59 protein-coding genes and 1 pseudogene (2 of these 60 cut by a window edge) are annotated in these 57,671 nt (G+C 48.4%); 16 read left to right on the top strand and 44 right to left on the bottom strand.

Annotation, left to right across the window (positions count from 1 at the left end; all coding sequences use genetic code 11):
- Both LCF57_RS17410 and LCF57_RS17405 read left to right on the top strand, forming a co-directional pair.
- Window positions 1-320: the final stretch of a glycosyltransferase gene (locus tag LCF57_RS17410; protein ID WP_226001818.1), read on the top strand. 775 nt of this gene lie to the left of the window's left edge; only the last 320 of its 1,095 coding nucleotides appear in the window; the start codon falls outside the window, past its left edge; the stop codon is at window positions 318-320.
- A 53-nt stretch (window positions 321-373) separates the two neighbouring features.
- On the top strand, window positions 374-1,468 hold the full coding sequence (locus LCF57_RS17405; protein WP_226001817.1) for a glycosyltransferase family 4 protein: 1,095 nt from the start codon (window positions 374-376) through the stop codon (window positions 1,466-1,468).
- Window positions 1,469-1,647: 179 nt separating this feature from the next.
- On the opposite strand, the gene LCF57_RS17400 is transcribed toward LCF57_RS17405, so the two are convergent.
- A complete protein-coding gene (locus LCF57_RS17400; protein WP_226001816.1) occupies window positions 1,648-3,471 on the bottom strand; it encodes a beta-glucoside-specific PTS transporter subunit IIABC in 1,824 nt (607 codons plus the stop codon).
- Between the two features lie 67 nt (window positions 3,472-3,538).
- Window positions 3,539-4,819 (bottom strand): DUF4038 domain-containing protein, encoded by a 1,281-nt coding sequence (locus LCF57_RS17395; protein WP_226001815.1) that lies wholly within the window; start codon window positions 4,817-4,819, stop codon window positions 3,539-3,541.
- A gap of 216 nt (window positions 4,820-5,035) precedes the next feature.
- Here LCF57_RS17395 and LCF57_RS17390 point away from each other — a divergent pair, with 216 nt between their 5' ends.
- The gene (locus LCF57_RS17390; RefSeq protein WP_226001814.1) at window positions 5,036-6,064 is read left to right on the top strand and encodes a LacI family DNA-binding transcriptional regulator; all 1,029 of its coding nucleotides are present in this window, start codon (window positions 5,036-5,038) and stop codon (window positions 6,062-6,064) included.
- 13 nt (window positions 6,065-6,077) lie between these two features.
- Complete coding sequence (locus tag LCF57_RS17385; protein WP_226001813.1) at window positions 6,078-6,296, top strand: DUF5316 family protein; 219 nt, start codon at window positions 6,078-6,080, stop codon at window positions 6,294-6,296.
- A gap of 13 nt (window positions 6,297-6,309) precedes the next feature.
- Here the strand turns inward: LCF57_RS17385 and LCF57_RS17380 are convergent, their stop codons facing one another.
- The 6 genes from LCF57_RS17380 to LCF57_RS27620 form a co-directional block, all read right to left on the bottom strand.
- Complete coding sequence (locus tag LCF57_RS17380) at window positions 6,310-7,215, bottom strand: NAD(P)/FAD-dependent oxidoreductase (RefSeq protein ID WP_226001812.1); 906 nt, start codon at window positions 7,213-7,215, stop codon at window positions 6,310-6,312.
- Window positions 7,216-7,361: 146 nt separating this feature from the next.
- Entirely contained in the window at window positions 7,362-7,760 is a 399-nt protein-coding gene (locus LCF57_RS17375; protein WP_226001811.1) for an Rrf2 family transcriptional regulator, read from the bottom strand.
- Between the two features lie 175 nt (window positions 7,761-7,935).
- The gene (locus tag LCF57_RS17370; protein WP_226001810.1) at window positions 7,936-8,865 is read right to left on the bottom strand and encodes an NAD-dependent epimerase/dehydratase family protein; all 930 of its coding nucleotides are present in this window, start codon (window positions 8,863-8,865) and stop codon (window positions 7,936-7,938) included.
- A 126-nt stretch (window positions 8,866-8,991) separates the two neighbouring features.
- Window positions 8,992-9,618, bottom strand: a complete 627-nt coding sequence (locus LCF57_RS17365) for a DUF1796 family putative cysteine peptidase (protein WP_226001809.1) — start codon at window positions 9,616-9,618, stop codon at window positions 8,992-8,994.
- Entirely contained in the window at window positions 9,611-10,183 is a 573-nt protein-coding gene (locus tag LCF57_RS17360; RefSeq protein ID WP_264083668.1) for a papain-like cysteine peptidase, read from the bottom strand. Before LCF57_RS17360 ends, LCF57_RS17365 begins: the two co-directional genes overlap by 8 nt.
- Window positions 10,135-10,257, bottom strand: a complete 123-nt coding sequence (locus tag LCF57_RS27620) for a hypothetical protein (RefSeq protein WP_264083667.1) — start codon at window positions 10,255-10,257, stop codon at window positions 10,135-10,137. The genes LCF57_RS17360 and LCF57_RS27620 overlap by 49 nt, the downstream gene beginning before the upstream one ends.
- Window positions 10,258-10,316: 59 nt before the next feature.
- Here LCF57_RS27620 and LCF57_RS17355 point away from each other — a divergent pair, with 59 nt between their 5' ends.
- Complete coding sequence (locus LCF57_RS17355) at window positions 10,317-10,709, top strand: hypothetical protein (RefSeq protein ID WP_226001808.1); 393 nt, start codon at window positions 10,317-10,319, stop codon at window positions 10,707-10,709.
- A gap of 25 nt (window positions 10,710-10,734) precedes the next feature.
- Window positions 10,735-11,142 carry a hypothetical protein gene (locus tag LCF57_RS17350; RefSeq protein ID WP_226001807.1) on the top strand — a complete coding sequence of 136 codons (408 nt, stop codon included), beginning with the start codon at window positions 10,735-10,737 and terminating at the stop codon, window positions 11,140-11,142.
- Here the strand turns inward: LCF57_RS17350 and LCF57_RS17345 are convergent.
- The 18 genes from LCF57_RS17345 to LCF57_RS17265 all read right to left on the bottom strand — a co-directional run bounded on the left by LCF57_RS17345 (window position 11,099) and on the right by LCF57_RS17265 (window position 27,497).
- Complete coding sequence (locus tag LCF57_RS17345; RefSeq protein WP_226001806.1) at window positions 11,099-12,229, bottom strand: glycosyltransferase family 2 protein; 1,131 nt, start codon at window positions 12,227-12,229, stop codon at window positions 11,099-11,101. The genes LCF57_RS17350 and LCF57_RS17345 overlap by 44 nt on opposite strands.
- 58 nt (window positions 12,230-12,287) lie before the next feature.
- Window positions 12,288-13,007 carry a glycosyltransferase gene (locus LCF57_RS17340; protein WP_226001805.1) on the bottom strand — a complete coding sequence of 240 codons (720 nt, stop codon included), beginning with the start codon at window positions 13,005-13,007 and terminating at the stop codon, window positions 12,288-12,290.
- Complete coding sequence (locus tag LCF57_RS17335; RefSeq protein WP_226001804.1) at window positions 13,004-14,008, bottom strand: NAD-dependent epimerase/dehydratase family protein; 1,005 nt, start codon at window positions 14,006-14,008, stop codon at window positions 13,004-13,006. The genes LCF57_RS17340 and LCF57_RS17335 overlap by 4 nt, the downstream gene beginning before the upstream one ends.
- Window positions 13,969-14,823, bottom strand: coding sequence for a dTDP-4-dehydrorhamnose reductase family protein (locus tag LCF57_RS17330; protein ID WP_226001803.1), 855 nt, complete (start codon window positions 14,821-14,823; stop codon window positions 13,969-13,971). The genes LCF57_RS17335 and LCF57_RS17330 overlap by 40 nt, the downstream gene beginning before the upstream one ends.
- Entirely contained in the window at window positions 14,820-15,806 is a 987-nt protein-coding gene (locus tag LCF57_RS17325; RefSeq protein WP_226001802.1) for a polysaccharide biosynthesis protein, read from the bottom strand. The genes LCF57_RS17330 and LCF57_RS17325 overlap by 4 nt, the downstream gene beginning before the upstream one ends.
- Complete coding sequence (gene wecB, locus LCF57_RS17320) at window positions 15,799-16,890, bottom strand: non-hydrolyzing UDP-N-acetylglucosamine 2-epimerase (protein ID WP_226001801.1); 1,092 nt, start codon at window positions 16,888-16,890, stop codon at window positions 15,799-15,801. Before wecB ends, LCF57_RS17325 begins: the two co-directional genes overlap by 8 nt.
- A 121-nt stretch (window positions 16,891-17,011) precedes the next feature.
- A complete protein-coding gene (locus tag LCF57_RS17315; RefSeq protein WP_226001800.1) occupies window positions 17,012-18,649 on the bottom strand; it encodes a glycosyltransferase in 1,638 nt (545 codons plus the stop codon).
- 60 nt (window positions 18,650-18,709) lie between these two features.
- The gene (locus LCF57_RS17310; protein WP_226001799.1) at window positions 18,710-19,843 is read right to left on the bottom strand and encodes a glycosyltransferase; all 1,134 of its coding nucleotides are present in this window, start codon (window positions 19,841-19,843) and stop codon (window positions 18,710-18,712) included.
- A gap of 33 nt (window positions 19,844-19,876) precedes the next feature.
- Window positions 19,877-20,968 carry a glycosyltransferase gene (locus tag LCF57_RS17305; RefSeq protein ID WP_226001798.1) on the bottom strand — a complete coding sequence of 364 codons (1,092 nt, stop codon included), beginning with the start codon at window positions 20,966-20,968 and terminating at the stop codon, window positions 19,877-19,879.
- Between the two features lie 178 nt (window positions 20,969-21,146).
- Complete coding sequence (locus LCF57_RS27615) at window positions 21,147-21,269, bottom strand: hypothetical protein (protein ID WP_264083666.1); 123 nt, start codon at window positions 21,267-21,269, stop codon at window positions 21,147-21,149.
- A gap of 109 nt (window positions 21,270-21,378) precedes the next feature.
- Complete coding sequence (locus LCF57_RS17300) at window positions 21,379-21,801, bottom strand: hypothetical protein (protein ID WP_226001797.1); 423 nt, start codon at window positions 21,799-21,801, stop codon at window positions 21,379-21,381.
- Window positions 21,801-22,133: a restriction endonuclease subunit S gene (locus LCF57_RS17295; protein ID WP_226001796.1), complete on the bottom strand. Its 333-nt coding sequence runs from the start codon at window positions 22,131-22,133 to the stop codon at window positions 21,801-21,803. Before LCF57_RS17295 ends, LCF57_RS17300 begins: the two co-directional genes overlap by 1 nt.
- A 29-nt stretch (window positions 22,134-22,162) precedes the next feature.
- Entirely contained in the window at window positions 22,163-22,450 is a 288-nt protein-coding gene (locus LCF57_RS17290; RefSeq protein WP_025716718.1) for a hypothetical protein, read from the bottom strand.
- 118 nt (window positions 22,451-22,568) lie between these two features.
- Entirely contained in the window at window positions 22,569-24,029 is a 1,461-nt protein-coding gene (locus LCF57_RS17285) for a glycosyltransferase family 2 protein (protein WP_226001795.1), read from the bottom strand.
- A gap of 72 nt (window positions 24,030-24,101) precedes the next feature.
- Window positions 24,102-24,833, bottom strand: a complete 732-nt coding sequence (locus LCF57_RS17280; RefSeq protein WP_226001794.1) for a sugar phosphate nucleotidyltransferase — start codon at window positions 24,831-24,833, stop codon at window positions 24,102-24,104.
- Window positions 24,830-25,630: a glycosyltransferase family 2 protein gene (locus tag LCF57_RS17275; RefSeq protein WP_226001793.1), complete on the bottom strand. Its 801-nt coding sequence runs from the start codon at window positions 25,628-25,630 to the stop codon at window positions 24,830-24,832. The genes LCF57_RS17280 and LCF57_RS17275 overlap by 4 nt, the downstream gene beginning before the upstream one ends.
- On the bottom strand, window positions 25,627-26,562 hold the full coding sequence (locus tag LCF57_RS17270; protein ID WP_226001792.1) for a glycosyltransferase: 936 nt from the start codon (window positions 26,560-26,562) through the stop codon (window positions 25,627-25,629). Before LCF57_RS17270 ends, LCF57_RS17275 begins: the two co-directional genes overlap by 4 nt.
- The gene (locus LCF57_RS17265; protein ID WP_226001791.1) at window positions 26,559-27,497 is read right to left on the bottom strand and encodes a glycosyltransferase family 2 protein; all 939 of its coding nucleotides are present in this window, start codon (window positions 27,495-27,497) and stop codon (window positions 26,559-26,561) included. Before LCF57_RS17265 ends, LCF57_RS17270 begins: the two co-directional genes overlap by 4 nt.
- A gap of 568 nt (window positions 27,498-28,065) precedes the next feature.
- On the opposite strand from LCF57_RS17265, the gene LCF57_RS17260 reads away from it, so the two are divergent.
- Window positions 28,066-29,847, top strand: a complete 1,782-nt coding sequence (locus LCF57_RS17260; protein WP_226001790.1) for a M4 family metallopeptidase — start codon at window positions 28,066-28,068, stop codon at window positions 29,845-29,847.
- A 188-nt stretch (window positions 29,848-30,035) separates the two neighbouring features.
- Here LCF57_RS17260 and LCF57_RS17255 read toward each other — a convergent pair whose 3' ends face one another.
- Both LCF57_RS17255 and LCF57_RS17250 read right to left on the bottom strand, forming a co-directional pair.
- The gene (locus LCF57_RS17255) at window positions 30,036-31,823 is read right to left on the bottom strand and encodes a hybrid sensor histidine kinase/response regulator transcription factor (protein ID WP_226001789.1); all 1,788 of its coding nucleotides are present in this window, start codon (window positions 31,821-31,823) and stop codon (window positions 30,036-30,038) included.
- 4 nt (window positions 31,824-31,827) lie between these two features.
- On the bottom strand, window positions 31,828-32,418 hold the full coding sequence (locus LCF57_RS17250) for a sensor domain-containing protein (protein ID WP_152379308.1): 591 nt from the start codon (window positions 32,416-32,418) through the stop codon (window positions 31,828-31,830).
- Between the two features lie 241 nt (window positions 32,419-32,659).
- Here LCF57_RS17250 and LCF57_RS17245 point away from each other — a divergent pair.
- A pseudogene (locus LCF57_RS17245) lies at window positions 32,660-34,020 on the top strand (S-layer homology domain-containing protein).
- A gap of 252 nt (window positions 34,021-34,272) precedes the next feature.
- Here LCF57_RS17245 and LCF57_RS17240 read toward each other — a convergent pair.
- Complete coding sequence (locus LCF57_RS17240) at window positions 34,273-35,049, bottom strand: WIAG-tail domain (RefSeq protein ID WP_226001788.1); 777 nt, start codon at window positions 35,047-35,049, stop codon at window positions 34,273-34,275.
- Window positions 35,050-35,161: 112 nt separating this feature from the next.
- Window positions 35,162-36,325, bottom strand: coding sequence for a glycosyltransferase family 4 protein (locus LCF57_RS17235; protein ID WP_226001787.1), 1,164 nt, complete (start codon window positions 36,323-36,325; stop codon window positions 35,162-35,164).
- A 207-nt stretch (window positions 36,326-36,532) separates the two neighbouring features.
- On the opposite strand from LCF57_RS17235, the gene LCF57_RS17230 reads away from it, so the two are divergent.
- Complete coding sequence (locus LCF57_RS17230; protein WP_226001786.1) at window positions 36,533-37,660, top strand: YheC/YheD family protein; 1,128 nt, start codon at window positions 36,533-36,535, stop codon at window positions 37,658-37,660.
- A gap of 88 nt (window positions 37,661-37,748) precedes the next feature.
- On the top strand, window positions 37,749-38,546 hold the full coding sequence (asd, locus tag LCF57_RS17225) for an archaetidylserine decarboxylase (RefSeq protein ID WP_226001785.1): 798 nt from the start codon (window positions 37,749-37,751) through the stop codon (window positions 38,544-38,546).
- A 198-nt stretch (window positions 38,547-38,744) separates the two neighbouring features.
- On the opposite strand, the gene LCF57_RS17220 is transcribed toward asd, so the two are convergent.
- Window positions 38,745-39,530 (bottom strand): helix-turn-helix domain-containing protein, encoded by a 786-nt coding sequence (locus tag LCF57_RS17220; RefSeq protein ID WP_226001784.1) that lies wholly within the window; start codon window positions 39,528-39,530, stop codon window positions 38,745-38,747.
- A gap of 180 nt (window positions 39,531-39,710) precedes the next feature.
- On the opposite strand from LCF57_RS17220, the gene LCF57_RS17215 reads away from it, so the two are divergent.
- Window positions 39,711-41,009 carry an aminotransferase class I/II-fold pyridoxal phosphate-dependent enzyme gene (locus LCF57_RS17215; RefSeq protein ID WP_226001783.1) on the top strand — a complete coding sequence of 433 codons (1,299 nt, stop codon included), beginning with the start codon at window positions 39,711-39,713 and terminating at the stop codon, window positions 41,007-41,009.
- 104 nt (window positions 41,010-41,113) lie between these two features.
- On the opposite strand, the gene LCF57_RS17210 is transcribed toward LCF57_RS17215, so the two are convergent.
- Entirely contained in the window at window positions 41,114-42,391 is a 1,278-nt protein-coding gene (locus LCF57_RS17210; protein WP_318840709.1) for an ATP-binding protein, read from the bottom strand.
- A 206-nt stretch (window positions 42,392-42,597) separates the two neighbouring features.
- On the opposite strand from LCF57_RS17210, the gene LCF57_RS17205 reads away from it, so the two are divergent.
- The gene (locus LCF57_RS17205) at window positions 42,598-42,714 is read left to right on the top strand and encodes a YjcZ family sporulation protein (protein ID WP_208811956.1); all 117 of its coding nucleotides are present in this window, start codon (window positions 42,598-42,600) and stop codon (window positions 42,712-42,714) included.
- A 117-nt stretch (window positions 42,715-42,831) separates the two neighbouring features.
- On the opposite strand, the gene LCF57_RS17200 is transcribed toward LCF57_RS17205, so the two are convergent.
- From LCF57_RS17200 to LCF57_RS17180, 5 genes are all read right to left on the bottom strand, one after another.
- Window positions 42,832-44,055, bottom strand: coding sequence for an ABC transporter permease (locus LCF57_RS17200; RefSeq protein ID WP_318840708.1), 1,224 nt, complete (start codon window positions 44,053-44,055; stop codon window positions 42,832-42,834).
- A 2-nt stretch (window positions 44,056-44,057) separates the two neighbouring features.
- Window positions 44,058-44,804, bottom strand: a complete 747-nt coding sequence (locus LCF57_RS17195; RefSeq protein ID WP_226001780.1) for an ABC transporter ATP-binding protein — start codon at window positions 44,802-44,804, stop codon at window positions 44,058-44,060.
- A gap of 33 nt (window positions 44,805-44,837) precedes the next feature.
- A complete protein-coding gene (locus LCF57_RS17190) occupies window positions 44,838-46,223 on the bottom strand; it encodes a DEAD/DEAH box helicase (protein ID WP_226001779.1) in 1,386 nt (461 codons plus the stop codon).
- Between the two features lie 121 nt (window positions 46,224-46,344).
- Window positions 46,345-47,124, bottom strand: a complete 780-nt coding sequence (locus LCF57_RS17185) for an SDR family NAD(P)-dependent oxidoreductase (protein ID WP_226001778.1) — start codon at window positions 47,122-47,124, stop codon at window positions 46,345-46,347.
- A gap of 40 nt (window positions 47,125-47,164) precedes the next feature.
- The gene (locus LCF57_RS17180) at window positions 47,165-47,623 is read right to left on the bottom strand and encodes a chemotaxis protein CheX (protein WP_226001777.1); all 459 of its coding nucleotides are present in this window, start codon (window positions 47,621-47,623) and stop codon (window positions 47,165-47,167) included.
- A gap of 430 nt (window positions 47,624-48,053) precedes the next feature.
- Here LCF57_RS17180 and LCF57_RS17175 point away from each other — a divergent pair, with 430 nt between their 5' ends.
- The 3 genes from LCF57_RS17175 to LCF57_RS17165 all read left to right on the top strand — a co-directional run bounded on the left by LCF57_RS17175 (window position 48,054) and on the right by LCF57_RS17165 (window position 50,706).
- Window positions 48,054-48,956, top strand: a complete 903-nt coding sequence (locus tag LCF57_RS17175; RefSeq protein WP_025717461.1) for a LysR family transcriptional regulator — start codon at window positions 48,054-48,056, stop codon at window positions 48,954-48,956.
- A gap of 60 nt (window positions 48,957-49,016) precedes the next feature.
- Window positions 49,017-49,826, top strand: a complete 810-nt coding sequence (locus tag LCF57_RS17170; protein ID WP_226001776.1) for a histidinol-phosphatase — start codon at window positions 49,017-49,019, stop codon at window positions 49,824-49,826.
- Between the two features lie 139 nt (window positions 49,827-49,965).
- A complete protein-coding gene (locus LCF57_RS17165) occupies window positions 49,966-50,706 on the top strand; it encodes a GTP pyrophosphokinase family protein (RefSeq protein ID WP_226001775.1) in 741 nt (246 codons plus the stop codon).
- Between the two features lie 21 nt (window positions 50,707-50,727).
- Here the strand turns inward: LCF57_RS17165 and LCF57_RS17160 are convergent, their stop codons facing one another.
- Both LCF57_RS17160 and LCF57_RS17155 read right to left on the bottom strand, forming a co-directional pair.
- Complete coding sequence (locus LCF57_RS17160) at window positions 50,728-51,537, bottom strand: Cof-type HAD-IIB family hydrolase (RefSeq protein ID WP_226001774.1); 810 nt, start codon at window positions 51,535-51,537, stop codon at window positions 50,728-50,730.
- 1 nt (window position 51,538) lies between these two features.
- Window positions 51,539-52,345: a DeoR/GlpR family DNA-binding transcription regulator gene (locus LCF57_RS17155; RefSeq protein WP_226001773.1), complete on the bottom strand. Its 807-nt coding sequence runs from the start codon at window positions 52,343-52,345 to the stop codon at window positions 51,539-51,541.
- Between the two features lie 161 nt (window positions 52,346-52,506).
- Between LCF57_RS17155 and LCF57_RS17150 the strand changes: the two genes are divergently transcribed.
- Window positions 52,507-53,394 (top strand): NAD-dependent epimerase/dehydratase family protein, encoded by an 888-nt coding sequence (locus LCF57_RS17150; protein ID WP_226001772.1) that lies wholly within the window; start codon window positions 52,507-52,509, stop codon window positions 53,392-53,394.
- 174 nt (window positions 53,395-53,568) lie between these two features.
- On the opposite strand, the gene LCF57_RS17145 is transcribed toward LCF57_RS17150, so the two are convergent.
- From LCF57_RS17145 to sdhB, 5 genes are all read right to left on the bottom strand, one after another.
- On the bottom strand, window positions 53,569-54,186 hold the full coding sequence (locus tag LCF57_RS17145; protein ID WP_226001771.1) for a GNAT family N-acetyltransferase: 618 nt from the start codon (window positions 54,184-54,186) through the stop codon (window positions 53,569-53,571).
- A gap of 54 nt (window positions 54,187-54,240) precedes the next feature.
- Window positions 54,241-54,981, bottom strand: coding sequence for a metallophosphoesterase family protein (locus LCF57_RS17140; protein ID WP_226001770.1), 741 nt, complete (start codon window positions 54,979-54,981; stop codon window positions 54,241-54,243).
- Between the two features lie 105 nt (window positions 54,982-55,086).
- Window positions 55,087-56,031: a metallophosphoesterase gene (locus LCF57_RS17135; protein WP_226001769.1), complete on the bottom strand. Its 945-nt coding sequence runs from the start codon at window positions 56,029-56,031 to the stop codon at window positions 55,087-55,089.
- A 65-nt stretch (window positions 56,032-56,096) separates the two neighbouring features.
- Window positions 56,097-56,906 carry an aminoglycoside N(3)-acetyltransferase gene (locus LCF57_RS17130; protein ID WP_226001768.1) on the bottom strand — a complete coding sequence of 270 codons (810 nt, stop codon included), beginning with the start codon at window positions 56,904-56,906 and terminating at the stop codon, window positions 56,097-56,099.
- A 173-nt stretch (window positions 56,907-57,079) separates the two neighbouring features.
- Window positions 57,080-57,671, bottom strand: the 3' portion of a protein-coding gene (gene sdhB / locus LCF57_RS17125; protein WP_226001767.1) for a succinate dehydrogenase iron-sulfur subunit. The gene runs 176 nt beyond the window's last position; only the last 592 of its 768 coding nucleotides appear in the window; its start codon lies beyond the right edge, outside the window — the gene reads right to left on this strand; the stop codon is at window positions 57,080-57,082.

The following is a 57,671-nucleotide window of genomic DNA, read 5'->3' as shown; positions in this document are numbered from 1 at the left end:
GGTTATACCGAGCCATTGCGGAAGCACCGCATTTACGTGAGCCTTTCACGGAAATGGCCCAGCTTGCCTATCGTACACGGAACTGGCCTGCCGTCTATCATATGGTCGAAGAGGCGCTGCGTATTACGACACGACCGGATACGTACATGCAGGAAAATTTTTGCTGGGACGCTACACTGTATGATCTTGGAGCCCTTGCTTGCTACGAGCTGGGCCTTCTGCACAAAGCCTGTGAATACGCAAAAGAAGCAACGGAGCGCTCCCCGGAGGATGCTCGGCTCAGCCATAATTATGCGCTGATTCATTCCAGGCTTCCATAGATACCCACACCCCGTCCTGTAGCTTGAATAACTTGGTATAGGGGGGCTTGCGATTGGCAAAGGAGGTTATGGAGATCAAAGTTCTATTCACTTTCTATATACCCAGCGGCGGCGTGGAAACTCTGAACCGCCAACGCTGTAAAGTGCTCATTCAGGACGGGATTGAATGTCACCTTCTCTATTATCAGCAAGGAACTGGGATGCAAAACCTGCACGGCGATATTCCGGTGTTCATGACTTCTTCCGAAGAAGAAATTCGAAAGCTGGTGGAGGTTCATCGCTACGATGCAATTATCGTCTCTTCCGATTATCCTATGCTCCCCAGACTGCGCATGTTAGGCTATCAGGGGATATTAATCTATGAATCGCAAGGTTTTGGCATACACAAAGAAGCGGCATTGGTAGTTGCGGATGCGGTTCCCTATCTTCAACAATATGCCGATGCCGTACTCCTGCCAGATACGACTCATTTAGTGAATCTATTCTCCAGCATGTGTCCGTGGCTTAAGCGTTACGTGTTTCCAAACGTTCTGGATACCAGCGTATTTAATTATGTACCTAACACTCCTCCGATCCATCCGGTCATTGCATGGGTTGGGCGGCTGGAGCCAAACAAGAACTGGAGGCATTTTGTCGATATCTCTTACTGGATGCTGCAAAACCGTGCGGATCTTCGTATTTGGATGTTTTATGATGATACCTTGTCTCAGCCAGAGGATAAAATACAATTTGAGAAGATGCTGGCTCAGCTCGGCATGTCCTCGATTATTGAGCGTTTTAAAAGCGTTCCTCATGCCAAAATGCCTCTGTATTACTCCATAATTGGCGACTCCGGCGGCTACCTGCTGTCGACTTCGCTGGTAGAGGGCTTCGGCTATGCGGTAGCTGAGGCGATGGCCTGCCGTTGCCCGGTATTAAGCTCTGATTCAGACGGAGTACGAGCATTCATTGATCACAACGAAACCGGTAAGTTTTACCAACAAGGAGACATCCTGCAGGCGGTATTGCAAGGGTTGGACCTGATGAACAACATACCTCATCGCGAATCCATCCGCCAAAAGGGGCAGGCACGAATCGTCAGCCTGTTGGCACCGGATAAATATGTGCGCTCCTTCCGGCAGATGATGAACTCGCTAGGTGTGAGGTAACTTCACTGCCGCCATCATCGGCACGAATTGCCGGGGAATCGCAATAAGCTCATTGCCTTTGAGCTTCCCTGGCGCTCCATATACATGCCCTTTCGATCTGACTCAGTCCATGTCCGCCGTGTTTTGAGTCAACGGAATGAGAGGTACTGCCTCGCATCGTTCTCTCCCACATTTGAAATCTATTTAATCTTTAATAAGTGGTCTCCGGCATGAACATCTTTCGTATTTTCCACTATGATATCCGTGTACACGGCTGTGTTGGTTACAATGATGGATGTAGTGATATCATATCCTTCGCTTACTATGGCTTCCTGGTCAAATTCAACCAGCTTGTCTCCCTTTTGAATCGTATCCCCTTCAGACACAAAAGAAGTGAAATGTTTGCCTTTCAGGCTCACGGTATTAATTCCGATGTGAATGAGCAGTTCGACGCCCTCTTCAGAGATAAGCCCAATGGCATGTTTGGTTTTGAAAACGGTAACAACAGTTCCGTTAAATGGCGCGTAGGCCACCCCGTCTTTCGGAATAACAGCAGCTCCCTGACCCATCGCACCACTGGAGAAAGCCTCATCATTTACAGCGGTTAAAGGGATCAATTCACCGTTTAGAGGACTGAATACCATTTTTTCCTCCTCTTTGCTTTCATCTGCAACCTTAATCTCAGGCGCAGGCTTGGCATTTTTATAGCCGAAAAGATAGGTCAGGATAAATCCAAGTACAAAAGCCACAACCAAAGAAATGATAAAACCGATGAAGCCTGCATCTATACCTTTGGGATTAATGAACAGAGGAATACCGAAAACGCCGCCTGAGGCAAAACCATATGCCGTTGATCCCAGTAGACCTGCTGTGGCTCCCGCTATACCTGCGGCAATGGAAGCTAAAATAAACGGCTTTTTGGCAGGTAGCGTAACCCCGTAAATCGCTGGTTCTGTAACTCCCATCAAACCCGCAATTGTAGCAGAAGTCGCAATAGGTTTTAATTTAGGGTCACGTGATTTTAAAGCAATGGCAAAAGCCGCACCGGTTTGCGCAAAAGTCGTACAGAACAACATCCCGTTAATCGGATCAAACCCGTTCGTAACTACATTATTCAGGAGAATTGGAATGAATGCCCAATGTAAACCGAATATAATGATGCCTTGCCAGAACCCGGCCAGAACGAGACCAGCTACAGCCGGACTTAACTGATAAATCCACATGGAGCCTTTAGCTAATCCATCGCTGACTATAGTTGCTATCGGCCCAACAACCAGAAAAACAATCGGTGATATGATAACCAAGGTCAGAAAAGGCACAATGAACATTTTAATGGAGGCAGGTGCATACTTGCTTATCATTTTTTCGACCTTAGCTGCCAAAAATGCTGCAATAATGATAGGTATAACAGAAGAAGTATAATTAATCAGAACGACAGGTATGGTCAAAAAGGACAGCGCCGTTTTATCCGTAAAGGCGGAAGTAATCGTCGGATACACCAAGGCGGCCCCCAAAACAGCAGACAGGTACGGGTTTCCTCCGAATTTTTTACCCGCTGAAAATCCTAGAATAACCGGAAAGAAATAGAACATAGCGTCTGCTGTCGCATATAAAATTTTATACGTACCCATCTGATCCGTCATCCAGCCCAGGGATGTGCATAAGGCCAACAGTCCTTTTAGAATCCCCACAGCGGCGAGCACACCAACAACGGGCATGAACACACCTGAGATCACATCGACAAATCGGCTGAATAAACCGGATTTCTCATTGTTTTGCTCTTCTTGACGCGCTTGATCCGGCTTTACTCCCATCGTCTCCAAAAGAGCTTCATATACCTTAGGGACCTCATTACCAATAACCACCTGGAATTGACCGCCGCTTTCTACGACAGTAATCACACCGTCAATCTGCTTGATTTGTTCCTTATCAGGTAATTGATGATCCTTCAGTTTGAATCTTAGCCGAGTCACACAGTGAATGACACTGTTTATATTTTCGTTTCCCCCCACCGAGTTTAGCACTTCTCTAGCCGTCTTCTTCTAATCCATCATGATCACTCCTTCTTGGATGCGCTTTCTATTTTCTTATTTATTTCGTTCCGATGATCACAACGTCACTTTCAAAACTATGCATGTCTATGACGGATTGATCAGCCTGGACATACACCTCCGTTTGTGCAAATCGTCTCTCCGCTAAATCAATGGTCGTAAACTTGTAGTCCTGCACGTTGATACTTAGTCGCACCTTCGTGTTAACCGGGATATACAAGACGATGGTATTCTCGTTCCCCGCAGCTCTGATCTCCTCTGTCTTGTTTAAAACAATATCCAACGGCTTCATACCGATCAGGTTATACATTTCAAACAAATATTTAATAAAGGAATAATCCCATGCGCCCTCAAAACGCAATGCCGTTCTCCAATCATAGGGACTATCAAAGCCCTCCCCTTCTACAATACCGAACTTCTTGCCTTTTTTATGCCAGCTCCAAATCCCGTGCGCTCCGTAGGTGATTCCCGCTCCCCCGCCCGCAAGAAGACTTTGCCATGCCGCCTTTCTGGCATCCAGTGCAGTGTATCTACCGTACACATTGCGGCTGTAACTGATCTGTTCATAGCAAGGTTCTCCATTGATAATGGGGCGTACTCCTGGCTTATGATAGAAGTGCTGCGCAATCTCGTGGGCTACATGTTGAAATTGGGAATTATGTCCTGATTGATACATATAAAATCCAAGACCCTTGTGTTTTTCAAAGATTTCAGGAATTTCCCTCAATCTTCCTTGGATATGCAGTGTAGTTAAGCTTGCCGGGCTTAATTGCTGTACCGTTTCCAGCGCCTTCAAATAGTACGCATTAGCACGTTCTTTAGGAAAATCAGTATCCCCGCTGATCAAATAAACAGGCTCGAACCGGGAATAGCGGTTTACAACATACGTTATATAGCTTTCAACGCAATCCAACGGCATTTTATTGTCCTTTTGGAACATTTCAGCCCACGTATCCGGTACATAGTTGCACCACAGCAGAACCAACGCTGGAATAAATCCGCGCTCTACAGCCATCTTTATCATGACTTCTGCCCGGTCAAAATAGGCCGCGTTTAATGTACGGTAGTCAAAATTTCCATTTTCCAGTAATGCAAACGGCTGTAGATTCAAATCCGCTTCACTTGCATCCCATTGGCGGAGCATGTTGATTTGCAAAACGTTGAATCCCTGCATCTTTCGATAATCCAGGTAATCGCTCCACTCTTCAATCGTCGCGTTGGTAAAAGCGCTCCAGACGGTGTCTGCCAAGTAAAAGAAAGGCTTGCCCTCTTTTACAAAACTTCTTTGATTTTCAGCAATGCTTAATCTCAAATAAATCATCCTTTCTTACATAAACAAAACTAAATTACAATACGAATTTATATGATATTGTATAAAATAAACTAAATTAAAGCGTTAACAATTGAATATTAACACTATAAACCCTAAAAGGTCAACTCATTTTTCATATCGTTTGTTTAGTTTAATTTATAAACTAAACTTTATCGTATAGTCATGATATAATTTATATAGTTTAGTCAAATGGGAGGTTCCACGTTGAAAATTGATGATATTGCAAAGCTTGCCGGTGTTTCAAAATCGGCCGTCTCTCTTGCGTTTAATAACAAACCCGGTGTTAGCGAAGAAACCAAGGAGCATATTTTAAAAATTGCCCACGAGCATGGATATAGACCACGGACCATGAAGTCCAATAAGGAATTTACTAAAAGTCACCATGTCATTCGTTTTGTTGCATGCAAAAATACAGGCATCGTGACCGAGCAATACGAATCACTTCCATTTTTCAATGAGTTAATTCATCATATTACCAATCAGGTGAGAAACCATGGAAACACTCTTATTTTTTCGTCTTTTGATAGTCATAGCCTTGAAGAGGAATTGTCTGCCCTGGAAAAGGAACAGCCCTCCTCAGGAGTGCTTCTGCTGGGTACCAATTTAACTTCCGAGATTATTCATTCTATACAATCCATTCATGCCAATATCGTTATTTTGGATACTTGCTTTGAACACATCGACGCCAGTTTTGTATCCATTAATAACTACCTTGGCGGGTATCAGGCAGGCCAATATTTAATTCAGTCTGGACACAGACAAATAGGATACGTGCAATCCAGTACCAGAATCCTTAACTTTAACAAACGAAAGGAAGGATTTGTGGCGGCTTTAGAGAAACATGATCTTTCCATAGATGATAGACTTACCTTTAATATGCACCCCATGCTTGTGATGTCACAGGATTCTTTTAAAACGGCTATCCAAGAATTAACGGAGCTTCCTTCGGCCCTATTTTGCGAAAATGATTACATGGCGATTAGTGCCATTAAAACATTTCAGGAGATGAATATTCGAGTACCTGAGCAAATTTCCGTTATGGGGTTTGATAATATTCATGAGGCCAAGGTCATCAGCCCTGAACTAACTACCATTCATGTAAAAAAGGATGTTTTGGCTCAGACAGCTGTAAACTTGCTGATGGAGAAGCTCAATCAAAATCAAGAGCATCATATGCAGGTACTGGTGAATACCGAGGTCATTGAGCGGAAATCTTGTTTAGCCTCTCAATAAAGGAGGGTACGTTATGATTCATGATTATGTATGGCGGGCAGGCGCTGCCTGTATGATACTCGCTATTATATTAAGTGGAACAGGAGTTAGTGGTGATCGCATGCGTGCCAACTACTATACGGAGCAGGCATGCGATCCTGAGGGGAAAGATCGGAAGAGCAGATGGAAATGGTCCTTCATATTTATGATCATTGGTTTAATATTGCTGGCTATATCTTTGATTCTAGAATAGAAAGGACCAGAATTTATCCGAAATCTTCATCCGTCAGATCCATATTTACGCTCGTGGCGGTTCGACTGCCGTCGGCTGCGGCAAAAATCAATTGAGAAGGCATAAAGTACGAAGAATCGCCCGCGGCGTATACACCAGGTATGGAGGTTCTTCCCGCCCCATCGGTCTTGATCCCGCCCGACTCCGTCCTTTCACAGCCCAATTGTTCTCCAAACGATGCAGTTTGTACCAACTGAGGTGTCACGAAGCCGCCGACCCTCGGGAGCTTAGTACCGTCCGTAAAACGAACATGCTCAAGCTGGCCATGCTGGCCAATGAAAGCCGCAACAGGCTGCTCCATCACCACAATTCCCTTGGACTGAAGCCGTTCTTTTTGCTCATCCGACAAGGATGCCTGTCCATTGGTGCATACCACCAAATCCTGACTCCAATTGAGGAGCAGCTTGGCCGTATGATAGACAGCTGGCAATTCAGAGACGAGGACAAGCGGTTGATCCCGTAGCTCCCAGCCGTCGCAATAAGGGCAATTAAACAAACTTTTCCCGTATAACGGATAAAAGCCTTTGATCTCGGGGAATATCTCCTTCAGCCCTGTCGCCAGGATCAGTTTTCGCCCTTGGACGCGAATGCCTGACGAATCAAGCACATCAAATCGACCGGATTCGATTTTGGCAATCGAAACCACCTCTGTTGGCAAATGATCCACAGACGGATAGCGCTGTACCTCCTCATAAGCAACACGACGAAACTCGGCCGGCGTTACGCCATCTCTCGTAATAAAGCCGTGTGACGCATGCGTTACAGCATTTCTGGGCCGATTGTTGTCCATCAAAGCCACGTTTCTCCTTGCTCTGCCAAGCACAAGGGCTGCATTCAGCCCGGCAGGTCCTCCACCAATAATGACGCAATCATACAGCATAACACCCAACCCCTTTTAAAAGATATTAAAGATTTATTATATCTGTTATTAGATTAAAAAAAGTTTATTATAATTATGGCTATATAAGCATGGCACCACCCTCTTTCTTTTAATATAAAGTCCTTCTAATATTAAACCCCTCGGCCTTAACCCTGCGTATGCTTGTGGGCCAGATCAACCAATTTTGCATTTTTTAGATGACGTTCCATTTTCTCCTCCGCATCCCTCATGACAGCTTGAATCAAGCATTCAGAACCGTGGGCAAAATCACAATCAAACAAGGAATTCGTACCCTCAATAGCATGGATTATATCCAAAAAGGTAATATCATCCTTATTGCGGGATAGACGATAGCCTCCATTGGCTCCGGAAACTGACTCGATCATGCCAGCTTTTACAAGTCTGGTCAAAATTTTTGAAAGATAGGTTGGTGACACGTTCTGGGATTCGGCCAACTGCTGAACACCTACCGGCTTAACCGACGAATCGGCAACAAGCATGAGCATCGTGTGCAGAGCATAATTCGTTGCCTTTGTAAATTTCATAACTACACCTCAATTAAAGACTTATTGTATCTATAATAGCTCCCAATCTACTGATAGTCAACCTATCCGCGATTAAGAAACACTCGTCTGTCATCAATCTGAATAAACCGTATATATAATTAAAAAGGGGCTGAGTCTCATCACTCTGCCCCTCCCTGATTCGCGCGCTCTATCACTACGTTCCTTCTTTTCCTGAATCCATGCTGCTCGTATACGTTTCCTTTAAACCAGCAGAGATGCCGTATAGCGGTTCCCAACGAAGCCAATGTCTGGCGACCGCGTTACTAAGGCAGCTATGGTGAATGTCTCCCGCCCGCGCAGGTGAATATACGGGGCGGACGGCCGAACCGTGCAGCTTTAGTAAATCATAGGCCAGTCGATTGATGGATGTCGTTCGTCCCGTACTTACATGTACCGTGCGTTGATCCGCAGCACGTATAGCCGCCACATTCGCTCTGACTACATCCTTGACGTACACAAAGTCGCGGGTCTGTGTTCCGTCGCCGTGAATGAGCAAGGGACTGCCTTTTTTCAGCCGTTCCATAAAAAGAGCAACTACGCCGCCCTCTCCCTTCGGCGCCTGACCGGGACCATACACATTTCCGTAACGCAAAATCGTGTAGTTCATGCCATACAGTCGATAAAAAAGCCGAATATACGACTCTGCGGTCAGCTTGGACAGCCCGTAGCCCGAGATCGGCTCCGTGGGATCGTCTTCCTGGATACATTGCTTTTCCAGCTCTCCGTATACGCCGGATGTAGACGCAAATATAAGTTTGGCTACACCGGCTTCATGACAAGCCTGCAACAGATGAATCGTCCCCAACACATTCACATCCGCATCCTCATCTGGTTGATGAATGGAATGCTGTACATCAGCCTGTGCCGCCAAGTGAAACACAATATCCGGGCTTTCTCGAATCAGCAGCGTCCGGGTTTCAGAGCTGCGAATATCCGCTATATGCATGACCGCGCGCGGGTCCACATTTGCGACATTCCCGGTCGACATATTATCCAGCACATGCACTCGGATGCCCGAATCAGCAAGCGCACGCACCAGATGGGAACCGATAAATCCGGCCCCCCCAGTGACCAAAGCCTTCACTAGCGCACCCTCCTTTTAAACCGAAGCCAAAGTCTTCCTTTCGCATTATGTTATGCGACGTTCTATAGCTTGGCGCAGGCACATGTACAGACAGTAAAGACAATCTAAGCTGTATTATCCGGAACCTCAGACCTTTAGCCTGAGGTTTTCCAGCATATAACACCACAGTTCATCCTGACCGTTCCATATATCCTCAGGCGGCAGCGCCACTGAAACTACCCGCTCCAGCCCCCAATCCAGCTCTGTCACACCTTCAGTTCCTGTATAATCCACGTGTAGCAGACGAAAATCATGTGTAATCATCTGTGACAACACATCGTGTAGCTCTATCACCTGCTCCCGGTTGCCCCCCACACGAACCAGCAGCAGACGGGACGCAAGCGCGAATTTCTCCAGTAGCCGTGTGATACGGCGATCAAGCGTCGTTTTGAATGCAGGATAGGAGGTCAGATGCTCCGATGTATTTTCGGTCACGGGAAAACGGTGTGCCGCTGTAATGTCGTATGACGCATCCTCGACCATGTAATTTTGCCCTCCGTAATCATGCCCTGTGACACGGAGGCTGGCATAATCCATAAATCCGGCAAAACGGGTGTTCAGCAAGCGACTGATCTGCGACAAATTACCGGAGATCATCCAATCCAGCGGCCCGGCATACGGACGCAGTCCGTTTTTATCCAGCTGAATGGAAGGCAAGCAATGTCCTCCTAGGCTGAATATAGCGTCATAATCCCCCTGCAATCGCTCAAGCACGACGCCCTCCCCTTTCCGAAGACAAAGACATCCCCTTAAAAAGGGCCCGCCAATGCGGATCACTTTTGTAATTCCATACATCAGCAAAAGGCATTTCCACTGCGCATACATTCGGAAGCTGCCAGTCCACTTCGGTCAACTCCGTTACACCGGAGCAGTTAACGATGAGCAAGCGAAATTCATGTGCCACCATGCCAGATAAGATACGCTCCAATTCCACTACTTCTTCATAGGTTCCCAGCATACGGACGAACAAGCTGCGCTGTGCCATCTGCGTTTTTGCAAAAAAACGTTCAATCCGACGATCTATCCTCTCTCTGAACTCCGAATAGGTTGCCAAATCGGAAGACGTATTGCGCTCCTGTGGAAAATCATGTACCGAAATCACGTTATAAGCGATATCTCTGACCATATAATTCAGTTGGCTCGTACCAACGACACTTAAATTAGGCAAATCCATAAATCCGGCAAACCGATTTTCAAGCAAACGGTTCACATCGGACAGCGTGTCAGACATCATCCAGTCCAGCACCCCGGCAAACGGCCGCAAGCGGTTCTTTTCCAATTGAATGGCAGGTGTGCAATTTGCCCCAGACTGAAGACCGCCTCATATTCTCCTGCCAGCTGTGCGAGTCTCATAGCCGTGCCTCCTTTTATATACGCCCTTCCCTCATGGCTCTCTCCTTCGTCTGTCGAAAATGGAGCCTTTAGGCCGCAAATTGTTCCACACTACATTACATGATATGTCCGTGTTTGTCCTATCTGTCGATCATCATCTCGCTAATCTCAGCGACCCTACACAATCCTGCCATGTTACCTTGTTCAATCGTGAAAAAAGAGCCGTTGATGTATTGCTGGATATCGGAAATGAGAGTGGCATTTTCCGGCGACAGCTTCTTCGTTTGAGCCCTTCTCCCGAAGCCGGCTCCGTACTGCAGCTCACGGATATGGAGACAGCCCAAAATCCTTTTTACCTACGAATGATCACGAGTATTTACAACCCGGAGACACTATTTATATTGGCGGAATTTGTGCAGAACGGGAACGTAGTCGCTAAGCGTACAGTCAATCATTTTACCGTGACGCCTTGAAGCACGGACAGAGGAGGAAGAATGCATGTTAAAGTATTCGGTAGAAAACAAAGCCGAGGCAGGCACACATGCCCTGCCTTTTCAGGTCACCGAACAGGAAAGCGTGCTCTCTACGTTAATCATTCCGGCAGGTGAGTCTGATGGGCGTATTGTCGTTGAAGTGTCGTTGGCATGGGAAAATCCGCTGCTCAACTGGGATATCGGAGAGCTGGATATCCGGCTGCGCCGCAACGACGTACAGGGGCCCTTATTGGATTGGCTGCAGGATTCCTGCTATCAGGAGGGCTTTGCCGAGTTAAGGTATGAGGAATCGGGCAAACAGACAGAGGCTTATGTATATTGCCTAACCGTGCAATCGGCTAACCGACGGGCTGTTGTTACAGGACCGCTCATGATCCGAGGCTCGGTTTATAATAACTCCGACGAAACATGAGCTGAAATAAACGAAAGGCAGGTGTAGCCTGGAGTGGGCGAAGCAAATCCGTCAAATACAGCAAATCAGTTACAGCAGTATACGGTTTGACACCGAAGCATACAACAAAGCGGGTCACCGTTTCCCCTATGGCCTGAACCAGTGCATCCTTGACAGAATAGTGCGGTCTTGGTGTTACGATTAGACGAGGATCTTGCATCAGGGACAGGAAAAAGGCAGCTCCCTGTTCCGGCGTCAAATCCAGCAACCGAATCATGCAATTGCTGTAATGCTGCTCTAGCAGGTTATCCAGTAACGGTTCGGCTTGAGTCATATCTGTGACGGGCATTAAAATGGTCATTTCAAGCGGGATGCACCGACGTGCTCTCGCCTCATACTTGGCGATTTGAAATGTGTGCCGCCAGCGTCGGTGTTCCTCCTGGCTGTGCAAGCTGGCCGATACGCTAAAAGCAGAATTCACCCGGTAATCCATCAGGATCTCCGGGATGAATTTCATGCTGCACGTCTCGGTCAGCCGCAGCCAGTAATCATAATCCTCCACGGGTTGTAGCCGATAGCCGCCGATCTTACGGGCATATTGGCTTTTGTACATAAATGAAACCCCGACAATGCTGGCATTCAGTAATTCATGATGCGGCTGGCTTTGATATCGGATCAGGGCTTGTTGGTGCTGCTCGTCATACAGCGGGTTCCCTCCGGCGTCAACCTGGCGGAAGGTAGAGAACACAAGACCAAGCGAGTCCGACCCCTGCTCCAGCTCCTGTCGCAATCGTTCTATAAAGGAAGGGTAATATACATTATCACTCGACACCCAGGTTACATATGTGATAGCAGGATCTTTCAACAACTCATCGAAGCCCCGATTGAGGGCATTGGAGACCCCTTTGTTCTCGGGAAGTGTAATCAACTGAACGCGCGGGTCCCCCCCTGCTGCATGGAGCGCCGGTCCCACCATGTCCGGCGCTCCGTCAATAACGATGATGAAACGAAACGCTTCGTAGCTCTGGGCCAGTACGGACGAAATCGCAGCTTGTAGATAACCGATATCCTGTTTGTAAAGCGGCATAACAATCCCCGTATCGCTCATCTCAATCCCCCCTGACATACTTTCCGGGTTCATGTGGTTCTCTAATGAGAAAGCCATTCTACGTAGAAGACAGACCGCTCAATAGCTGATTGAAGCGATCCTGATAACGTGCCTGGGTGATGCGGTATTCCCGCTCAACGTCTGGCCAATGCTTTTTGGTCCCCATTTCATCATGCCAGCGATAATTAACCAGCGACTCATTCAGAAAAGGAAATGGATATCCCGCCAGCATCACTCGGTACCACATATCCAGATCATGGGTATACGGCAGCAATTCATCGAACAGACCGACATGTGAGAACAGCTCCTTTTTAAACATGACCGTGCATCCATTAACCGGATTTCCCTGCTGGAAAAAACGATAAAACTCCGTCAGGGACGGAAATACGGCTGCTGCCTGATAGCTTGTGATTTGGCTGTATTGATTGATGAAATTGAAATTAGTGTGAGAGATATGAGCGCCATGTTCAGTCATAAAAGAAACCTGGTTATTAATTTTGTCTCTATGGTAGGTATCGTCAGAGCTGAGCCACGCAATATATTCACCGCTGGCATGCCTGATACCATGATTCAGTGCGCTGGCTGTTCCACCGTTGGATTTGCCCAAATAATCTATATATGGAAGATAGGGCTGAAGCAATTCGGAATGTGTCGTGGACCCATCATCGACGACAATAATCTCAAGCGGTCCATAGGTTTGCTCCAATGCGCTTTGCAAAGCCTGAGCCACATATGCACAGTTATAAAAGGGAATGACAATCGTTACTTTCGGTCTCATATCGTTTCTTCCTTTCCAGCTCGGCGGTATTGAATCATATCCTCTAGTGATTGCCCCAGCTGTATGGTCGGCTTCCAGCCCATGTCCTCCAGCTCCTTTGCACGGTATGCCTGCGTGACGGCAGACTCCGCTGCATCCCCCCATTGTATGGGGACAGATGTATTCGCCAGTGCAACCATACGTTCCACGATATTGCCCAGCTCTACAATGCTGCCTGTGCAGACCGGGTAAATGCGGCCCGGCACACCTCGCTCCAGCAGCACACCGTATGCACGAACAGCGTCACGGACGTCGAGAAAATCACGCTGCGCATGTCGGGAAGATACCCGGAACGGGGCAGGGGCAGCTTCAGTTACCGACTGTCCTTTCATACGTTCGGTCCGAACGATATACCCCGCCAGTAATGCGCAAAAGCCGGTCGAGGGACCCGGGCCAATCAAGTTGCAAGGCTCCGCCAGCATAACGGATTGATCGAACAGCGCCCCCCACGACAGCGCGACTGCCTCTTGAAGGCTTTTGCTGAGACTGTACGGGTGCGTAGGATGATACGGAGTCTGCAAAGCCGTCTTTAGCCGAGAGCCCGCTACAACAATTCGAGCTTTTGGGAATGGGCGCAGTACATCCAGCAAATACAATGTGGACAGTACATTGGATTCCATATACAGCAGTGGACTTTGCCATGATTCAGGCACGGAGTTTTTACCGCCCAGATGAAGCACATAATCTGGAGCAATCTGGCGAATGACTTCGCCAAGACGTTTCTTGTCGAGCAAATCGCACACATAAGGCGTGATACAGACCTGAGTGCCGACATCCGGACTGAGGTTCTCATCATCACCAGCCAGTGAGGTCAGCTTTGATGCGGAAGCGACAGTACGAGTCAGCGCCGCCACCTCCCAGCCGAGCTTTGCAAAATAGCGGCAGGCATGCATCCCGGTATAGCCCGCCGCTCCGGTAATGACTATGACAGGTCGACGTGGTTCCGCTGTGCTTCTGTCCATTCCAGCAGCTCCTTCAGCATGATGCTGTAGTGAGGAACATCGTAGAGCAGATCGGCCCGGGTAGAACGAAGCGTCCGATCCTGCACCGGCTCATCTTTCGGCACGATCCGAATATCCTCCCTCTTCCAGATGTCTTTGAACAGCAACAGCAAATCATGCTTGCTGATCGGTTCAGGGTGAATCAGATGAATGAGCCCATCCAGCGGCTCATTCATAAGCACCCGTATCGCTTTAGCCAATTCCAGTGTTGTGATCCCGTTCCAAAAAACACGGCGATACCCGTCAACATCTCCGCTCTGCTGCAAAAACCAGTGCAGCAGACCAATGCCTCCCGTCCGAATTTCCGGACCGATAATGGAGGTGCGAATGGTCAGATGCCCTGCCGTCTTTACTTCTCCGAGTATTTTCGTCACAGCATAGGCGCTTGTCCCATCAGGCTGATCCGTCTCCTTGTATAAACCAGGAACCCGCTTTCCTTCGAATACGCAATCCGTGCTGATATGAATGAGACGGGCACCGATGCTGTCCGCCGTCCGCCGAAGAAGATGCGGCAGCAGCCCATTGATTTGGTATGCTGTAATCTGATCCTCCCCGGCATACTGATTCAGTACGCCCACCGCGTTAATGATGACGTCTGGCCGCACACTCCGCACCAATTGCTCCACCATAAAGCTGTCCCTTACATCCAGCAGCAGACCGCCTTTATTTTTGGGATCACGGGTGGTATAGAAGACGTTATACCCGCCCTGGTGTTGAAAGTAATCAACCAGGACATGGCCTGCCATGCCATTACCGCCCAAAACAAGCAGCTTCATTTAATGAACCCCCCGCTCTGGAGGATGCTTCGAATTTCCTCTTTTGACATCAGATTGAACTCCGAGCTAAAGCTGCTGAATGACACCGGAGGGCACTGACTATAGCGGTCTTTTAATTGAGGAATGTTTAGTGTTGGGAGAATGACTAAATATTGCTCGTCATACACAACCGTCGTCAGGCTTTCGAAATCACTCATCAAAATCTCATGAATCTTCTCGCCGGGACGGACACCTTGTTCTACAATTTCTACGTTTTCCACGCCCGAATCCTCAATGAGTACCTCAGCCAGATCCACAATACGGCAGGTTGGCATGGTCATGATAAAAATTTCCCCGCCGACGCTTTCCACCGAGGCTTTGAACAGGAGACTGATTGCATCACGCAGGGTCAGGAAAAAGCGGGTCATTTTCATATCTGTAATCGAAACCTTGCCCTTTTGGCGAATCTGGCTTTGAAACAGATGCACCACGCTACCGTTTGTGCCCAATACATTACCGCCACGCACCGTCACAAACCGCGTATCACTATTCAGCAGATTGGCGTAGACAATCAGTTTTTCTCCAATCGCCTTGGTCATGCCGTAAAAATTGGACGGATTAGCGGCCTTGTCAGTCGATATATAAATGACTTTTTTCACCTCATTGGCAACAGCGGCCTCGATCACGTTTTGGGTGCCTACGACATTGGTCTTGAGTGCTTCATAGGGCTGATCCTCGCAGACAGGCACGTGCTTGAGGGCCGCCAGATGAAACACATAGTCCACACCCTGACAAGCGGTAATCAGCGCCTCCTTATCCCGAATATCCCCAATACAGAAGCTGAGTCGTTCATCCTCAAACTGTCTGCTCATGGCAACCTGGCTCGATTCTCCGCGTGAATAGATAATGACCTCTTTGGGGTTACGCGGCAGTAGCTGGGTAACCAGCTCATGCCCCCAAGAGCCGGTACCGCCGGTAACCAAGATACGTTGGTTTTCAAACATGCCGTTTCCCTCCAAGCAGAAATTTAACTACTTTATCCGACACATCTTCCGCCAGATAGCCTGCGGGACACTGCCATTTATGCTGCATCCCGGTCATTAAGGCTACCGCGTTCGCTATAACCTCGCCGTCGAGTCCAGATACGATATTGCTGCCGCAATCTACCGTTTCCGGCCGTTCTGTCGTCCGGCGCATCGTGACCGTCGGCACGCCCATGACGCAGCATTCCTCCTGTACGGTACCGCTGTCCGTCAAAGCACAGCGGGTATGCCGCTCCAGCAAGACGAAGTCAAAAAATCCGAACGGTTCGTGGAATTCTACCAGCGGATCAAGCCGGGTCGGCGGATGGCTTGCGATCCGGGCGGCGGTGCGAGGATGAATGCTGCAAATGACCCGCTGCCCGAATTGCCGGGCTACCCGGTTAAGACCATCCAAAATAGCCAGCAAATGCGGCGGATGGTCGACATTTTCAGCTCTGTGGGCAGTAACCAGGAAGTATTCCCCCGGCGACAGTCCGAGCTTATTCAAAATGTCGCTGCCAGACACCTCTTTCTCATAATGCTGCATCACTTCGTAGATCGGATTCCCAGTCAGTATAATTCGTTGACTCGGAAAACCCTCCCGTATGAGATGCTGCTTGCTTTGCTCCGTATACGGCATATTGATCGTAGAAATGGCGTCAATGACACGGCGGTTCTTCTCCTCCGGCACATCCAGGTCATAGCAGCGGTTTCCCGCCTCCATATGCACGACCGGGTAGCCCATACGTTCCGCAAGCAAGGCACATAAAGCACTATTCGTATCACCTAGCAGTAGCACATGATCCGGGCGTTCCTTGTTTAAAATCTCCTCCATCTGCGAATACATCGCAGACAGCTGTTTGCCCAGCGTTCCCGCCTTCTCCTGAAGTACATAATCCGGGGCGCGCAGACCCAACTCGCGGAAGAATTGCCCGCTCAGGCTTTCGGTGTAATTTTGGCCCGTATGCACAAGCACATGTTCATCTGCATGTCGGTCCAGCTTTGGAATGATTAGGCTGAGCCGTATAATTTCCGGTCTTGTGCCGAGCACGGTCAATATTTTCATAGTTTTGGAACCCACCTTTGCTGTCGTTGTTTCACTAAGCTGTGGAGTTCAATGAATGAGATTCATCCAGCAGGCTGGCTATGCTCCAGTTTGATATTCAGTTCAACGGTCCGGTATACGTTCACCCGGACCGTTGTCTTGTATGCCGTCCTGCCTTAAGCGTGACTCGCTTTCGCTTATGAAGCTGTTGTCGCCGTGACTTGGATTTTCGCTTGGGCTTCGGCGACATGGGGGATCCGTGAGTGCTCTTGCGGCGACTCCTGCCATTGCTGCTACTGTTGTGCTTACGGCTCCTGCGATGACGTAGTCTGATATGCCTGCGGCCCTTCGACCATCTTGCGCGAATGCTACGCTTGCCGCGGCGCGGTTCTGGCTGTGGCTCAGGTAACGGGGGAACTGGTTGCGGCAAACCTTGAATGGCCGCATATTCGATCGGCGGCAGCCCCAGCACAGGCAGCTGACAAACCACCGATTCGGGAAATTCTCGAATTGTGTTGGTAAACGCCTCAGGTATATTGATGACCTGACGCAGTCCTTCACCTTCCCTCGTCCATACAGGTCCACCTGGCTGCTGAATCAGTGGAAACCAATGCGGATGATGACACACCCATTGACTAACCATGAGATGCAAGTTGCCTCGATAGGAGTCGGGTCCGTAAACACGCGTAGCCGCGCTGTTATTACGTACACCAATTCGCTGTATTTCTCCGGGATGATCAAGCAGATAGCCCACTTTTTGCGCCAGCATGTCGCTGTTGCCCGGCTCCACCAAAAAGTCTGTGTTTCCGGTCGACTCCATCAATTCGACCAATCCGCCCTGCGCAAAGGCTACAACAGGCTTGCCGTAAACCAGCCCTTCCAGTGCTGTCAGACCAAAACCTTCCTCCACCATACTGGGGATCACAACAATATCCATCGCACTATAGGCAGTCGACACAGACTCCTCAAATGAGTTGAACTGAAAGCGGCGACTAAAACGAGATTGGCGGATTAACGAGACGCATTTTACGTAATATTCCGAGTCTACCGAGCTGCCGATAATCCAGAAGCGACAACGCGAATTGGTTTCGCACAGCTTCAAGGCCATCTGGACAAAAGGCAGCAGCCCCTTGGCTTCGTAGATAAAGGAAGAAATATAACCAATGCAAATATGAAAATCCCGCAGCCCCAGCTTTTCGCGTTTTCTTTTACGTTCCAGCACATGCTCTTTGGGAGGCGGCATATCCATATCCCGACAAGGTGATAACACCGTATGCGGACGTGTCAGCCCCCCGCCATGCAAAGGGCGCATAACGGCTTGTGAAATGCCGATGACCCATTGACTGTAACGTTCAATGATGGAAACAGAGACTGGCGTATGCTCATTCTGGTTAATGACCTCGGTTATTTTCCAGATCACCGGAATATTAAGCTCCTGGGCAGCTATCGCGGGCATAACGTTCACACAGGTATTGACCAGCACCACATCAGGACGGGCTTGCTGGAGCATTTGCAACAACGGTGCATACGCAACATGGCTTCGCAAATTCTCCGCATCCTGCGCTAAGCCCTCATATGGGGTATACATGCCGTGCAGCATGAACAGGTTCTGAATCTGAACAGTGATCCCGCGCTTGCGGGCAATCGTAGTCAGCCGCCCTTCACCAGGTGTTACCAGAATGCAGTCGAAGTACGTACGAATGTCCAAACAGAATTGCAATAGCAGCTTCTCGGCTCCCGTAATACTACGGACGTTGCTGACATGGCTGAATAGCATCATTTTCGGCTTGATCGGAGTTCACCTCCTTTAAAATAGCAACCAGCAGATGCGCGATTGGTATTATGGAAATACAATCGACAGCAGCTGGTCTATCCGGTGACCATACGTGTGCTCCCGCAAGGTTCGTTCCAGCGCGCGCAGGGCAATCTCACGGCGTTCCTTTTCATGTGTCAAATAAAACTCAACTTTCTCCAGTAATTCCTGCTGAGAGCTGTACGTCTCAATCTCTTCTCCCGGCTTGTAAAAACGAGCCAGATCATCCCTTGTATCCGTCAGTTGCAAGGTGCAGCTGGCAGAAATTTCGAATGTGCGCGGATTCGGGGACGCCCCCGGAATTTTCAGCATGTTGTTGTTCACCGAATCATCCTGATGAGAACGATGAAGATTAATCACGATTTTGCTTCCGTTATATGAATCATTGGTCTCGACCGGGGACATCCAGCGGCCCAGCTCAATTTTGTCGCCATACGACTGATAATCAGGAAGGCGATCCCACCAGATTCCATTGATTTTAATGTTACGTGCCATGAGTTGGGGCATAATCGGATTAAAAAAATAGATGCGATTCCAATAGGCCGAGCCGGTAAAGCCGATTTCACGTCTTATCGAAGCAGGCGAGCTGAGCGGAAAATAGTGAGTCAGAAATGCCCCGAAAGGCAAATAGTGTACAGATGAGCAGCCCAACTGACGGTACAGCTCTATACAATTCATTTCCAGTGTGAATACATGATCATAATGCGGAACAATTTTAGTCGTGGTATCGGTGTAATAAGGATCGTCTGTGAGCCAGATGGCGGTTGGGATGCCCAACTGGCGTACCGCAGCAACCTGCTCCAGCGGAAGATCCATCCCATCCAGTGACAGCATCAGATTCGGACGGAGCTGAGCGGCAATATCTCCTACCGGCTGGCGCGGGTCCGTTACGGTAACCTGAGCCGTCATGGTTTGCAGCGTGTTAATGACCGCCTCATCCAGCGGAGAATACGGAAGGCCTTTGCCCGAGACGACATACAGTACATGGATTTGTCGAAAAGGAAAAACTGCCTTCGTCCGGGCAACAATCGCGTTGGCACGTCCGCGCAGATATCCTTCATCGTAGCCGTCATGGAGACCCGCAGTTCTTCCCTTTTCCCAAGAGGCTGCCGCCGTCTGATGAACAGCCGGGTCATACGGTCCTGTCGTAGATATCGTCATCACTTTCACTCCTCACTGTATTTGGTATTTACTCTAGGCCATCGCCTTGTCCAGCAATTCTTCCATACGATTTGAGTACATATGCTTTTGCATGGTCGTATGCAGCGCGCGCCAGGCCATACGTTCGCGCTCCCAGTCATGCTTGAGATAGTAGTCCAGCTTGACTTTCAGTTCCTCTGCTCCAGAGTAGGTTTCGATATCATAGCCTGGTTGGTAATAACGGCTCAGATCCTTCCGAATGTCCGTTATTTGAAGCGTACCGCAAGCCGCAATTTCGTATGTCCGGGGGTTGATGGACTCCGCTGACAGCTGATGAGTATTCCGGTTATCCAATCCGCGGTCTGTCGGGCGGTGCATATTGATGACAATTTTGGAGCCGTTATAGTATTGAGCGGTCTCCCATGGCTCCATAAAAATCGGACGGATAAAGCGTTCCAGCACATCTCGGCGAGTCAGCCGATCCCAGTGCCCGCCTACGATCAGCACTCTTTTGTCCGCAAGAAAGGGAGCGAGGTAGTCAAACAGCTTCACACGGTTCCAGAAGGCATTACCGATGAAGCAAACATCATGCTGATGCTCCCGTTCTACCCGTCGGGGATAAAAGATACGGGCTGATGCTGCAAGCGGCAAATAGTGTACCCTTGCTACTCCCTGATCGCGATAAAGCTGCAAGCAGGACGTTTCGTGCGTAAATACGACATCGTAGGATTGACAGATCAACGCTGTATCCTCCGTAAAGTAGGGATCGTCTACAAACCAGATGGCCGTCCGAATGCCCAAGGCTCGTATTTGCTGTACCTGCTCCAGATGATCCGCCGGAAAAATATGCAGCCCGTTCATGACCAGCACGAGGTCGGGGCGGTGGGCCTCGGCGTCAGCCAGCATCGTGGCGGGCGTACCGATGACAAATGTGCTGCACATTTGGCCTAGTGCGTCTTGCACACCAGTGTCTATAGCTGTGAAGCCTTGCGGAATGTACAACACTTTCAAAGGGCGAGCAGCAGGCTGTATTGCCACGACCTGTGACAGAGCAGCCGTGCAACCGCCCATTCTGCGTCCTTCCCGGTAGCCGCATCGGTATGCTTCGCGTTCATTTCCGCTTCGTTGATCGTTCACATCCTTCACCCTGTCCTGTTGTAAGATAAACTTCTGTCACTCCTAAACTATATGCGGAGGGGTCAAACGCATCATGGACGACTGCCACTACCCGGACAAAATTGGCGTTTGCCCGTCCAACTGCCAAACCGCAAATAACCCCGAAGCTGTTAGCCTCGGGGGAGCAATATTCAATGATCTGCACTATTTACTGAGCCTTGTATGCAATCTGGTGGCCGTCTTCATAGCCTTTGGCAAAGCCGGAATTGAAGCCTTCGTTGTAAGCTGCATCATACCCCTGCTGAAATGCCTGCGGATCATGCTCCAGCACTACAGGCTCGGACTGTGGATTTTCCGCAGTAGGGACTGCCGCTGGATTATGAGACTTTTTGCGCCGCCGTAGAAGAGAACGTCTTCTGCGAGTAGGATGAAGTCCTCTTCTACGGCGTCTTAGAGCAAGCAGACGTCTTCTTCTCCGTTTTAATCTGCGAATGCTGGAACGCCGGGCATCTCTGCGTCTTTTGCGGGCTTTGCTCCGAGTGATGCGTTCCCACCTTATACTCATGTTCATTCCTCCTTAGTTTTCTCGTAATGGCTTCATTTTTTTGAACAGGGATATGGAGCCATGGTTGCGTCGGTTTCCCATATACCTGACGTCTTAATGGAATACCTGCCAGCATTTGCGTGATTTTTCCCTGGTAGTTGCTGAGTATCCGAATGGTTTCCTCCAGACGGGTAGCTGACATATCCGCATGGGGCGTTAAGTCCGCAAGACTGCTCAGCATCCGGGCGACGGCGTGCTGGCTGGCAGCAATAGACTCCAGCATATCCAGCTTGATCTCACGTTCACGCCTCATGCTCATTAGCTCATATCCCCCGAGCCCATTCCTCCCATCATCCCTTCCATTCCGCCACCCTGCTCTTCATTCTGATCCAGCAATGCCTTGAGATTGCTGCAAAGTCCAGTCTGAAGGCGGGTTAGTCCCTCCAACATTTCCACCATCTGCTCGTGAACTTCCAGTGGCCGTCCCAGTTGCTCTTCATCGGTATCAAATGCGTTGGGCTCCAGATGGTTCAGCGCCCAATTACGCATCTTTTCGGCTTCGACCGCCTTGGCCTCCAGGATCATGGACACGTTCCGTTGCATTTTGGAAGCTGCATCCAGCATATGAATCATTGCTTTTTCCCTACTCATGTGTTCACTCCCTACCCTCGGTTGGTACGTTACTCCTCTTCCGGGTATGCCGTCTCTTTCACGACACGAACGAGCATTTCAGCCATTGCTTCCTGAAGATCGGCAATACCGTTCAAGTAGGCAACAATGCTTTTGTTTACTTGTCCCGAGCTTTCCAGAATGCCCGGAATTCCGTCAAAACGCGGCTCCTCATCCGGCAGTTCATGTATGATCTGTGCCATACGCACGACCACCTGTCGTTCCGCATCCAACAGCCTTGACATTTGCTGCTGCGAGTGCGAAATATGAATTAGCAAATCATCTACCTCGTTATGCATAAGCCCCTCCTTTATGTGCTCCGCCTTGCGGAACCCACGAATAACTACGGGCTTTCCGCTACTACAGCGTATGCCGCAGCGAGTAGTCGGTTCCGCCTAAAAGCGCCTATTCCGATCATTACAGATGCCCCTGCAGCACAGGTGGCGCAATAATGGGCTGCTCCTCCACCAAAATGGACAAATCTCCGGGGGACAACAATCGAATTCGGTAGTCAGCCGCCCGCCAGATCATGGCTGCATAGGAAGTAAGGAACGGCCTTTTCCAACCGTCTCCGATTTGATACAGTTGACTGCCTTCGGCATACAGCACCTCAATCCATTGCTTGCATTGAGCCGGGGTATTAAGCGTGGGGAACATGGACATGTTCTCCAATTCGGAAGCTGCCAGCACAGGAATGGACTCTTCTGTTGATACAGCCACAGGTGCTTCCACGCCACCGGAAACCGTGGCCTCCAGCTTCGGTACCCGAGGAAGTGCCAACAGATCTATCTGGGATATTCTAACAGGGGTCACGTATTCTCCTCCCGCAGCACGAACTCCATCCAGAAAGCGCCTTCCTCCCCGCTCTAACCGAAATACGGCACCGGATGGTCCTTGGACGAGCACTCCGACGGGATAAAAGCTTGCCGCTGACACATGTCTTTCCTTGCTGGATGATACCTGTCCGTCCGGCTCTGCTGCAGCGAGTTTCTGACTGGAAAGCAGCTTATTGATGTCCCCCCACTTTTGGACAAAAAAGGATCGGTTCTGGCTACTCTCCTCCATTGGACCGTTTTTTACGGTCATCTGGGGAAAACGATAAGCCGTATCCCGATCACTTTCTGCGTAGTGGATAAAAGCATCTCCGGCAATTGCCATACGTATCCCCAGCAAGCGAACACGCAGCAGCCAATCTGCAGTGGCCTCCTGACCACTGTGACAGCCTTCGTCCCAGTACCCCGTTTTTTCCAGTGTTTCTCTGCGCAGCAGTAAACAAAATCCGGCCAGGCTCTCGGTTTCTCGCCATGCGGCCGGGTTGGAAATATTGTAGGTCAAGGCAAATGGATATGCTTCATTTTCATTTATATAAGGAACCTCAATCTGCTGCTCTCCGAATGGTCCATTCGTTACAGGCCCGACGACCCCCATCCGCGGATCGCTGTACAAACACTCCAGCAAACGATCCAGCCAGCCGGGGGTCACCATGACATGTGGGTCCAGTACCGCAATGGTCGTGCCTTTGGCCATCATCAGCCCCTGATTCAGACTGCCCAGCATACGAACATCCTTTTTTAGCAGCGCATAACGCACAGCGATGCTTTTACGGAGCAAATAGGTGCGTGTCCCGTCCGTCGAGCCGTAGTCCACCACAATAATTTCATGAGGATGGATCGTATGCTCCTCAATACAGTGAATACATGCTCGAAGCTGATGAAGCTGATTGCAGGACGGAATGATAATGCTGACGCCTTCAAAAACCTTGCCGAACGAAGCCTGGCCCAACCTGCAACCCTGCTCCTGGCCCCTTTTATGTCCTGCCCAATAGCCTTTCTTACCGAGCCGCTTGCTGTGTTTCCTTTGTATACTCAGGCGTTTCATGCCGTTCACTCCTCCGGGTGGCATTATGCCTATACTATATGCCTGGCCCGGCCGGATGGTGTTTCATTTGAGTCAGGGCAGAAGCCCCTTCATTTTTACTCCTGCCTCCTGCAGGGAATCAAAGGTTCCTGCATCGCTCCAGTATCGCCGTAAAATATCATATTCCAACTTGCCCTCAGCGGCATAACAGCTGTTAACATCCGTGATCTCAAGCTCACCGCGTGCCGAAGGCTTAATTTGCCGGATCTTATCGAACACGGCAGTATCGTACATGTAGATACCAGTAACGCAATATTGGGATTGGGGATTCTGCGGCTTTTCTTCAATCCTTATAATGCTCTCCGGCCGCTCGGGATCAAACACCGGTACTCCGTAACGACGAGCATCTGCCACCTTTTTCAACAACACTCTGGCGCTCCCCGGAGGCTGTTGCTTGAAGCGCTCGATGACAGGTCCCAGGTCCTCCTTGAACAAATTATCACCTAGCAAAACAGTGAATTTTTCTTCCGACTGCATATAGCTCCTCGCCAGTTCGAGGGCTTCCGCAATGCCGCCCGCCTTTTCTTGAATCCGGTACGTCAATTGGACACCATAATCGCTGCCGCTGCCCAAGAAATCGGTGTACAGTCCGGCCGATTGTTTGCCAATAATGAGGAGCATATCGGTGATTCCAGCCTGTCGCAGTCTTTCGATACCATACACAATCATGGGATATTTGCCGACCGGAAGCAGATGCTTGTTGAGTAATGAAGTCAACGGGTGAAGGCGCGATCCGGTCCCTCCTGCGAGAATAACCCCTTTCATATCTTCCCTCCTCCTTCGACAGCATGTTCGGCGCATGAATCCCCAACGTCACCAGTTTCGATGAACATTCTGGGATCTATGCTCCATTTCTCTATGAACAAACGATAGTTCCGCTCGATCAGCTCTTCGATCCAGGAAGTTTCCGCGCGTGAGAAGCTTGCATTTCCCTGGTGATAAACAAAACAGTCATTACACATCAGCAGCTTATAGCCATGCACGCGTGCCCGCAGACAATAATCGTCATCCTCATAATGTCCGGGACTAAACCGTTCATCAAGCAATCCGATCCGTTCCACCAGCTCACGCCGGAACAGCATACAAAATCCGACCAACCGCTTGACCTCCTGCCATCTAGACGGATTACTTATATTATTTTGCTCCGCAAACCGTAGGCAACTGGCTAAATCCCCTGCCAATCCGTGAACCTGCTGAATACCGCTGACATAATTGGTCACCGGGCCCACCAGTCCCACCGTGCTTTCGCTCTGCAATGCAGCCAGCATATTGGATAGCCACCCGCGCGTAACCGTCACATCATTGTTCAATATGAGGAGCTGGTCACCCCTAGCCAGACGAAACCCCGTATTACAAGCTGCCGGAAACCCCCGGTTTTCGGGGAGACGTACGCTGATCAGCCGCTCGGCTGCACAAAAAGCATCCGTACCGTCATTCGAAGCGTTATCTACTACAATGATTTCATAAGGTACATCCAGCGTATGTGTCCGAATCGCCTCAATACACGGCTTTAGCAGATGCAGACCATTATAAGTCGGGATAATAATGCTCGTCACGCTCATCGTGCATTCCTCCCTTTGGCAACGTCTATCCGTGTGGGAACGGGGCCGAACGGGGAAGTACCCGCTACCTGAAACACCGCCGTCAGTGCCTCCGCATGATCGCCAACGATCAATTGCTCCATAACGTTTCCTTTGCCGGTATTGAAGGTTCGCTTGCGGTTCGTTTTAATGACGTCGACAGCGTGTACGGCTGCCACCATCATGCCGTGCAGCACCGCCATAGCATGGGCCTTTGGCGGGACAGCGAGCATGGCCGGACCAAGCAGATCCAGCGAGCGTCGTGACAAGGCGTGCGGCACAGCGGTCAATGAGCTTGCTCCAAGATCCGGCCTGCGCAGTATGCGGTTCAGGAACCCTTTACACCGTGTTACGCTGTCCTGCTGGGCATAGGGCGGTAAATGTTTGCCCAGATCGTTAAGCGCCACATCCGTTCCCTGATCAACCGCGTGGAGAAAAGGCAGCAAATCAGACGCTGGAATCGGCAAATCTCCGTCCACAAACAGCACGATATCAGCCTGCGTCATACGCGCGCCTACAGCACGCCCGACATCATGCCCAAGCCGATCCGGCATGTGGATGAGAGTCACGCCAGGATGATGCTTCGCTACAATGGAGCGCGTGCCGTCCGTACAGCCGTTCAAAACGACAATGATGTCCTTAAGCGGAAGTTTTTCCAGCTCGCCCAGTACCCGGTCAATGGTCGACTCCTCATTGCAGGCACTAACCACGGCTGCTGCTGTTCCCTGCAGCAGAATGTCCTCAGGAACTTTTTGTACCTCAGACAGATTCGCTTCGGTCGTTCCCTTTCCCCGGGGTGCGGGTTTCCTTACCCTGCGGCTGTGCATTGAATGGGTCGATCCATGTCTTCGCTGTACACGTCTGCTCCCCCAACTTGGATCGTCACGTTTCCCTCTGCGATACTCTCTGCTCACGGTTTCACCTCGTCTCTGATCCGTTTGCGCCCCAAATCGATAAATCCCGCACGGGTTCCCAAATGTGATGTAATCCAGGAAATAGCATCCAGGTGATCCTGTACAATCACATCCACCAGCGGGTCCTTGCCGTTCTGTTTTTTGCGTGTCGCATTCATTCTACCGACAGCTATTCCATATACGGTCACCACTCGCAACCCGGAGACGATGGACATAGCTTGAAATAAAGGAGGCTTCTCCAATGACTTTAGACCTATTTTTTTCAAGGCCCTTTGACTTATGGCATGTGGAATAGCCGTCATGGATGCCCCTCCTAAATCAGCACGGTTCGACAAAATATTCAATACATGCTTTGCATCAACTACAGGATGTACCGACGTATGATTCACGGGTCCATGGTAATCATTCAGCACAATATCCGCTCCTGCGCATATGGCCTGTATGAACGGTCGGAGTCTTACGTAGGGAATGACGATATCGCCATCCAGAAAAAGCAGTACCTGTCCGGAAGCCGCCTCCGCTCCAATCCGACGGCCCACATCATGTCCCAGCGGTTCCGGGAAGGAAATAACACGCGCCCCCGCCGCTAGTGCCACCTTCGCCGTCCTGTCGCTTGATCCGTTCTCGACCACGATAACCTCAGTATGTGGATGGACACGTCGTGCCTCACGAATAACAGCTCCGATCGTTTTTTGCTCATTCATGGCCGGAATAATGACAGATACAAGCAATTTTCCACTCGCTGACGGTTCGGACGGCCGCTCCTCACCTGTCTGTGCGCCTTTTTCCGCACCCGTTTCCTTCCCAATGACAGGACTTATTGGGTTCATATTCAGCTTGGGCACTCTTACTGGCAGCCACAACTTTGAGTAACGATTGGCGCTGGTATACCGCCTGCGATTGAGCTTAAATCCAGCTCTTCTCTGCTTCCTCATGCTCCCGTCTCACCTCCCTTATAGCTGTATAGATGGACAGCGTGATTAGGACAGTTCAACATAACCTATGCGGTCCAAATACCGTGTGTAACGGCAAGCGTGGAGTCTATTCGACAAAGCAATTTTCGACTTTATTTTACAAAACTAATTAATCCTATTAAATAAATCAGTTATTAGGGTCTAAAGAATCATTTTGGATAAATTTGTGACATAGATCTTCTCGTCCGTCATTCTCTGTGCTAATATCAGAGCCAGATGATGGGAGTTCAAAAAATCAACATTTGTTTTTTTTGCATAGGGCAACTTTTTTCCATTATCCACTATTATTCCACTGCTAATAAACGACAGGAAAGGAGGAGTTTGTCGCCTTTTAAGCTATTTCTTCACCTGCAGTCCCCTCTTTTTACTCACGCTTCATGAAAAACTTCATGGAAAACACACTTCGGTATTTTTCTTCAGGTTCCATTTTCTTCATGTTCCAGACGACAACACGACTTACCTCATTGGCGTAATGCCTAATCAATACAGGATGATTCATCCTGACACTAATCGGGGAGAGTGAATGTTAATGAAAAAAGTATGGGTTTCGCTTCTTGGAGGAGCTATGTTATTAGGGTCTGTAGCGTCTGGTGCATCAGCAGCGGAGAGTTCCGTTACGGGGCCAGCTCAGCTTACGCCAACCTTCCACACCGAGCAATGGAAAGCACCTTCATCGGTATCAGGTGACGACATTGTATGGAGCTATTTAAATCGGCAAAAGAAAACGTTGCTGGGTACGGACAGCTCCAGTGTCCGTGATCAATTCCGTATCGTTGATCGTACAAGCGACAAATCCGGTGTGAGCCATTATCGGCTGAAGCAGTATGTAAACGGGATTCCCGTATATGGAGCTGAACAGACCATTCATGTGGGTAAATCTGGTGAGGTCACCTCTTATCTGGGAGCAGTGATTACTGAGGATCAGCAAGAAGAAGCTACGCAAGGTACAACTCCGAAAATCAGCGCTTCTGAAGCGGTCTATACCGCATATCAGGAGGCAGCTACACGGGTACAAGCCCTCCCTACCTCCGATGATACGATTTCTAAAGATGCTGAGGAGCAAAGCAGTGTTAGCAAAGACACTTACGCCGAAGCAGCTAACAACGATAAAACGACCTCTATTGAACAAGACAAGCTTAGTCTTGAGAAAGCGGCTGAACTGAAAGATAGCAAAATCGAAGCGGTAGAGGCAGAGCCAAATTCCATTGCCAAAATCGCTAATCTGCAACCAGAGGTAGATCCTAAAGCTGAGCTGTACTTCTATCCTAAGGGCGACACATTGCAGCTGGTTTATGTGACAGAAGTTAATATTTTGGAGCCTGCGCCGCTGCGTACACGCTACATCATTGACGCCAATGATGGCAAAATCGTATTCCAGTATGACATCATTAAGAAAGCGACAGGCACAGGTAAAGGTGTGCTTGGTGATACCAAATCGTTCACCACTACCGCTTCCGGCAGCAGCTATCAGTTAAGAGATACAACACGCGGTAACGGAATCGTGACTTACACGGCCTCCAACCGTCAAAGCATCCCAGGCAGCATTCTGACCGATGCCGATAACGTATGGAATGATCCGGCCGGCGTGGATGCCCATGCTTATGCGGCCAAAACCTATGATTACTATAAGAGCAAATTTGGACGCAACAGCATCGACGGTCGTGGCCTGCAACTCCGTTCAACAGTCCATTACGGCAGCCGCTACAACAATGCCTTCTGGAACGGCTCCCAAATGACTTATGGTGACGGGGATGGCTCCACATTTATCGCTTTCAGTGGTGACCCTGATGTGGTTGGTCATGAACTCACACACGGTGTTACAGAGTATACTTCCAATTTGGAATATTACGGTGAATCCGGTGCATTGAACGAGGCCTTCTCAGACATTATCGGCAATGACATCCAGCGTAAAAACTGGCTGGTAGGCGACGATATTTATACACCAAGCATTTCGGGTGATGCTCTGCGCTCCATGTCCAATCCTACCCTGTACGATCAACCAGACCATTATTCCGACTTGTATACAGGTAGCTCGGATAACGGTGGCGTTCATACCAACAGCGGCATTATTAATAAAGCATATTATTTGCTGGCACAAGGTGGTACCTTCCATGGCGTAACTGTAAATGGAATTGGTCGCGACGCAGCGGTCCAAATTTACTATAGTGCCTTTACGAACTATCTGACTTCTTCTTCTGAATTCTCCAACGCACGCGCTGCTGTTATACAAGCTGCAAAAGATCTCTACGGTGCGAACTCGGCACAAGCTACCGCAGCTGCCAAATCTTTTGACGCTGTAGGTGTTAACTAAATCAGATAACGATCCCCTCAATATCCTCGTCCATAGATCTTGGTCGTTGTACAACTGTCAACTGCCTACGCATGCAAAGGACGAATTAGGGGTGCAGTGTACAAGTCTGCACCCCTCCCCCCTTATGTATGGCGCCCCCTCAAAGGGGCGCCCTTTTCTTGTCCATTTATCTTGGACTTAAACAGTTCTTACAAAAGTAATCCGGCATCTCTTGCTTTTTGCACGGCTTCTTCTCGATTATTGACTCCCAGCTTGTCATAGAGAGTGGAAGCGTAATTTCTTACGGTGCCGTTGGATAGGTAAAGTTTCTCAGAAATTGTTTTATAACGGTTTCCTTGAGACAAAAGATTCAAAACCTCTAGTTCGCGTTTCGTTAAGCCATACTCTTCTCCATCTGACCATGGTCCGACTGACTCTTCTTCATCATTTTCGTCCCACATTTTATGGAACAAATCTTGGTTTATTACCGTGCCTCCCCGATAGACGAGGCGAATCGTTTCAGCCAGTTCACGCGATTCTATGGATTTCAGCAAATAGCCGTCAGCGCCGCTTCGCATGATTTCCTTCGCCCTCTCTGTATCCTGAAACGTTGACAGGATGAGGACGCGAATGTCAGGCCATGTTTCCTTAATTATTTGGGTCGCACGAATCCCATCCTGATTGGGCATCTCCAAATCCATTAATATCAAATCCGGATTCAGGCTTCTGCACAATTCCACAGCTTGCTCCCCATCTTCAGCCACCCCCACTACCTGCAAGTCCTCCTGTCCGTCCAAGATTGTATGGAGACTGTCTCGGATAAACGAATGATCATCGACGATACACAAGCGGATTCGTTCATCGGACAATTGTACAAGTCTGGGTAACACACATGAGATGAACGTCCCTTCACCTTTTTCGGAGTATACAGTGACTCTCCCTTGTAACTGTGTCGCACGTTCTTTCATTGCAGTTAATCCGAAGCCATCCTTCCACTCCTCCACTCCGCCGCCATTATCCTGCACATCCAATCTCGTCTGTTGCGGCTCAAAATGCAGTGACACAATGATTTCGGTGGATTGTCCGTGGCGCACGGCATTAGTCAGCGATTCCTGCAAGCTCCGATAAAGCGTCATTTTCGCTTGTTTGGAGACCATGTACTCTTCCCCTATTATTCGAGTGCGTACATTTACTTTTGCATGTTTCTGGAACTCCTCTGCTAATTGTTGCAAAGTAACAGTCAAGGGAAGCGATTCTTGTGGTGAATCTATTTGATGCAAATAGGCTCTCACTTCCTCCATACTGTTACGGGCTAATTGCAATAATGTGTCGATTTTCTGCTCCCCATCTTTTGTTGCTAATTCCGTACGCAATATTTCCAACCCCATAATGATCGAGGTATAGGAATGCCCCATCGTATCATGCAAATCTTTGGAAAGTCTATCGCGCTCCTCTAACAAAGTAATCTGCTCAATCTGAGATAGGTACTGTTCCAGCACAAGCTTCTGATTGCGTATAATTTCATTTTGGCGGTAATTAGAAGCTAGTAAGTGAAAGGAAAATCCCATCGCAAAAGCCAGACCGAGTGGGATAATCGCCCATAGATCTGTTCCTGGGGAAAATATTGCAATGAGCAATGGAAACAAAACAACTGTGATAGAACCCGACCAACGGAATGATTTATGAGCACTATTTGCCGCGATCATGAAAGTTGGCATTAAAAATGCAAGATATGCCGCCGGAAATAATAAGGTTAAGTAGAAGCACACTCCGCCAAACAAAACCATCTCAGTAAGCAGATAGTAGCGATAACTGAACATTAAACAAATCCAAGGTATTGAAAATGCGGCAATTTCCCAAAGAACGATGATCCAAAGGGGCACAGTTAAATGGTCTTGGTGTTGGATAGTAGTTATCATCAATGAAACCCAGATGACAAAACGTATACAAAGCAATAACCAGTCATACCAGAGCCATTGTTTCCAGGTTGTAAACAAATTATCACCTCTTAATAGCTTTAAACATGGAATGCGTGTACATTCCGACTATTTGAACTAAGCTGTTTCCAATGCGAGTATTGATCCAGACGAGAATACACCCAGCGAGCATGACACATATAGCCTTTTCCCATGAATCTACAGCGAATCCCCATAAGTATATATCAAGATGTTGAAAAAGTATCGGTGTAACGATAATTACGAGCGGAGCTATGTACAATATAACGGCACATATAAGGCTAATCACCCCAATAAAAAATTTCTGCATAAGCCAAAAAACGGCCCTCCAATTGCTACTATTAAGAATGGCTTCTCTCGCTTTCATCCATTTATCCCTTCCACTGTTTGTCCTTGTCGGGATTGGCTCTATCGATATATCCGTATAAACCTTCGTCTGAATGCGTTCATATTGGACAAACGTGTGAGTTGTTCGCAACACACACGCCAACAAGGGAATGCCCACGAAGATAACCGTCATCCCCAACGCAAATGTAATGCTGACCAAATAGAAACAAAAATAAAACAGTCCAGACCCAAAGGTAAACAACAAAAAGTAGAAATCTTGCAACCTTTTGCGAGCTGATTCTTTCGTCATTTGATTCTCTCCTACTCTTTATTTTATTTGCTAATACGTTATGAATTGCCCTTCGAATCTAACTTGTTATCTGTCACATACGGTAGTGTCAAAGTGTCATATTTGTAGGTCATGACTATAAAACAAGCTGTACTAAGCTCTTTTTTATGTCATGCATTAGAAGACGAAAGGTCACTAGCTACTATGACTTGCCGCTTGCTACACTCGGTTCATACACGGGTGAGTCGACATTTCTACCAGCATGATTTCTGCGTGTTCCCAATAATCCTTAGAAGTTGGAGAATTAAAACCATCGACATCCACGGCCAATATTCAAATGACGAAAGCTCCCAATAACGCAAAAGAAGTAGAATCTTTTGCTGATCCGTTGTTCGCGGAAAAAATGAAGAAGTACAATGTGAACGGTTCAAGTTTTGCCGTCGTCCATGATGGAAAAGAATATTTTTAAACCATTAGGCATGAAGTCTACCAGTGTGCGCTTTACGTCTGACCTTCTCAAGAGAATGGCTACACATTACGGTCCCACTGGCGATCCTCATCCAACATATGGGCACGCCCCAACTGATGGACCACAAAGAAGCATTTTGTCCATTGGAGAAGACATGTCAAAGTACATGATTATGCAGCTACAGAATGGGAAGTTTGGAGATGAAGAAATCGTAACATATGGTATTAAAAGGCGGAAACATGCCGGGACATTCTTTGTTGATGGTTTTGGTGCCTGAACAAAAAACCGCATTTTTCATGTCTTACAATAATGATTCCATGATGAGTCTAGATATGTACGATGCGTTCATGGATCATTATTTCCCTCGAACTATCACTGTGAAGAAACCAACATACCACCAGTTAGAAGAAAAAGAAGCGCAAAAATACGTGGGTCTATATCAAAATACACGTGTATTCGCGATTCGTACCCACTTTTCCTATGAGAATGGGGCGTTGGTCATGGAAGATGAAACAGCTGGAAAACAAGTACTCAAAATGATTCGCCCATTGTTGTTTGAAGATGCAGAAGGAAACAAGCTCGCTTTCCAGAAAAACAAGGCTGGAGAAATCACATATTTTTATTACACCAGTCCTATCAAACCACCTTTTGCAGACGTCCCGCAAAAGAGTAAATATAGAAGCCATATAGACAATCTTCATGCTTTAGAGATCATGAATGCTAAAACAGGTAATCTATTTAATCCAATGGGCACGATGACACAAGGGGAATTTGCTGACGCCTTGTTACTTGCACACGGAGGGTACACTTTCCCAGACGAAATCGAAAAAATCAAGAAGCAACTCATAGTAGGCATACCAAGATATGACCGTGCCACTCCGATTACCCGACAAGTTGCAGCAACCATGATTCAAAATTTGAAGCAGATTCAACCTGACCAAGCCACTCAGGTGAAATTGCTCGACGCTGCGGATGCCTGGGCGGTCCAGTCCATTCAGGCACTTGCCTCTCAAGGAATCGTAGACCCGGATACCAACATCAATACTGATGGCTCCTTTACCTTCCGTCCAAAGAATTTATTGCTTCGTCAAGAAGCGAGCGCCTTGCTCGATTTAGCTTTTGGCTATTATGCTCTGCCTATTAAACAGAAGTAAAAAAAACGCTGTTCTTTCCTTATAATTATAGGAAAGAATGGCGTTTTTTCATTCCTGTTTCAGTGTCTGAGGTGTTCTAACATTACCATAAACAAAAGCTGTGTATATGTATTATAATGCCTTCGCCAATTATCTTACTTCCCTTCTAGCTTCTCCACCGCGATACCGCCTCCGCCCTTATGTATACGGCGTCCAACTATGGGACGCCTTTTTCCATGATGACGTTGATGTGCAACTTACATCCCCAGCTTCCTATGATGTCCCCATCGCAATCCAGAGAATCCATCCCTCACATATCTGACCCGATTGTCTGCGTTCCACTGTAAGCACTGCCGAATACCTCTGTCGCTGTGTAACAGATACCGTCACTCCCGGTACGCTCGCATTAGCGGTGATTGCATATTGTGTGTCTATAAAGGGCTTCTCAAACACAACGTTTACTTCAATTGTAACCGCCTGTGCAGGTAGATAAAAAGAAATGCTGCCAAATTGGGGTGAAGTCGCTTTACTGTCCGTAGTCCTGTCATTGGTCGGTGAGCCATCGTGAATGGCATTCCGACCTAATTCTTTTTCATTGTGAAAAGCTAGATCTTGCTCAGGCAATTGCATTCGCTGCTTTGGACGCTGTCTTCCTTCCGCAATATGAATACTGGTTATGGAACAATCCAGCAACGAATCTTGCTCGTTCTGATCTTCCACCTTCATAGACGTCATGTCATTACCCGTTCCGTATTCGGTATCTGACTCAGGCACAGACAACAGCAGCACAGATGCTCGATTCATCTGCATCGCTTCCTCCAGCGTTTTGGGAAGCTTATGCTTTTTCCATGCTGCTTCCTCTATAGCTTGAACCGGGGGATCCTTCTCTACAGGGACAGCTGCACTTGCCGTTCCACGCTGAGTGGTTCTGTGACTGCCAGCAGGCAAAGCAGGTTTCTCCTTGCTTACACGGGGAGAGGGAACTGTATTGGAAAGGTTACGCCGTGCTATTTTTTTATCCTTAGGGCTAGGGTTCGTGCGATGGTTCATGATGACCGCTCCTTTGGCACGGAGTGAATAAGCGGTCGCTCCGCTTCATTCACCCGGCTGGGAATCATGGCTGATGCCTATAAGTTAGCCTATGCGCATAAGGGCGCCCACGTCACTCAGTTACACAGTCCAGCATAATTTGCGTCCAGCGATGTGCTGAATGCTGCCATAAAAACCGTCTCCGCACCTCACCAAGCCCAGCTTCTCCCATCCGTCGCCGCAAGTCGGTCTGCCGGAGCAGTCCAATGATGGCCGTGGCCATTTCCCTTTCACCGGGGGATGGATTAACAAGCCAGCCCGTCTCGCCGTGTCGTACAACCTCCGGAATACCGCCGACACGGGAAGCAACCACGGGCACTTCTGCCGCCATAGCTTCCAGATTGACCAGCCCGAAGGCTTCATCCTCCACTGAAGGAACGACAGTCACGTCGGCTAGCTGATATAGCGAGGCCAACGCCGGATGGGGGACATAGTCCAGAAATTGGACGTGCTTCCCCAATCTTAGTTTACGCATCTGCCGATGCAACGAAGCCGTATATGACGTGAGGCGGTCGTGACCGTAAAAGGCGCTGCCTGCAATGAGCAGCAGCACATCCGGACACGCGCGGACCACCCGGCGCAGAGCCTTGAGCAGCCGGTGAACGCCCTTCCCCGGCATTAATCTGCCTGCGTATAGCACGATTCGTCGACCTGACCAGCCAAAATCGTCCAATCGCGCCGCTCTGACTGCTTCTCCCACCGGAGTCCGGCGTGGCAGGAAATCACCGGGATGAATACCCAGCTTGTTTACGACGATGCGTTCCCTAACGACAGCAGGAGTGTCGGCGGCCACGATTGCCCCCAAATAGGCACTGTTCACGATAATCCGATCCAACGGCAGTAGCAGTCTGCCCACGTCCTCCCGTTTGAGATGGGGCTCGCGGATGAAAGTGGTCGAATGCAGGGTCAGCACCACTCGGCTATCGGGCAAAGCCTCGCGAATGGCATACGCGGCAGTCGGGCGGTTGTGTACATCTACTACTGCAGGTGACCACCTCTTCAAGTCAGCAATCACCTCGGGAATATAACCTGACCCTTGCGTATAACGCATGCACGGGACTCCGTCCACGTCTCCATGATCCGGTGCCTCTACTCCCCTAATCCCATAGATCTGTGCCTGAAGCTCATGGCTGGCTAGTGGTACAATACAGGCAATGACCCGCTCCACAGAACTGCTGCGGGGCGAAGGTATAACAAAAGAGCCCGGTGTAACGACCGCTACCTTGGGCCTCTGCATCCATCCTTCACCTACTTTCCACTCTTATTCCAACACCCTTCAACACTCATCTAGTATCATATCGTCTCTTTCCCTCAAAGGTGCCTGACTTCTCACTTTGGGCGTACCGCAAGGCTAGCGTCCATGCCTGGCCGATCTTTCATACATATGATGGACTAGAATCACAGTATGGTCAGTTGGAGTGACTACAAGGAGGCGGACATACTCATGTTGCATGTCGGCGTCATGCTCAACCCGGCAACCTACCGGGGCATTCCCGCCATGAAGACGCGATATGAATCTATCGCCAATTACGAAGACGCCGGGTTAAGCTATGAACTCACCCCCTGCTTTCTTCGTCTGGAGGAGATTCATATAGCGACTGGTACATGCCGGGCTTTTGTTAAACACGGCAACGAGTATCGGCAGACGACTCTTCCGTTGCCGCCGGTCATCCACAATCGGACTCTTTATCGGCAAAATGAAAATGCCAGAGATATCAATAGGCTGGTACAAAAGGGAATCTATATTTTTAACGAACAAAACCGTTTCCGCAAGGACCATATACACGCGATTTTGCAGGAAGACCCGTTGCTACGCGCCCACCTCCCCAAAACATTGCAGGGTAACCTATCCTCAATTCATACTCTGATGGAGCAAACCGGGGATGTCGTAATCAAGCCCAGCAGCGGTAGTGTTGGCAGAGGAATTATGCGTCTACGGCGTTCCCATGGACACTGGACCCTGCAATGTGCTCATCCCGCTATGCCTGAGCGCTGGTCCACGCTACGCTTACATGTCGGAGAACTGCCTTTATTTCTGCACAAGCGACTGCTGCATGTGCCTCACATCGTACAGGAAACCATACCGCTTGCTTTGTGCGACGATCGTCCTTTTGATATCCGTGTGACCGTTCAGCGTAGATATGGCGGTATTTGGGGGGTGACAGGCATGTTTGCCAAAATTGCTCCTTCCCACACCTTTGTCTCCAATGTAGCACAGGGCGGTACAGCCCGTTCCTTACCGGAGGTGCTGTCACAAGCACAGGCGGCTCAAACTTCGAATACAGCCCGTCTATTGAATGAGCTGGAGAGACTCTCGTTACAAATCGTTCATCGACTGGCACAGAACCTCCCCCGTCTCGCCGACGTCGGTTTGGATCTGGGAATTACCCAGGAGGGCAAGATTTTTTTTATCGAGTGCAATGGTCGCGACCAGCGCTACGGCTTCAGTCAGGCAGGTATGGACAATGTCTGGAAAGAAACGTACACTCAGCCAATGGCATACGCCCGTTGGCTTCTTGAACGGATGCCTTCAGCAGACACCGAACGTTCACTCCACCGTTCACTGTATTGATTTACGTCACATTCTGTGTCAATATAGTTCAGAGCGGCCGGACGGGTTCCGGCCAAGACGGCTCGGAAATGAACAAGGGGGATCTGAAATGGCAAAACAGTGGCTGCGGCTCATGACGGAGCTATCATCGCGCAAGTGGGTGTGCCGGATTGTGGGCTCCTTCGCGCAAAGCGGTGCAAGCCGACTTTTTATCCCCACCTTTATACGTACGTACCAGATCCAGACGCATGAGGCGGAGCAGGAATGGAAAGCATACCGTTCTCTGAACGCCTATTTTACACGCAAATTGAAAGCGGGCATGCGCCCGATTGATACGAACGCCGAGGTGATGACCAGTCCGGTGGACGCACGGATTACTTTCACTGGACCAATTACGACTGGCACTCTTTTGAATGTCAAAGGACAGGATTATACGCTGAATGAGCTGCTTAACCGCTCGCCGCGTCTTGAGAAGTACACACACGGCTATGCTTTTGTGCTCTATCTCAGCCCGACGGATTATCATCGCATTCATGCGCCAGTATCCGGTACACTGGTGGAGAAGGAGCATCTGCGCGGCAAGGTATATCCCGTAAATGACTTCGGTTTGCAGCATATGAGGGGAGTCCTTAGTCGTAATGAGCGACAAATTACGTACATTGCTCATGAATACGGTGAGGTGGCTATCGTCAAAGTGGGTGCAATGAACGTGAGCAGCATCAAGTATACGGATGATCAAGCCGTTTCATGGAAAAAAGGTGACGATCTCGCGTATTTCGAATTTGGATCAACTGTCGTTCTACTGACTGAAAACGGTACGTTTGAGCCAGACCCCGCGTTGAAGCTGGGCGATGTGGTAAAAATGGGACAACGTCTCGGTTGCTTCCGCCATGATGCCAAAGCGTAACCGGGTTTACCGCCAGTACGTGACAGCTACACATACAAAAAGGACCCGGCATTAATGCATTACTGCCTAGGTCCTTTTTGTTTTATCTTTATTGTCATACGTACATACAGTAGCTCTCAAAACCATACACTCATTTCACTTCTGGCTGATAGCGTCCAATATGCCCGAATCTGAAGCAGCTCGTCCACCATCATAGCTTCACCTGATCTCAGACGGACTTTTCCCTGTATATTGCTTGAATTGACGGCTGAAGAAAAAGATATCACGGTATCCCAAGGCCTCTGCCACCTCGGTTACATTCATCCCGGCATGCAGCAATAAATGCTGCGCGCGTTCAATCCGCATACTGATTATATGAGATTGCGCGGAAACGCCCAGCAGCTCCTTGAATTTTATTGAAAAATAACGCGGCGACAGCCCTGCCCGTGCCGCCAAATCCTCGACACGATGAGGAAGCCCGGGATGCTGACGCACATAGTTGGCCGTTTCCCGAATGACCTCGGTGAGCTGGTTGCTGGCCTGCTGCTCCTGCGGCTCCTTGCGGTCGGCACGTAGCAGATGAATCATCAATTGCTTCAGGATCAGCCTGCCTTCCTCTTCAGCTCCGTAAGCACGCTCCAAGCGCAGACGGACGTATCTGGCAAGCATATGCTCCACCTCAAACGTTTCCTCCAGCATGCGATAGCTTGCAGGGATGAGCTTCGGCTGCTCGGAAAGATCAAAATGAATATAAGTAAGTATTAGCGGCTTTTGCGGGTTATGTGTGGCCCGGGTATCATCCCCGGGCTTGAACAGGAAGCAGCTACCCTTGCTCACCATATAGGCTTCCCCGTTTAATACAACCGTTCCTTCTCCGCTCCATACATAAAATAAATCGTAGTTTGGCATCAGCTTTTCACGCACCTGCCATTTCCAACCCGGCTCGCACACAATTTTGGCAAAGGCGGGCAGCAGGATAAACGATGACGCAGACGTATCCAGCAACATCTGCACCTCCTTTTGCTATTCTTTGGTTGTTCTCTATCCCGTTAAATAATAATATAAGCGCAGCGCAGCCAATACGCAAAAAAATGCGCTTTTATGCTCCCGAATGCTTTTGCGTGACGCTTACCGTGTGTAATGCTATAATATGTAATCAAAATGACTTGGAAGGATGAAACGGGAATGAATCCACTGGTAGCGCAGCTAAACCAAAACATTCAGACAGGCAACGAGCATGTATATCAAATGCTTTCCCTTTTAGGTAAAGAAATTTATTTTCCAAAAGAAGGAATTTTGAGTCAATCCGCAGAGGCGGGGAAGCTTGCTAAAAAGTATAACGCTACGATTGGTATTGCTACTGAAGGCAGCGGTCCTATGCATTTGCAGGTTATTCAAGAGAAGCTGTCCGCTTATAGTCCCAAGGATTTATACCCTTATGCACCCCCTGCGGGCAAACCTGAACTGCGCAGCGTATGGCGCGATAAAATGCTGAAGGAAAATCCTTCGCTGGCTGGAAAAGGCTTTGGCCTTCCTGTAGTTACGAATGCGCTGACCCACGGCTTGAGTATCGTTGCCGACCTGTTTACAGATGAAGGGGATGCTGTCATTTATCCGGACAAAAACTGGGAAAATTATGAGCTGACTTTCGGTATTCGCCGTCATGGACGATTGGTAAACTTCCCATTGTTCACGGAAGATCACCGCTTTAATAGTGAGGGGTTACGTGAGGCGCTGTTGGCGCAGAAAGAATACGGCAAAGCTATCGTTGTGCTGAACTTCCCGAACAATCCAACTGGCTATACACCGGGCGCCGAAGAGGGTGAAGCAATTGTTGCTGCCATTCATGAAGCAGCAGAGGCAGGCATCAATGTCGTGGTGGTGACAGACGATGCTTATTTTGGTCTGTTCTTCGAGGACTCCCTGCATGAATCGCTATTTGGTCAGTTAGCTGGACTTCATCCGAGAATTTTACCAATCAAAGTCGACGGAGCCACCAAAGAAGAATACGTTTGGGGTTTCCGTGTCGGATTTATTACCTTCGCCTCCGAAAATCAAGATGTGCTAAACGCACTGGAACAAAAAACTCTGGGGATTATCCGGGCAACGATTTCGAGCGGCCCTCACCCATCCCAAACCTTCGTACTGGATGCCCTCAAATCTCCTGATTTTGAGCAACAAAAGCAAGAAAAGTTCCAAATTATGAAGGGACGGGCTAATAAGGTCAAAGCACTGCTTGATAGCGGGAAATACGGAGATGTATGGAGCTACTATCCTTTCAACTCGGGTTATTTCATGTGTCTCAAGCTGAACGGCTTGTCCGCCGAACGGCTGCGTACACATTTGCTGGAGCAATATGGAGTGGGGACGATTGCGCTGGGTGAGCACGACCTCCGGATCGCGTTCTCCTGCATTGAGGAAGAATATCTGGAAGACTTGTATGACATTGTTTACCGTGGCGCACAGGATTTGTTGAATGCCTAACGGTAGCGGGGTTAAGTGTATAACATAATGAAGCGGTATGCCGAATGTTGCGGCATACCGCTTTTTGATCCGCTGAGTGATTGTCAAGCACACTCTCGGACAGATTAACCTTCGGCAGCGAGCAAGGATTCCTGTGCCAGCGGCAGCAGGATGATCACCTTGGTTCCGACTCCCGGCTCACTCTCATAGCGTATACTCCCGTTCATTGCTTCAATGATTCGAAAGGAGACAGCCGTTCCCAGTCCCGTTCCTACCTCTTTAGTCGAAAAAAACAGAGTGCCCACTCGCTCTAGATGCTCCTGGCTCATGCCCTTGCCATTATCCCTAATGTTCAGACACGCCTGTTCTTCCTGAATTGCCAGCGTTATGTATACCTTGCCTCCATCTTCAGCAGCCTCAATCGCATTTTTCGTCACATGTACTAACGCCTGTAACAGCTGGTTACGATCCGTATGTACGTATATTTCATTCCTTAGCTCTGTATACAGTCTTACACCTTGCTTGGTTGCCATCGGTTTTAGAAGCAGAACAATCTGCTGCACCATGCCCGACAGATCCATCAACTCTGTTTTACCAATCTGCGGTCTGGATAAGTTCAGATAGTCGCTAATAATTCTTTCAGCCCGATCTACCTCTGCCAGTGCCAAAGCAATATATCTGCGATTTTTCCCTTCCAACCCTGTCTGAACCATTTGTAGGAACCCTTTAACAACAGTCAACGGATTGCGTACTTCATGGGCCATAGAGGCCGCCAGTTCCCCTAACGTATTGATACGCTCAGCATGTCGAATCTTTTTTCTCATTTCTTCCCGTTCCAAACTAAACTCCATCCAGAATGAGGAGGCTCCAACACTTAAAAATTGAATCACACCAAACCAGGAAACAGCCTTGATAAGTACAATCTCATCCTCATCCAGTCTGCCATTGGCCCAGGAATGTATTAAAAGAATGATCAGCATGATTACGTTGGTCCATATACTCATTAGCATATTCATGCCTACCCGGGAAAACATGCCTTTGAGCTGCATAAACTTTTTCCTCACCAGGAGAGGTCCTAGATAACATAAAATCATGCTAAGAAGCCCTACTTGCATCGACTCAGGACCCACATACATACGAGCCAGCACCATCACCGTTATATTCAGTAATCCTGCCTTTGGGCCAAAATATAACACGGAAAGAATCAAAGGAACATACCGGAGATCCCAATATAAACCATACCAAATATATGAAAAAATAAGGCATAGCACAGAAGACACACCGAGCACCCCTCCCATCAGCAACGGGGCATGCTTCATATGTCGGTGATCCGACAAAGCGCTATACACCAGCAACGGCACAAACACAAGAAATATGTTTACGAGCAGCTTATCTACCAGCATCTCGTCTTTCCCACTTTCCAAGTGATAATGATTACATACTTCTTCTATTCTCGACAATGCGTGTCTTTCCCTTTTTATACTCCCGCATCTGATAAAAAATATAAGGCGATTCGGCAACCAACCGGAACATTGGCCCACGCCACCAGGGAAGAAGCTTCATAAGATACGGTGTATTCTTTATCACAATGATCGAGAGGAGAATGAGCATGGGAGCAGAAGAAACAAGAGGCGGTTACGGTGGTTACGGCGCATTCACAAGCACAGGAACCATTTTGGTATTGTTCATTTTATTAGTTATCATCAGTAGAACGATCTTCATTTAAGCAAACGGGTATCTGCACCCACGGCTGACGATAGCAGCAAACGCACGAAAAAGGCTAATCCGTAGACAGCCCCTGCTGCTTGCGAATTAGCCTCTTCTTTGTTTCATTTGAACCAGATCACACTTCTTCCTCATCTTGTCCGTCCAAACGCCATTTTTTCGCCTGTGTTCCCCGGATCAGAAATACCACAAGAACTCCACCAACCAGTGTCAGCAGCGTAGACAGTAGATCCTCAGTTCCTTTCGCCAGGAAAGGAAGCCACAGGACTACGGCGGCGGGCAGCATCAATCGGACGACAAAGTCCAGAAAAGACGCACGACGACTATGTGCAGGGATCGGATATAGCTGAAGCCACAACGAATCCTTGTGATACTGCCTCAGCGAAGTGATTTGTACGCCAATGAGAAATATAAAAAATAAATACACCGCAATACCGATCCAGCCCGTATGGGTGATATATATAATTAACAGACCCAAAATACCTAACCGAATGACAATACCAGCGGGTTCTGTACGTAAAAACGTCTTAAACAGCAGGTAGCGATACGCTCCCTTTCTGTCCCACGGTATGTTCCCCCCCAGCCAGGAAAGCCAGCGGCGCGGAGTTACTCTCTGCGTAAGGGCAGGTACATCGACGAACCAGCCTAAAGTGCGCATCACCCGAGCGGCCTGCATGCTTTCTGTCCGGATCAGCTTTTCCCAAGCTACTAACAGCTTGACCGGAAAACGCAGGACGAGCACGTAGACCACGCTGACCAATACAATAAACGGCAAGCTGCGCAGCGGAGGCTGCCACAGCCATGCGGCTACCATTAGCACAGCCAACACCCACCGAAGCAGACGATAGCCTGCGCTGGCGCCAACCGATACGATGCGAAGCTCCTGCCAGCCGCCATAGCTGAATAACAGCTTCAACAGCACGAACAGCAGCAGGGTCAGCAGCAACGGCTTAGGTGCAACATCACTGCGAATATACAGTGGCCACGCGATAATGGACAGCAGCAGCAGACCGAATATTTTATAGACCACACCCCGAATGCGGCTGGCCTTAAAATAATGCTGCATCGCATATTCCTGCGGACGCAGGAAGACAATATCGGCCGCGTTCAAATACGTGCGAAAGCTCGCATGAGCAATCGGAATAGCTACAATCAGCATGATCCAGCGGATGGGCAAATCCGGTGGAGTATGCATCAACAACGACGTGTACCATGCAGCAAAAGCAATCAGCGCAAAGCCGAAGACCACTGCCAGGCCGCTTTGAATGACATAGCCCAGGTAGGGCAGCACCTGTCCCCAGAACGCAACACGTCTTTCTTTATGCAAACGCTGCAAGTCCATGCTCATTCCCTGCCCTGTACCAGCTCATAAAATGCATCTTCCAGCGGCATGCCCGGCTTACCCGCCTGTGCTGTCACTTCATCCAGCGTACCCTGTGCAATGATGGTACCCTGATGAAGCACAATGAAACGATCACAATAATTTTCAATCGTGGACAGAATATGAGAACTGAGCAAAATGGACGAGCCTGAACGCTTCATTTCCAGCATGAAGTCAAGCAGGGAACGAATACCCAGCGGGTCCAAACCCAAAAATGGTTCATCAATGACATACAACGGTGGTCCTGCTAAAAATGCGCACATAATCATGACTTTCTGGCGCATCCCTTTGGAAAGATGCATGGACATGCTTCCACTCTTATCCCGCATGCGGAACAAATCAAGCATCTGATTACTGCGCGTGCGGAAATCCGCTTCATTGACTCCATAAGCCCTGGCGGTGAACTCCATATGCTCCATCACCGTCATTTCAGGATACAGCTCTGGAGATTCGGGTACAAAAGCAATGGCTCCCTGATATTGCTCGGGATTCTCCTCCTGCTTATGTCCCTGCACGCGAATTTCTCCGGCCTGCGGTGTCATCAGGCCCAAAATATGCTTCATGGTCGTACTTTTCCCGGCCCCGTTCAGACCGATCAGTCCCACCATTTCGCCCGGCTTTACATCGAGCGAAATCTGATGCAGCACCGGACGCTTGGCACTGTATCCGCCGGTCAGTCCGTTAATTTGCAATACAGGCTGTTGTTCCATGGCTTCCCCTCTTCTCCCTTATCCGTTCGGTCCTTATTCGTTCGGCTTCGACCCTTTTTCCTTCAGCCATCTTGGCGCACCCTTGTTTTTACGCTCACGCTCGCGCTGTGCTTTTCCTGCTTTGGACAAGGCTGCTCCTTTGCCCTTGCCAGGAACCGAACCGATTGCGGCAGTCCTGCTGGGCCGTCCATTCTCGCCACGAACTGGCGCCTTGCCGCTTTCCTTTGCATCAGAAATCGCTCTGGTCTCGGATGGCCTTACAGGCGCACGCTTGGCATCCGCCGGACGCGGCACCACAACACGTCCTCCATATAACGCACGCTCCGTGATATCGATGTCCAGTTCACGGGAGAACTTGCGCATAATGAACGTTTCGCGCTCGGTAACAACGGACACAACCAGTCCTTTGCAGCCCATACGCCCTGTACGTCCCGCACGGTGAACATAGGCTTGACTGTCCGTAGCCGGATCAAAATGAATGACCATTTCCAGACCCTCAATGTCCAGACCACGGGCTGCCACATCGGAAGCAATCAGCACCTTGAGCTTGTCCTCCCGGAATCGGGCCAGTACGTTGCTGCGCGTGACTTTATCTGCATCACCATACAGGGATGCTGTTGTCAGTCCCATATGATTGAGCTTGGCTTCAATCTCCCCGATAGCATTCGTTGTATTCACGAACACCAGCGCTTTTCTTGGATTAAAATGACGCACCAGACGGCGTAGCATATCCACCTTATCCCGCTCTTCGGTTACAAAGCAATAGTGCTCCAGTCCGCTGGCTGTCTTCTGATCGGGATCAATGCCGATTTCCGCGTAATCATTCATCTCACGCTTCGCCAGCGCTTGAATCTCGTCGTTCAGCGTTGCGGACAAAAATACCAATTGACGATCACGCTGGGCGGTGCCCAATATGTTCTTCACATCACCTGCTCCGCCGAGCTGGAACATCTGGTCCACCTCGTCGATAACGATGGTTGTAATGTTATGCATTTTCAGCTTTTTCGCAGCAATGAGTTCCCGTACACGTCCTGGTGTGCCGACCACAAGCTGTGGATGATCCTTTAGCTTCTCAATTTGGCGTTTGATGGCTGCTCCGCCAATCAGGCCAAGCACGCGGATTCCGCGATGCTCTCCGTAACGCTGTCCCTCGCGAACAATTTGCATCGCGAGCTCCTGACTTGGAGCCAGTATCATCTTTTGTGTAGCCTTTTTCTGTGGGTCAATCGCTTGCAATAGCGGCAGCAAATAGGCCAGTGTCTTCCCTGTACCCGTCTGCGAACGCGCCAATACATGCCTTCCTTTGATGATTTCAGGTATAGCCTGCGCCTGAACCGGCGAAGGCTGCGTAATTTCATGCTCAGCCAGTTTGGTCAACAGATCTGCTTCAATGCCAAGCGATTCAAAATTTAATGTCATGAAAAGGTCCAACCCCTATACGTAAATTCGTTACTCTCCATTATATGCGAAAATAGCCTCGTTACCAAATCACAAAAATAAAAGATGTCCCTCACCATACCCATGGCTTTTGGGACATCTTTTATTTCTTGTTCATCACACCATGACCCAGCCTGTCCGTCAGTCTGGGAGCAAGCTGATACAGCTTGAGAAAAGGGGATACCCACCGCGGCAGATTAACCTCTTCTCTGCCAAGCTCTATTGCCTTTACCATGTGCTGTGCTACCTTATCCGGCTTTAGCATAAACCAGCCTACATTACGAACATATCCACCTGAAGGATCTGCGAGCTCAAAAAATGGCGTGTCAATCGGTCCTGGGTTTATCGTCGTCACGGTCACTCCGCTCCCGCGCAGCTCTTGCCGCAGCGCATTGCTGAAACCGAGCAAGGCATGCTTCGTCGCTGTGTATGAAGTCGATTTGGCCGTCCCGATTTTCCCGGCCATAGACGCTACATTGACAATCTGCCCGCTACGCCGCTCTGTCATTTGCGGTAGAAACGCCTTGATGCAACGAACAGCTCCCATGTAGTTCACGTCCATCATTCGTTCAAACTCCGTCAGGTCTGTTTCATGAAAATACTCAAATTTTCCGTAACCCGCATTATTGAGCAAAATATCGACCCGCCCGTACTGCTCCAATACTCGGGCAGCGAAGGCCTCTACCTGCTCCTGACGGGTGACATCCAGTGGGATCAACTCATGTCTGCCGCAGATAGTCGCAGATACTTGCTCCAGCCGCTCCTGCGAGCGTGCTGCCAAAATAGGGATCGCGCCCTTTTCGCTCAACAGCCGTGCACAGAGTGCGCCAATCCCGCTGGATGCTCCTGTAATTACAACTATCTTATCTTGCAATATACTCACGGTCATCCCCCCATATTAAAGAAAACCTTCTTCTTTAATATTATGAGATCATCACCTGAATATCCAGCTCACCGATTCCTTCTACAGTAAGCGGGATAAAAAGAGCACGCTGAGGTACAAAAGCAGTCAAGTTTTCCGATCTCATGACTTGCGGAGGAGTGATGTCTACGACAATTCCCTGACTGGACAAAATTGTACTGGCATTACCACTAATCATATTGCCCAATTCGGAAATTGCACTTTTCCCCATCTCGTCAATTTCAGTCAAGACAAATCCGCCCATCATCGCTGATACCATACGTAGCGCCACCTGTTCATTCAGGCCGAACACAATATTTCCGCTAAGCTGTCCGGTCATTCCGATCATAATCCAAATATGGTCATCTACCAGTTCAACATTTTTCACACCGAGATCGCCGGGTGAGGGAGAGACTTGGATCAGTTGTTCAATGACCCGTCGCGCCGACTCCAAAAAAGGATTTATCACTTCTGCCTTCACGATCATTGCGCCCCTTTACGATGGGCTTTTAGACACACAACAAAAGTCCCATTTTAATTAGAATTTTTAATTTAAATAAGGATAAAAACCGAAAATCGACCCTCAACAAAATACTCTCTTTATCACTTATCGACAGCTTCCCGGCAATTTTTTATAGCCAAATCACAAAAAATGTGAATAATGTCCTATATCTTACTTCCCATCGGAATTTAGCTGGTTATTTTTGATGTATATCAGGACTTTAGTCTTTATTTCCCAATATACCATACTTCACGGTGCTCTGCTTTGATTCATTGCCCTTCCTGCCCGAATAACCTATAATTTAATGAAATCAAGCTTATCGACGGTTTTACATATGAACAGGTGAATTGGCTAAAAATACTCAGTCTATACAGCTGCGACAGAATTAAGAAAAGAGAGGAGGAATTTCATGAACATCAGTCAACTTGAAACACTTATCATGATTTCCAAAACTATGAGTTTCCGAAAAGCCGGAGAACTTCTCAATTTGACGCAGCCCGCGGTGTCCGCCCAGATCAAAAGCCTGGAGGACGAATTCAAAACCATTCTGATCGACCGCAACCAGCCCGTCACCCTGACCGACCGGGGAACTGTTTTTTTGGAGCACGCCGAGCGGATACTAGAGGTTGTCGAGGAATTACGACAGAAATTGTACGATCTAAACGAAACGCCGCAGGGGCATATTGCGCTGGGTACGACCACATCCATCGCCATTCAAATTTTACCGCGCGTGCTTTCCTACTTTCAGGATCAGTTTCCGCTCATCAAAACCTCCATTCAATCTATGGCCTCCTCCATGATCTATCAGCAGGTGGAGAACGGACTTATTGATGTGGGTATCGGCTATCTGATCGAACGCAATCCGAATTTGAGCACTTCAATTCTGTATTATGATTCCTTTGAGCTTGTCGTGTCTCCTACTCACCCACTGGCCTCCCAACCGCATGCTACCATTGAAGCCCTTCGGGAAATTCCGCTTATTCTGCTCTCACCAGATACGGTTGGAAGGAAATTCGTGGATGATGTATTTAAAAAACACCAGATCGTGCCTCACGTTGTAATCGAGTTGTCCAGCAGTGAGGAAGTCAAACGGATGGTCGAAATTAATTTGGGTGCTGCCATTATCTCCAGACTGTCGGTCACTTCCGAGCTGCGTGCAGGCTCATTAAAAATGATCCATATTCCCGAGCTGGAGGTTAGTCATCCGGTAGGAGTGATTTATAAATCTGGCCGATATCTAAACTCAGCCATGCAGCAATTTTTAAGTGATCTGAAGGGGATGCCGGAGACGAATTTTACCAGTTCTGAATAACGTAATTCGCTATGAACACCATACAAAATATAAACCTTGATTACGAAAGGAAGACAGGTTATGAAATTTGATCTGCACACCCATCATTTCCGCTGCGGTCATGCAGACGGCAACATTCGGGATTATATTGAAGCAGGCATTCAGTCAGGCTTACAAGCGATTGGCATTTCGGATCATTCCCCTTTCCTGGGCAGCGAACAGGACCAGGCTTTTCCGAAAATTTATATGGCAAAATCGCAGCTGGCCGAGTATGTAGAAGAGGTGCAACAGCTTAAAAAGGAATACGAAGGCCGTATTGACGTCCTGCTCGGATTGGAGACGGATTATTTCCCTGATTATGCGGAGCTGTATCGTTCCACTTTGGCTCCTTATCCGTTTGATTACCTCATTGGGTCCATCCACAATGTTGAGGGGGACAGCATTTTCAACCGTAACCGTTGGAAAAAATTAAGTGACGCTCGCAAAATCGAGGTCAAGCAAGCCTACTATTCACTCATTCAGGAGTCTGCACGAAGCGGCATGTTTCAAATTCTGGGTCATATTGACGCGATGAAGGGGAACTTCCCGGCCTTTTCGGATATTCCTGCCGATGAAGCGATTGATGAAACCTTGCGGGTGATTGCGGAAACCGGCGTGGCCATTGAAATTAACACTTCGGGTAAAACCAAGCTGAGTGGCGGATGGTACCCGTCTGCATCTATTTTAGAAAGAGCGCACCATTTTGGCGTAGAGGTCACTTTTGGTTCAGATGCCCATAAGCCTTCGCGGGTAGGCGAGGATTGGGACGAGGTGAAGGCGATGCTGAAGGATATCGGTTTCCGGGAATGGGTTTATTTCAAAGAAAAACGTAAAATTTCGGTGGCACTTTAATGGTGCTTTAAGCTGACCATACGAACGCTGTTGCAACGGCATTGCCGGATCTGCATCCTTTCCTTATAAAAGGCAAGAGTTCCGTTGCAAAGCGAACGCTTGGTAAGATGATGACATCTATGTGTGAGGAGAATTACATATGCATTTAGAAGATCCAATGGACAAGCTCAAAAAGCTAAAGCATGACATCACGCGTTTTATGCTAATCTATAAATTCGCACTCGACGAAATGGAAACCAAGATTGAAATATTAAAGCAGGAATTTCAGACCCTGCACGATTATAGCCCTATTGAGCATACCAAATCACGGCTCAAATCCCCTGAGAGCATTATGAACAAAATGCTTCGGAAAAATAGCGAGCTTTCCCTTGACGCTGTCAAAAATCATATTAAGGATATCGCCGGACTGCGTATTACCTGTTCTTTTATTTCTGACATTTATGATGTCAGCAACATGCTGCAGAGACAGAATGACTTGAAGGTGCTGGAAATCAAGGATTACATCAAAAATCCCAAACCAAATGGCTATCAGAGTCTGCATTTGCTGATCCAAGTCCCTGTATTTATGTCAGACTGTCAGGAGCTAGTCTGTGTAGAGGTGCAGATCCGGACGATTGCGATGGATTTCTGGGCAAGCCTGGAGCATAAAATCTTTTATAAATACAACCAGTCCGTTCCCGAAAGTCTGACACGTGAATTAAAGAATGCGGCAGATTCTGCGAATGCGCTTGATCTCCAAATGGAACGGCTGCATCGTGAAATCAAGGAGATTAAAGATGCGAGAGGTGAAGAGGACTCCATTGAAGAGCTTCGAAAGATCATGATTAATAATCAGCAAATTACGGTGCCGGCCAATTTCTTGAAGCTTCTCGGAGAGTAAGATGGGCTTGGAAATCACTAATTAGCTGATGACGTTCTCTTCTAAACTCAAACTTAATCCTTCTTCATCATTGCTGGATGTCACTTGGTTCGCATACTTTTTAACTTCGTCAGGCGCATTTCCCATTGCGATGCCCAGCCCTGCAAATTTCAGCATATCAATATCATTGAAATTATCACCGATTGCCATGATTTCTTCCTTCTTTAAATTATAATGGCTGATGATCTGCTGAATTGCTTTAGATTTGGATGCATCTCCAGACATAATTTCCAGATAAGTGTCTTTTGATTTGTAGATGGTTATAGCAGCGTTGTCTTTCTTCAATACCTCCTCAAGCTGTTCGATTTGTTCAGCCGGGCCCATACAGAGAATTTTATGCACTTCAGAATTTTTGTTTATGAAGGTTTTAAGGTTGGCCTGAGTAGGCTGAGCCCCTGTGATATCTTGCTCTTGAACAACCCACTCGTTCTGTGGATTTTCAACAACCCATTGATCATGGCTGTAGATGCTAATTTGAATGTTGGAGAATTTGCTTTTTACAGCCTCATAAATACCAATAACATTCTCTTCGGGCAAGCTTTTGCTGAAAATAGTTGTATTACTCCTACAGTCTATTACCAGGGAACCACTGTAGCAAATAATGGGTGAATTAATTTCCAATTCTTTTTGGAGTGGCAAGATTCCACTTGGCATTCTAGCAGAAACAAGGACAAATGGTATACCCAGGTTTGTTGCTTTTTGGACTGAAATCTTGGTCTTCTCGGTTATAACATGATTTGAATTAATTAAAGTCCCGTCTATGTCACTAAAAACTGCTTTTATCTTTGTCATATTAGACCCCCTCGAAGTAATCTTTGACTGTCTTCCCTTCATGAATAAGTCTGATCTTAATGTTATTTTCTTCAAAACTCTTTCTAAACTCATCTGGTGGATTTTCATTTGTAATGATCATGTCAATATCAATCAAATCAACACCTTTATAGGAGCTGATTTGATTAAATTTCTGTGAATCCGCCAACAAAATAACCTCTTTTGATCGCTCTGCTACTATACCTTTTATGACCGCATCTTCATAGTTTGAAAAATAGATACCATCCTTCAAAATACCAGCTGCACCAAGAAAAACTTTATCAAAGTAAATATCATTTAATTGAGATGCCACATGAACATCGAAAAAAAAGCGATTTTCATGATTAAACTTTCCCCCAAGCAGGTATACATCGACCTCATTGTTGTTAGAAAGTGCTTCTGCATTATCAAGGGAATGCGTATACACTGTAGAGCTTGTATTGAGATGATCACAAAGAAATTTTACTGTCGTTGAGACGTCCAGAAAACAAAGGTCGCCTTTGCTGATATAAGAAGCAGCTATTTTCCCAATTTTGTATTTATCTTCAGAAGAAGCATTGATTCTTTCCTTATATGCTTTTATTTTGTCCTTAAACTGGGGCAGAGCAATACCTCCATGGGTTCGTATCGCAGCACCTTCATCCACTAATCTAATGAAATCCCGCCGGACAGTGTCTCTGGAAATACCGAGCATATCGCATATTTCCTGATTTGAAATCATCTTTTCTTTATGAAGCCTCTCAAGAATTTTAACTAACCTTTCTTCTTGATAAATAAGTATCACCTCCATACATCAATTATAAGCATTATTGCACGATTTGTTAAGCATTATTAAGCAATTATTTTAAATAGTATGTACTTACCTATTTATCGCATCGTATCGCATCCTTTGCATCCACGATTTCGTCTACCCTATATAAAGAAAACAAATCCATAGGGAGTGATTCAGGAATGAGAAAAATACTGGTGCTGGGTGGAACGCGTTTTTTTGGCAAAAGGCTGGTGGAACTTCTATTGGGGGATTCCGAAAACTCCGTTACGATCCTCACGCGAGGCCAAACAAAGGATTCATTCGGTGACCGTATTCAACGGATCTGTGCAGACCGCACGGATTCGCAAGCGCTGGCAGAAGCGGTAGGAGAGCAAGTGTGGGACGTCGTTTATGATAATATTTGCTTTTCTCCCAATGAAGCTAGCGAAGCCTGCCGTATTTTTGACACGAAAGCCAAACGGTATATTCTGACTTCCAGCCTTTCTGTCTATAATCCAAGCCCGGAAGTGCTGACGGAGAGTATCTTTGACCCTCAGGCTTATCCGCTCCGCAAGGGTGGTCAGCATGAGTTTACATATCAGGAGGCTAAACGACAGGCAGAGGCCGTTTTCATGCAGCAAGCGACGTTTCCTGTGGCTGCTGTTCGTTTTCCGATTGTATTAGGGACAGATGATTATACGAAAAGACTTCATTTTCATATCGAACATATTCGTGAAGGAAAAGAAATCGGAGTACCTAATTCCGCAGCACATATCTCATTTATCCGTTCCGATGAAGCTGCGGATTTTCTGCTTTGGCTTGGTCACTCTCATTTTACAGGTTCTGTAAATGCTTGCTCTGACGGTACCGTGAGGATCGGAGATGTCATTTCGGCCATTGAGCATGTAACCGGAAAGCAAGCGGTAGTGAAGGAAAAAACGGCAGATGAGCATATGTCTCCATTCGGTATTGAGCAATCGTGGTACATGGATACGACCAAAGCCCAGTCAGAGGGATATTCGTTTCTATCCCTACACGAATGGCTTCCAGAATTGGTAACCAGCTTGAACCGTTCCTATGAATCGTAGGAATCGCCTGTATTCATATGTTGCTGTAACAAGACAAAAAAAAGGACCCGAAGCTTCGGGTCTCAGCAACATATATTATTCAAAAGGGGGTCATGTCTGTATTGTACCCGTCCTGTGTTAGAGTTGTTTTGCAGTTATATTTCATCTTTGTAACAAAATATTCTTATTCCATTTCTACGCATAATCCCCTTGGGTAATCGAGAACACCAATATACTCGGTACCTCTCCTGAAGGATCATAGGAACGAATGATGCGGAGCAAACGCAGCTTATTTTTGACAAGTACACGTACAGAAGCCTGGTTATCCTCTTGGCAACGACCTTCAATTCGTTGAAGTTTTAAAGATTCGAAACCAAATTTCAGCATCACTTCCACGATCTCTGTAGCCAGTCCCTGTCCCCAGAATGGACGATCTAAAATATAGCCCAGCTGCGCCTCACCCGTGCCCTCATTCCATTGCTGAAACGAAGCAATACCGAGTAGCTGTGGAGAGGGAAGTTCCTTGGCTTCATCGGATGCATCGACTCCGTTGCCTGCACGTGAATTTCCTCCATGCCATTCCACCGCAAAGTGCAGGGAATCCAGAGAATCTCCAGCTACTTTGATTTGGGCAACCAGACGCCGCATTCGTACGTAGACCGGCTTGCGAATCCGATTCACGTATCGGATTACTAAGGGGTCGGACAACATCCGCTCCAGTGCAGGATAATCCTCCGCTCTCAACTGGCGTAATCGGACACGGTGGGCACAAAGCTCCGGCAGCCCCAAACGAAGCATTTCTTTAGTCAGCACAATGATCCCTCCTGCGGAGATGAATTGGCTTGTTGGAATAAATGTTCTCCACACTTAGTCCAGGTCCTGAATTCCCCGGTAAATGCCTGTGCGCAACTCACGAATATAATACGACAGAGAAGGGACATCAGCTTCCTCCGCTTGCCTTACCGCCAGTTCTATATCGTAAGGTACGCGTACAAACTGAATGGAAAAGGGGGTAGCTTGCTCTTCTCCCAGGTTTCCTTCCAGAATACAGTACGAAGCCTGAGTAATATCCAGCGGATTCCCGACGCTTCCGACATTAAATAGCGTCTTCCCCTGAAAATGCTGGATAAAGGCGTTATGTACATCTCCATAGCCTACCACATCCGGAGCAAAAGCGTCTTTTCCATTCTCCTCAGCCAACGGGTCGAACATGGCTAATCTTTTTTCCGGCTCATCCCAAGGCTGTACGCGGTGATACACACTTTGGGGCGAAGCATGCACCAGACGGATACGACGGCCGCTCATGCTGAAATCATAATGAAACGGTAACTGTGCCAGATACTGTACTCGCTCTTTACCCAAGCGCTCGGCTTGCCAGCTAAAATTGAGATCATCGGTAATGCTGACCAGCTCATCCCAATTCCCCCGCACGACAATTTCACAATGCTGACGGACTGCATCCAGAACCTCGCACGGGCTAGGCCCTTTGCCGATCAGATCCCCCAAACAAAACACGCGGCTAATACTTCGGGAAGCAATATCCTCCAGCACGGCCTCACAGGCAGGCCAATTGCCATGAATATCTGAAATGACAGCAATACGCTCCATCTGAACCTCACTCCTTTGTCCGAAACAGCTACATCCCTACACTACATTCAAACCTTCTTTATGTAGTTCCAATCGTATACTGGTGAAGATGAAAAATATAATGGCCTATTGACCAGATTTTAGCGTAATGACACTAAGTTCCGGTCTGCACAGCACACGAATCGGCAGATGTGTCATGCCAATCCCCCTGCTGACATAAAGCGGCATCCTGTTCGCCCCTACATAAAATAATCCCTGAATGTACTTGCGTCCACCCGGAGGCGGCATCGGTGCTCCGATGACAGGCAAACGCACCTGTCCTCCATGCGTATGCCCAGACAGTTGAAGATCGAAGGACATTCGCGCCGCCACATCCGCATAATCCGGCTCATGCATCAGCAACAGCTTGCACATCTCATCAGGGAGTCCATGAACGGCACGCCGCGGATTAGGCTTTCCCATAATGTTATCCTCTAAACCAACTATCGCCACACGCTGTCCCGTACGTTCCACAATCGCATGATCGTTTCGCAGCAACGTAAATCCGGTCTTCGGGTATAATTCCTGTACTCCGGCTGGTAAACCTCTATAATCATGATTGCCCAATATGGCGAATTTGCCAAGAGTGGCGTGCATGGAAGCCATAATCGGGACAGCAGCCTTCATGGATATCGCATAGTCATCCACAATATCACCTGTAAAACAGAGCAAATCCGGCTCCAGTCCGGCAATCCGGTCCGCAAGCTCACCCAGATCCTGCTCATCCATATGAAAGCCCAAGTGCACATCACTAAAATGTACGACCCTGATACCGTCAAAAGCAGCCGGTAGGCGGGGCAGAGTCAAGGTGAAGCGTGTAATCTCCAAATGATTAGGCTCCCATAAGGAAGCGTATCCTCCAGCCAAAAGCGCAGTTCCCGCTGTGGCTAAAGCCGCTTTTTTCAAAAAATGGCGGCGCGAAGGATTGGCTGGCTCATTGGAAGTGGAACGCCGCGAAGAACCGGGAGGGATTGCGGCCTCATTGCAAGGACCATCCTGACTCTCGCGGCGGGTTTGCGGCGTCTTCTCCATATGCGTTCCCCTTTGCAATCTATTCCTCTAACTCACTATTTGATAATTCTTATTTCCCTTGAAGCCTAACGATTGGTGGACAACCACTGTACCGCATAGTCTACCAAATCGCGTTGCCTTGCTAAAAAACATGAAGCCTCTCCGATGTTGACTCGTGTAAAGCACGTAGGACAATCCCGTTCAAAATCATGTCCCAGCTGTTCGAAATCATCTGAGGTAATATTAAAGTCCTCAAACGTGACCCACACTTTGACTCCATCCACCATCATAGGGGCTTGATGCGTGATTTTTTCACGTCCGTTATACGCTGTTCGATATTCCGCCAAATGCAAGGACGTATTGCTGTCATGTCCGCAGCCCAGCAGCAGCACGTATGCATCTGCCTCGTACAGCTTCGCCAGCGGAGAATGCTCTCCCAACCCAAAGTCGAGCTGATGATCTGCCAGTAAATCCGAAGCTGCAGGTCCACGCGCCGCCAAGGAAACATGCGGATGCCCGCTGCGCTCTGTTCCCGGCAGACCGCGGAACGTTTCTACAATGACCCCCATCCCCCCAGTCAGCGTCCAGGCGGGATCATACGCGGGCATTTCCTCGCGTACAAGTTCCCACCATGACTCATCCAAAGGTGGGTTCATCCAGGTCGAAGGATCAGTCAAGTCATGAGACTGTGTCGGCATGACCAGCGTCCCTTCCGGGCCAATCGCTTCCGTTAATGCCGCAAGAATGCCGGAGGCCCCGCCTGGAACAAAGCGCCCGAAGCTGCGCATCGACGAGTGAACAAGCAACGTCATGCCGCTGCGAACCCCCAGCTCCTTTAATCCCTTCATTACATCCGACCCGGTGACAGGTCGATTCGTTATCGGTTGCACAGTCACCTGTCCAGCCTCCTTTTCTCCAAAAACGATACACAATACCATAATTATACCATAAGTGCTATAACGCTCTCCTCCCTCCATGTTACCTTCCATCCTCCATGAGCGCAAAAAACAGGCTTTCTCCGATTGGAAAAAGCCTGTTTTGGTTTGAATAACATATTTGCTGGCTCGGACTATACAGTCAACCAGCGCTTGAACATATGCTTGGTCGTTTGCTTGTTCATTTCAGCAATGGAGGTTGTCAACGGAATGCCTTTCGGACAAGAACGTACGCAGTTTTGCGAATTACCACAGCCCTCCAGCCCGTCGTCCGTCATCAACGCATCCAGTCGCTCCTCCTGATTCATTTCCCCTGTCGGGTGACTGTTAAACAGGCGAACCTGGGATATCGCCGCAGGTCCAATGAACGTTGTCTTCTCGTTGACATTAGGGCAAGCCTCCAGGCAAACTCCGCAGGTCATGCACTTGGACAGCTCATACGCCCATTGACGCTTTTTCTCCGCCATTCTGGGGCCAGGACCCAGATCGTAGGTCCCGTCAATCGGAATCCATGCTTTGACCTTCTTGAGTGCGTTAAACATCCGGCTGCGGTCGATGACCAAATCCCGCACAACCGGGAATGTGCTCATCGGAGCAATCGTAATCGGCTGCTCCAGCTTATCAACAAGCGCGGCACAGGCCTGACGCGGTTTGCCGTTAATTACCATGGAGCAGGCTCCGCATACTTCCTCCAGACAGTTCGACTCCCAGCATACCGGGGCGGTC

It is taken from the genome of Paenibacillus sp. BJ-4, assembly GCF_020404765.1.
GTDB lineage: Bacteria > Bacillota > Bacilli > Paenibacillales > Paenibacillaceae > Paenibacillus.
Note: the sequence above shows the minus strand (reverse complement) of the source record. Positions and strands in the feature narration are given on the sequence as shown.

Coding starts and splice junctions, on each gene's coding strand:
- LCF57_RS17195 (WP_226001780.1), bottom strand. CDS start 44,804: ATGGAACAACAGCCTGTATTGCAAATTAACGGACTGACCGGCGGATAC.
- LCF57_RS17170 (WP_226001776.1), top strand. CDS start 49,017: ATGAAATTTGATCTGCACACCCATCATTTCCGCTGCGGTCATGCAGAC.
- LCF57_RS17355 (WP_226001808.1), top strand. CDS start 10,317: ATGGAGCCTTTAGGCCGCAAATTGTTCCACACTACATTACATGATATG.
- LCF57_RS17310 (WP_226001799.1), bottom strand. CDS start 19,843: ATGACGATATCTACGACAGGACCGTATGACCCGGCTGTTCATCAGACG.
- LCF57_RS17290 (WP_025716718.1), bottom strand. CDS start 22,450: ATGCATAACGAGGTAGATGATTTGCTAATTCATATTTCGCACTCGCAG.
- LCF57_RS17375 (WP_226001811.1), bottom strand. CDS start 7,760: ATGAAATTTACAAAGGCAACGAATTATGCTCTGCACACGATGCTCATG.
- LCF57_RS17165 (WP_226001775.1), top strand. CDS start 49,966: ATGCATTTAGAAGATCCAATGGACAAGCTCAAAAAGCTAAAGCATGAC.
- LCF57_RS17280 (WP_226001794.1), bottom strand. CDS start 24,833: ATGAAAGGGGTTATTCTCGCAGGAGGGACCGGATCGCGCCTTCACCCG.
- LCF57_RS27620 (WP_264083667.1), bottom strand. CDS start 10,257: ATGAGACTCGCACAGCTGGCAGGAGAATATGAGGCGGTCTTCAGTCTG.
- LCF57_RS17345 (WP_226001806.1), bottom strand. CDS start 12,229: ATGAGCGATACGGGGATTGTTATGCCGCTTTACAAACAGGATATCGGT.
- LCF57_RS17395 (WP_226001815.1), bottom strand. CDS start 4,819: ATGATTTATTTGAGATTAAGCATTGCTGAAAATCAAAGAAGTTTTGTA.
- wecB (WP_226001801.1), bottom strand. CDS start 16,890: ATGAAAATATTGACCGTGCTCGGCACAAGACCGGAAATTATACGGCTC.
- LCF57_RS17135 (WP_226001769.1), bottom strand. CDS start 56,031: ATGGAGAAGACGCCGCAAACCCGCCGCGAGAGTCAGGATGGTCCTTGC.
- LCF57_RS17380 (WP_226001812.1), bottom strand. CDS start 7,215: ATGCTGTATGATTGCGTCATTATTGGTGGAGGACCTGCCGGGCTGAAT.
- LCF57_RS17190 (WP_226001779.1), bottom strand. CDS start 46,223: ATGACATTAAATTTTGAATCGCTTGGCATTGAAGCAGATCTGTTGACC.
- LCF57_RS17260 (WP_226001790.1), top strand. CDS start 28,066: ATGAAAAAAGTATGGGTTTCGCTTCTTGGAGGAGCTATGTTATTAGGG.
- LCF57_RS17350 (WP_226001807.1), top strand. CDS start 10,735: ATGTTAAAGTATTCGGTAGAAAACAAAGCCGAGGCAGGCACACATGCC.
- LCF57_RS17265 (WP_226001791.1), bottom strand. CDS start 27,497: ATGAGGAAGCAGAGAAGAGCTGGATTTAAGCTCAATCGCAGGCGGTAT.
- LCF57_RS17335 (WP_226001804.1), bottom strand. CDS start 14,008: ATGGACAGAAGCACAGCGGAACCACGTCGACCTGTCATAGTCATTACC.
- LCF57_RS17215 (WP_226001783.1), top strand. CDS start 39,711: ATGAATCCACTGGTAGCGCAGCTAAACCAAAACATTCAGACAGGCAAC.
- LCF57_RS17210 (WP_318840709.1), bottom strand. CDS start 42,391: ATGCTGGTAGATAAGCTGCTCGTAAACATATTTCTTGTGTTTGTGCCG.
- LCF57_RS17275 (WP_226001793.1), bottom strand. CDS start 25,630: ATGAGCGTGACGAGCATTATTATCCCGACTTATAATGGTCTGCATCTG.
- LCF57_RS17325 (WP_226001802.1), bottom strand. CDS start 15,806: ATGTTTGAAAACCAACGTATCTTGGTTACCGGCGGTACCGGCTCTTGG.
- asd (WP_226001785.1), top strand. CDS start 37,749: ATGGCAAAACAGTGGCTGCGGCTCATGACGGAGCTATCATCGCGCAAG.
- LCF57_RS17230 (WP_226001786.1), top strand. CDS start 36,533: ATGTTGCATGTCGGCGTCATGCTCAACCCGGCAACCTACCGGGGCATT.
- LCF57_RS17175 (WP_025717461.1), top strand. CDS start 48,054: ATGAACATCAGTCAACTTGAAACACTTATCATGATTTCCAAAACTATG.
- LCF57_RS17285 (WP_226001795.1), bottom strand. CDS start 24,029: ATGAAACGCCTGAGTATACAAAGGAAACACAGCAAGCGGCTCGGTAAG.
- LCF57_RS17140 (WP_226001770.1), bottom strand. CDS start 54,981: ATGGAGCGTATTGCTGTCATTTCAGATATTCATGGCAATTGGCCTGCC.
- LCF57_RS17200 (WP_318840708.1), bottom strand. CDS start 44,055: ATGGACTTGCAGCGTTTGCATAAAGAAAGACGTGTTGCGTTCTGGGGA.
- LCF57_RS17250 (WP_152379308.1), bottom strand. CDS start 32,418: ATGACGAAAGAATCAGCTCGCAAAAGGTTGCAAGATTTCTACTTTTTG.
- LCF57_RS17235 (WP_226001787.1), bottom strand. CDS start 36,325: ATGCAGAGGCCCAAGGTAGCGGTCGTTACACCGGGCTCTTTTGTTATA.
- LCF57_RS17155 (WP_226001773.1), bottom strand. CDS start 52,345: ATGGAGGTGATACTTATTTATCAAGAAGAAAGGTTAGTTAAAATTCTT.
- LCF57_RS17150 (WP_226001772.1), top strand. CDS start 52,507: ATGAGAAAAATACTGGTGCTGGGTGGAACGCGTTTTTTTGGCAAAAGG.
- LCF57_RS17300 (WP_226001797.1), bottom strand. CDS start 21,801: ATGAGCATGAGGCGTGAACGTGAGATCAAGCTGGATATGCTGGAGTCT.
- LCF57_RS17315 (WP_226001800.1), bottom strand. CDS start 18,649: ATGATGCTATTCAGCCATGTCAGCAACGTCCGTAGTATTACGGGAGCC.
- LCF57_RS17340 (WP_226001805.1), bottom strand. CDS start 13,007: ATGAGACCGAAAGTAACGATTGTCATTCCCTTTTATAACTGTGCATAT.
- LCF57_RS17240 (WP_226001788.1), bottom strand. CDS start 35,049: ATGAACCATCGCACGAACCCTAGCCCTAAGGATAAAAAAATAGCACGG.
- LCF57_RS17385 (WP_226001813.1), top strand. CDS start 6,078: ATGATTCATGATTATGTATGGCGGGCAGGCGCTGCCTGTATGATACTC.
- LCF57_RS17205 (WP_208811956.1), top strand. CDS start 42,598: ATGGGAGCAGAAGAAACAAGAGGCGGTTACGGTGGTTACGGCGCATTC.
- LCF57_RS17160 (WP_226001774.1), bottom strand. CDS start 51,537: ATGACAAAGATAAAAGCAGTTTTTAGTGACATAGACGGGACTTTAATT.
- LCF57_RS17330 (WP_226001803.1), bottom strand. CDS start 14,823: ATGAAGCTGCTTGTTTTGGGCGGTAATGGCATGGCAGGCCATGTCCTG.
- LCF57_RS17295 (WP_226001796.1), bottom strand. CDS start 22,133: ATGAGTAGGGAAAAAGCAATGATTCATATGCTGGATGCAGCTTCCAAA.